Origin of the sequence: Kitasatospora sp. NPDC094016, assembly GCF_040304045.1 — a bacterium.
GTDB lineage: Bacteria > Actinomycetota > Actinomycetes > Streptomycetales > Streptomycetaceae > Kitasatospora.
This window is the reverse complement of sequence record NZ_JBEOUK010000023.1, coordinates 1-53,194: the sequence shown is the minus strand read 5'-3', so window position 1 is coordinate 53,194 and position 53,194 is coordinate 1. Positions and strand designations below refer to the sequence as shown.

General features: G+C 73.5%; 57 protein-coding genes and 1 pseudogene (1 of these 58 cut by a window edge). 22 read left to right on the top strand and 36 right to left on the bottom strand.

What is annotated here, in order from left to right:
* Nucleotides 1-203 carry the end of a hypothetical protein gene (locus tag ABT015_RS21575; protein ID WP_350881379.1) on the top strand. 610 nt of this gene lie to the left of the window's left edge, so only the last 203 of its 813 coding nucleotides appear in the window; its start codon lies off the left edge, out of view; the stop codon is at nucleotides 201-203.
* 129 nt (nucleotides 204-332) lie between these two features.
* Here the strand turns inward: ABT015_RS21575 and ABT015_RS21570 are convergent, their stop codons facing one another.
* Entirely contained in the window at nucleotides 333-1,196 is an 864-nt protein-coding gene (locus ABT015_RS21570) for an alpha/beta fold hydrolase (protein WP_350881377.1), read from the bottom strand.
* Nucleotides 1,197-1,244: 48 nt separating this feature from the next.
* On the opposite strand from ABT015_RS21570, the gene ABT015_RS21565 reads away from it, so the two are divergent.
* The 3 genes from ABT015_RS21565 (at nucleotide 1,245) to ABT015_RS21555 (ending at nucleotide 4,198) form a co-directional block, all read left to right on the top strand.
* Nucleotides 1,245-1,883: a TetR/AcrR family transcriptional regulator gene (locus tag ABT015_RS21565; protein WP_350881375.1), complete on the top strand. Its 639-nt coding sequence runs from the start codon at nucleotides 1,245-1,247 to the stop codon at nucleotides 1,881-1,883.
* A gap of 275 nt (nucleotides 1,884-2,158) precedes the next feature.
* The gene (locus tag ABT015_RS21560; protein ID WP_350881373.1) at nucleotides 2,159-2,968 is read left to right on the top strand and encodes a PLL family lectin; all 810 of its coding nucleotides are present in this window, start codon (nucleotides 2,159-2,161) and stop codon (nucleotides 2,966-2,968) included.
* 126 nt (nucleotides 2,969-3,094) lie between these two features.
* Nucleotides 3,095-4,198 carry a PP2C family protein-serine/threonine phosphatase gene (locus tag ABT015_RS21555; RefSeq protein ID WP_350881371.1) on the top strand — a complete coding sequence of 368 codons (1,104 nt, stop codon included), beginning with the start codon at nucleotides 3,095-3,097 and terminating at the stop codon, nucleotides 4,196-4,198.
* Nucleotides 4,199-4,216: 18 nt separating this feature from the next.
* Here ABT015_RS21555 and ABT015_RS21550 read toward each other — a convergent pair whose 3' ends face one another.
* From ABT015_RS21550 to ABT015_RS21540, 3 genes are all read right to left on the bottom strand, one after another.
* Nucleotides 4,217-5,044, bottom strand: a complete 828-nt coding sequence (locus tag ABT015_RS21550; protein WP_350881369.1) for an alpha/beta fold hydrolase — start codon at nucleotides 5,042-5,044, stop codon at nucleotides 4,217-4,219.
* A 260-nt stretch (nucleotides 5,045-5,304) separates the two neighbouring features.
* On the bottom strand, nucleotides 5,305-6,627 hold the full coding sequence (locus tag ABT015_RS21545) for a cryptochrome/photolyase family protein (RefSeq protein ID WP_350881367.1): 1,323 nt from the start codon (nucleotides 6,625-6,627) through the stop codon (nucleotides 5,305-5,307).
* Nucleotides 6,624-8,171 carry an SDR family oxidoreductase gene (locus tag ABT015_RS21540; protein WP_350881365.1) on the bottom strand — a complete coding sequence of 516 codons (1,548 nt, stop codon included), beginning with the start codon at nucleotides 8,169-8,171 and terminating at the stop codon, nucleotides 6,624-6,626. Before ABT015_RS21540 ends, ABT015_RS21545 begins: the two co-directional genes overlap by 4 nt.
* Nucleotides 8,172-8,594: 423 nt before the next feature.
* Between ABT015_RS21540 and sigK (ABT015_RS21535) the strand changes: the two genes are divergently transcribed.
* From sigK (ABT015_RS21535) to ABT015_RS21520, 4 genes are all read left to right on the top strand, one after another.
* A complete protein-coding gene (gene sigK, locus ABT015_RS21535; RefSeq protein WP_350881363.1) occupies nucleotides 8,595-9,179 on the top strand; it encodes an ECF RNA polymerase sigma factor SigK in 585 nt (194 codons plus the stop codon).
* Nucleotides 9,176-9,925: an anti-sigma factor gene (locus ABT015_RS21530; protein WP_350881360.1), complete on the top strand. Its 750-nt coding sequence runs from the start codon at nucleotides 9,176-9,178 to the stop codon at nucleotides 9,923-9,925. The genes sigK (ABT015_RS21535) and ABT015_RS21530 overlap by 4 nt, the downstream gene beginning before the upstream one ends.
* A gap of 241 nt (nucleotides 9,926-10,166) precedes the next feature.
* Complete coding sequence (locus ABT015_RS21525; protein WP_502897368.1) at nucleotides 10,167-11,753, top strand: molybdopterin-dependent oxidoreductase; 1,587 nt, start codon at nucleotides 10,167-10,169, stop codon at nucleotides 11,751-11,753.
* A gap of 72 nt (nucleotides 11,754-11,825) precedes the next feature.
* Nucleotides 11,826-12,491, top strand: a complete 666-nt coding sequence (locus tag ABT015_RS21520; RefSeq protein ID WP_350881356.1) for a fasciclin domain-containing protein — start codon at nucleotides 11,826-11,828, stop codon at nucleotides 12,489-12,491.
* Between the two features lie 519 nt (nucleotides 12,492-13,010).
* On the opposite strand, the gene ABT015_RS21515 is transcribed toward ABT015_RS21520, so the two are convergent.
* The gene (locus ABT015_RS21515) at nucleotides 13,011-14,075 is read right to left on the bottom strand and encodes a MerR family transcriptional regulator (protein WP_502897367.1); all 1,065 of its coding nucleotides are present in this window, start codon (nucleotides 14,073-14,075) and stop codon (nucleotides 13,011-13,013) included.
* A gap of 165 nt (nucleotides 14,076-14,240) precedes the next feature.
* A complete protein-coding gene (gene sigK, locus ABT015_RS21510; RefSeq protein ID WP_402450285.1) occupies nucleotides 14,241-14,882 on the bottom strand; it encodes an ECF RNA polymerase sigma factor SigK in 642 nt (213 codons plus the stop codon).
* Nucleotides 14,883-15,359: 477 nt separating this feature from the next.
* On the opposite strand from sigK (ABT015_RS21510), the gene ABT015_RS21505 reads away from it, so the two are divergent.
* A complete protein-coding gene (locus ABT015_RS21505; RefSeq protein ID WP_350881354.1) occupies nucleotides 15,360-15,992 on the top strand; it encodes a carbonic anhydrase in 633 nt (210 codons plus the stop codon).
* Nucleotides 15,993-16,225: 233 nt separating this feature from the next.
* Entirely contained in the window at nucleotides 16,226-16,867 is a 642-nt protein-coding gene (locus tag ABT015_RS21500; protein ID WP_350881352.1) for a flavin reductase family protein, read from the top strand.
* A gap of 108 nt (nucleotides 16,868-16,975) precedes the next feature.
* Here ABT015_RS21500 and ABT015_RS21495 read toward each other — a convergent pair whose 3' ends face one another.
* The 4 genes from ABT015_RS21495 to ABT015_RS21480 all read right to left on the bottom strand — a co-directional run bounded on the left by ABT015_RS21495 (nucleotide 16,976) and on the right by ABT015_RS21480 (nucleotide 22,798).
* Nucleotides 16,976-17,482: a DUF6882 domain-containing protein gene (locus tag ABT015_RS21495; protein WP_350881350.1), complete on the bottom strand. Its 507-nt coding sequence runs from the start codon at nucleotides 17,480-17,482 to the stop codon at nucleotides 16,976-16,978.
* Nucleotides 17,483-17,582: 100 nt separating this feature from the next.
* The gene (locus ABT015_RS21490; protein ID WP_350881348.1) at nucleotides 17,583-18,170 is read right to left on the bottom strand and encodes a hypothetical protein; all 588 of its coding nucleotides are present in this window, start codon (nucleotides 18,168-18,170) and stop codon (nucleotides 17,583-17,585) included.
* Nucleotides 18,171-18,492: 322 nt separating this feature from the next.
* Complete coding sequence (locus ABT015_RS21485; protein WP_350881346.1) at nucleotides 18,493-18,705, bottom strand: DUF4287 domain-containing protein; 213 nt, start codon at nucleotides 18,703-18,705, stop codon at nucleotides 18,493-18,495.
* Between the two features lie 97 nt (nucleotides 18,706-18,802).
* Nucleotides 18,803-22,798, bottom strand: a complete 3,996-nt coding sequence (locus tag ABT015_RS21480; RefSeq protein WP_350881344.1) for a Pls/PosA family non-ribosomal peptide synthetase — start codon at nucleotides 22,796-22,798, stop codon at nucleotides 18,803-18,805.
* 323 nt (nucleotides 22,799-23,121) lie between these two features.
* Between ABT015_RS21480 and ABT015_RS21475 the strand changes: the two genes are divergently transcribed.
* Nucleotides 23,122-23,844 carry a histone deacetylase gene (locus tag ABT015_RS21475; RefSeq protein ID WP_350881342.1) on the top strand — a complete coding sequence of 241 codons (723 nt, stop codon included), beginning with the start codon at nucleotides 23,122-23,124 and terminating at the stop codon, nucleotides 23,842-23,844.
* Nucleotides 23,845-24,019: 175 nt separating this feature from the next.
* Here the strand turns inward: ABT015_RS21475 and ABT015_RS21470 are convergent, their stop codons facing one another.
* The 3 genes from ABT015_RS21470 to ABT015_RS21460 all read right to left on the bottom strand — a co-directional run bounded on the left by ABT015_RS21470 (nucleotide 24,020) and on the right by ABT015_RS21460 (nucleotide 25,010).
* Complete coding sequence (locus ABT015_RS21470; protein WP_350881340.1) at nucleotides 24,020-24,487, bottom strand: NUDIX domain-containing protein; 468 nt, start codon at nucleotides 24,485-24,487, stop codon at nucleotides 24,020-24,022.
* A gap of 74 nt (nucleotides 24,488-24,561) precedes the next feature.
* Nucleotides 24,562-24,810 carry a hypothetical protein gene (locus tag ABT015_RS21465; protein WP_350881338.1) on the bottom strand — a complete coding sequence of 83 codons (249 nt, stop codon included), beginning with the start codon at nucleotides 24,808-24,810 and terminating at the stop codon, nucleotides 24,562-24,564.
* Nucleotides 24,810-25,010, bottom strand: a complete 201-nt coding sequence (locus tag ABT015_RS21460) for a hypothetical protein (RefSeq protein ID WP_350881336.1) — start codon at nucleotides 25,008-25,010, stop codon at nucleotides 24,810-24,812. The genes ABT015_RS21465 and ABT015_RS21460 overlap by 1 nt, the downstream gene beginning before the upstream one ends.
* A gap of 117 nt (nucleotides 25,011-25,127) precedes the next feature.
* On the opposite strand from ABT015_RS21460, the gene ABT015_RS21455 reads away from it, so the two are divergent.
* The 3 genes and pseudogenes from ABT015_RS21455 to ABT015_RS38005 all read left to right on the top strand — a co-directional run.
* A complete protein-coding gene (locus tag ABT015_RS21455; protein ID WP_350881334.1) occupies nucleotides 25,128-25,967 on the top strand; it encodes a helix-turn-helix domain-containing protein in 840 nt (279 codons plus the stop codon).
* Complete coding sequence (locus tag ABT015_RS21450) at nucleotides 25,952-26,158, top strand: DUF397 domain-containing protein (protein WP_350881332.1); 207 nt, start codon at nucleotides 25,952-25,954, stop codon at nucleotides 26,156-26,158. Before ABT015_RS21455 ends, ABT015_RS21450 begins: the two co-directional genes overlap by 16 nt.
* A gap of 59 nt (nucleotides 26,159-26,217) precedes the next feature.
* Nucleotides 26,218-26,385, top strand: a pseudogene (locus ABT015_RS38005) (NUDIX hydrolase); the annotation flags it as partial.
* Nucleotides 26,386-26,532: 147 nt separating this feature from the next.
* On the opposite strand, the gene ABT015_RS21445 reads toward ABT015_RS38005, so the two are convergent.
* The 4 genes from ABT015_RS21445 to ABT015_RS21430 all read right to left on the bottom strand — a co-directional run bounded on the left by ABT015_RS21445 (nucleotide 26,533) and on the right by ABT015_RS21430 (nucleotide 28,703).
* On the bottom strand, nucleotides 26,533-26,937 hold the full coding sequence (locus tag ABT015_RS21445; RefSeq protein WP_350881330.1) for an NUDIX hydrolase: 405 nt from the start codon (nucleotides 26,935-26,937) through the stop codon (nucleotides 26,533-26,535).
* Nucleotides 26,938-26,951: 14 nt separating this feature from the next.
* The gene (locus tag ABT015_RS21440) at nucleotides 26,952-27,452 is read right to left on the bottom strand and encodes a nucleoside deaminase (RefSeq protein ID WP_350881328.1); all 501 of its coding nucleotides are present in this window, start codon (nucleotides 27,450-27,452) and stop codon (nucleotides 26,952-26,954) included.
* A 77-nt stretch (nucleotides 27,453-27,529) separates the two neighbouring features.
* Nucleotides 27,530-28,000 carry a cyanase gene (cynS, locus tag ABT015_RS21435; protein ID WP_350881326.1) on the bottom strand — a complete coding sequence of 157 codons (471 nt, stop codon included), beginning with the start codon at nucleotides 27,998-28,000 and terminating at the stop codon, nucleotides 27,530-27,532.
* Between the two features lie 88 nt (nucleotides 28,001-28,088).
* Complete coding sequence (locus ABT015_RS21430) at nucleotides 28,089-28,703, bottom strand: carbonic anhydrase (protein ID WP_350881324.1); 615 nt, start codon at nucleotides 28,701-28,703, stop codon at nucleotides 28,089-28,091.
* Nucleotides 28,704-28,826: 123 nt separating this feature from the next.
* Between ABT015_RS21430 and cynR the strand changes: the two genes are divergently transcribed.
* The gene (gene cynR, locus ABT015_RS21425; protein ID WP_350881322.1) at nucleotides 28,827-29,735 is read left to right on the top strand and encodes a transcriptional regulator CynR; all 909 of its coding nucleotides are present in this window, start codon (nucleotides 28,827-28,829) and stop codon (nucleotides 29,733-29,735) included.
* A gap of 169 nt (nucleotides 29,736-29,904) precedes the next feature.
* On the opposite strand, the gene ABT015_RS21420 is transcribed toward cynR, so the two are convergent.
* Nucleotides 29,905-30,159 carry a hypothetical protein gene (locus ABT015_RS21420; RefSeq protein WP_350881320.1) on the bottom strand — a complete coding sequence of 85 codons (255 nt, stop codon included), beginning with the start codon at nucleotides 30,157-30,159 and terminating at the stop codon, nucleotides 29,905-29,907.
* A 239-nt stretch (nucleotides 30,160-30,398) separates the two neighbouring features.
* Between ABT015_RS21420 and ABT015_RS21415 the strand changes: the two genes are divergently transcribed.
* On the top strand, nucleotides 30,399-30,890 hold the full coding sequence (locus tag ABT015_RS21415; RefSeq protein ID WP_350881318.1) for a Ser-Thr-rich GPI-anchored membrane family protein: 492 nt from the start codon (nucleotides 30,399-30,401) through the stop codon (nucleotides 30,888-30,890).
* Here the strand turns inward: ABT015_RS21415 and ABT015_RS21410 are convergent.
* Nucleotides 30,874-31,188, bottom strand: coding sequence for a hypothetical protein (locus ABT015_RS21410; RefSeq protein WP_350881316.1), 315 nt, complete (start codon nucleotides 31,186-31,188; stop codon nucleotides 30,874-30,876). The genes ABT015_RS21415 and ABT015_RS21410 overlap by 17 nt on opposite strands.
* A gap of 261 nt (nucleotides 31,189-31,449) precedes the next feature.
* Between ABT015_RS21410 and ABT015_RS21405 the strand changes: the two genes are divergently transcribed.
* Complete coding sequence (locus ABT015_RS21405) at nucleotides 31,450-32,193, top strand: class I SAM-dependent methyltransferase (protein WP_350881314.1); 744 nt, start codon at nucleotides 31,450-31,452, stop codon at nucleotides 32,191-32,193.
* Between the two features lie 85 nt (nucleotides 32,194-32,278).
* On the opposite strand, the gene ABT015_RS21400 is transcribed toward ABT015_RS21405, so the two are convergent.
* From ABT015_RS21400 to ABT015_RS21370, 7 genes are all read right to left on the bottom strand, one after another.
* On the bottom strand, nucleotides 32,279-33,442 hold the full coding sequence (locus tag ABT015_RS21400) for a hypothetical protein (RefSeq protein ID WP_350881312.1): 1,164 nt from the start codon (nucleotides 33,440-33,442) through the stop codon (nucleotides 32,279-32,281).
* Nucleotides 33,443-33,510: 68 nt separating this feature from the next.
* Complete coding sequence (locus ABT015_RS21395; protein WP_350881310.1) at nucleotides 33,511-33,999, bottom strand: exonuclease/endonuclease/phosphatase family protein; 489 nt, start codon at nucleotides 33,997-33,999, stop codon at nucleotides 33,511-33,513.
* A 308-nt stretch (nucleotides 34,000-34,307) separates the two neighbouring features.
* A complete protein-coding gene (locus ABT015_RS21390) occupies nucleotides 34,308-35,489 on the bottom strand; it encodes a Cmx/CmrA family chloramphenicol efflux MFS transporter (RefSeq protein ID WP_350881533.1) in 1,182 nt (393 codons plus the stop codon).
* A 326-nt stretch (nucleotides 35,490-35,815) separates the two neighbouring features.
* Nucleotides 35,816-37,243 (bottom strand): transglycosylase family protein, encoded by a 1,428-nt coding sequence (locus ABT015_RS21385; protein ID WP_350881308.1) that lies wholly within the window; start codon nucleotides 37,241-37,243, stop codon nucleotides 35,816-35,818.
* 160 nt (nucleotides 37,244-37,403) lie between these two features.
* Nucleotides 37,404-39,170 carry an NlpC/P60 family protein gene (locus ABT015_RS21380; RefSeq protein WP_350881306.1) on the bottom strand — a complete coding sequence of 589 codons (1,767 nt, stop codon included), beginning with the start codon at nucleotides 39,168-39,170 and terminating at the stop codon, nucleotides 37,404-37,406.
* Between the two features lie 186 nt (nucleotides 39,171-39,356).
* The gene (locus ABT015_RS21375; protein WP_350881304.1) at nucleotides 39,357-39,572 is read right to left on the bottom strand and encodes a hypothetical protein; all 216 of its coding nucleotides are present in this window, start codon (nucleotides 39,570-39,572) and stop codon (nucleotides 39,357-39,359) included.
* A 195-nt stretch (nucleotides 39,573-39,767) separates the two neighbouring features.
* Nucleotides 39,768-40,076: a hypothetical protein gene (locus ABT015_RS21370; protein WP_350881302.1), complete on the bottom strand. Its 309-nt coding sequence runs from the start codon at nucleotides 40,074-40,076 to the stop codon at nucleotides 39,768-39,770.
* A 174-nt stretch (nucleotides 40,077-40,250) separates the two neighbouring features.
* Between ABT015_RS21370 and ABT015_RS21365 the strand changes: the two genes are divergently transcribed.
* The gene (locus tag ABT015_RS21365) at nucleotides 40,251-41,246 is read left to right on the top strand and encodes a LuxR C-terminal-related transcriptional regulator (RefSeq protein WP_350881300.1); all 996 of its coding nucleotides are present in this window, start codon (nucleotides 40,251-40,253) and stop codon (nucleotides 41,244-41,246) included.
* Nucleotides 41,247-41,366: 120 nt separating this feature from the next.
* On the opposite strand, the gene ABT015_RS21360 is transcribed toward ABT015_RS21365, so the two are convergent.
* The gene (locus ABT015_RS21360; RefSeq protein WP_159398753.1) at nucleotides 41,367-41,816 is read right to left on the bottom strand and encodes a hypothetical protein; all 450 of its coding nucleotides are present in this window, start codon (nucleotides 41,814-41,816) and stop codon (nucleotides 41,367-41,369) included.
* Between the two features lie 512 nt (nucleotides 41,817-42,328).
* Between ABT015_RS21360 and ABT015_RS21355 the strand changes: the two genes are divergently transcribed.
* Complete coding sequence (locus ABT015_RS21355; protein ID WP_350881297.1) at nucleotides 42,329-43,966, top strand: alkaline phosphatase D family protein; 1,638 nt, start codon at nucleotides 42,329-42,331, stop codon at nucleotides 43,964-43,966.
* Nucleotides 43,967-44,034: 68 nt separating this feature from the next.
* Here ABT015_RS21355 and ABT015_RS21350 read toward each other — a convergent pair whose 3' ends face one another.
* From ABT015_RS21350 to ABT015_RS21330, 5 genes are all read right to left on the bottom strand, one after another.
* A complete protein-coding gene (locus tag ABT015_RS21350; RefSeq protein WP_350881295.1) occupies nucleotides 44,035-44,166 on the bottom strand; it encodes a DUF397 domain-containing protein in 132 nt (43 codons plus the stop codon).
* Nucleotides 44,129-45,076, bottom strand: a complete 948-nt coding sequence (locus ABT015_RS21345; RefSeq protein ID WP_350881293.1) for a helix-turn-helix domain-containing protein — start codon at nucleotides 45,074-45,076, stop codon at nucleotides 44,129-44,131. Before ABT015_RS21345 ends, ABT015_RS21350 begins: the two co-directional genes overlap by 38 nt.
* 69 nt (nucleotides 45,077-45,145) lie before the next feature.
* On the bottom strand, nucleotides 45,146-45,652 hold the full coding sequence (locus tag ABT015_RS21340) for an ASCH domain-containing protein (protein WP_350881291.1): 507 nt from the start codon (nucleotides 45,650-45,652) through the stop codon (nucleotides 45,146-45,148).
* A gap of 143 nt (nucleotides 45,653-45,795) precedes the next feature.
* The gene (locus ABT015_RS21335; RefSeq protein WP_350881289.1) at nucleotides 45,796-46,005 is read right to left on the bottom strand and encodes a DUF397 domain-containing protein; all 210 of its coding nucleotides are present in this window, start codon (nucleotides 46,003-46,005) and stop codon (nucleotides 45,796-45,798) included.
* Entirely contained in the window at nucleotides 45,998-46,786 is a 789-nt protein-coding gene (locus tag ABT015_RS21330; protein ID WP_350881531.1) for a helix-turn-helix domain-containing protein, read from the bottom strand. The genes ABT015_RS21335 and ABT015_RS21330 overlap by 8 nt, the downstream gene beginning before the upstream one ends.
* Before the next feature lie 272 nt (nucleotides 46,787-47,058).
* Between ABT015_RS21330 and ABT015_RS21325 the strand changes: the two genes are divergently transcribed.
* The 3 genes from ABT015_RS21325 to ABT015_RS21315 all read left to right on the top strand — a co-directional run bounded on the left by ABT015_RS21325 (nucleotide 47,059) and on the right by ABT015_RS21315 (nucleotide 48,774).
* Complete coding sequence (locus tag ABT015_RS21325) at nucleotides 47,059-47,559, top strand: NUDIX domain-containing protein (protein ID WP_350881287.1); 501 nt, start codon at nucleotides 47,059-47,061, stop codon at nucleotides 47,557-47,559.
* Nucleotides 47,560-47,747: 188 nt separating this feature from the next.
* The gene (locus ABT015_RS21320) at nucleotides 47,748-48,197 is read left to right on the top strand and encodes an ATP-binding protein (RefSeq protein ID WP_350881285.1); all 450 of its coding nucleotides are present in this window, start codon (nucleotides 47,748-47,750) and stop codon (nucleotides 48,195-48,197) included.
* Between the two features lie 13 nt (nucleotides 48,198-48,210).
* Nucleotides 48,211-48,774: a hypothetical protein gene (locus tag ABT015_RS21315; protein ID WP_350881283.1), complete on the top strand. Its 564-nt coding sequence runs from the start codon at nucleotides 48,211-48,213 to the stop codon at nucleotides 48,772-48,774.
* Between the two features lie 300 nt (nucleotides 48,775-49,074).
* Here ABT015_RS21315 and ABT015_RS21310 read toward each other — a convergent pair whose 3' ends face one another.
* From ABT015_RS21310 to ABT015_RS21295, 4 genes are all read right to left on the bottom strand, one after another.
* Nucleotides 49,075-50,334: a sugar ABC transporter permease gene (locus ABT015_RS21310; RefSeq protein WP_350881281.1), complete on the bottom strand. Its 1,260-nt coding sequence runs from the start codon at nucleotides 50,332-50,334 to the stop codon at nucleotides 49,075-49,077.
* The gene (locus ABT015_RS21305) at nucleotides 50,331-51,116 is read right to left on the bottom strand and encodes an ATP-binding cassette domain-containing protein (protein WP_350881279.1); all 786 of its coding nucleotides are present in this window, start codon (nucleotides 51,114-51,116) and stop codon (nucleotides 50,331-50,333) included. The genes ABT015_RS21310 and ABT015_RS21305 overlap by 4 nt, the downstream gene beginning before the upstream one ends.
* 71 nt (nucleotides 51,117-51,187) lie before the next feature.
* Nucleotides 51,188-52,282, bottom strand: coding sequence for a sugar ABC transporter substrate-binding protein (locus ABT015_RS21300; RefSeq protein WP_350881277.1), 1,095 nt, complete (start codon nucleotides 52,280-52,282; stop codon nucleotides 51,188-51,190).
* Nucleotides 52,283-52,595: 313 nt separating this feature from the next.
* The gene (locus tag ABT015_RS21295) at nucleotides 52,596-52,961 is read right to left on the bottom strand and encodes a hypothetical protein (protein ID WP_350881275.1); all 366 of its coding nucleotides are present in this window, start codon (nucleotides 52,959-52,961) and stop codon (nucleotides 52,596-52,598) included.
* Nucleotides 52,962-53,194 lie beyond the last annotated feature (233 nt).

Here is a 53,194-nt window from a genome sequence, read left to right as displayed (position 1 = left end):
TGGACGTCCTGGCCCGCTACTCCAACGACCGCGCCGCCGCCGTCACCGCCCCCTACGGCGCCGGCCGGGTGGCGGTCAGCGGCCCGCACCCGGAGGCCCCCGCGGACTGGTACCGCGACTACCACCTGCCCGACGAGTCGAAGACCGGCCTGGGCCTGGGCGGCGACCTGCTGCACGACCTGATGGCTCCCCCCGTTTCCTGACGTTCCGTCACGTCCCGTGCGGGCGGGATTCGGTGGTGCGCCTGCGCGGCGGGTCCTGCGGGGAACCCGGTGCGCAGCCGGGTGCGGGCGCGGGCGCGCGGTGGGAGCCCCCGGGCCCGGCCGGTGGCGCTACCGCCCGGCGGGGTCGAGGACGCGGTCGGCCACCAGGTCCGGCCGGTCGGTCGGCAGGGCGTGGCCGGCGCCGGGCACGATCTCCGTCCGGGCCGAGGGCACGAGGCGGCCGAGGCGCTCGGCGACCGCGTGCGCGTCGTGCATGGCGCTGCGTTCCCCGAGCAGGAACAGTGCGGGGACGTCCAGGCGGCGCAGTTCCTCGTCGGACAGGACCGGGGGCACCGGGAGCGCGCGGCGGAACCCCGTCGACGCGCGCATCAGGGCCATCAGTTCGGTCTCCAGGATGGCGCTGTTGCCGACCAGGCGGGCCAGCCGGGGGCGCAGCGCTCGCGGCGCGGTGGCGGCGAGGCCGCCGGCGATCACCCAGGCGTAGAAGCGGGCGCCCATGTCGGCGAAGCCCGCCGGGTCCACCAGGGCGAGGGAGGCGACCCGCCCGGGGTGGTGGATCTGGTGCTGGAGCGCCAGCCAGCCGCCGTAGGAGCAGCCGACGACCTGGGCGTCCGTCACCTCCAGCGCGGCCAGGAGTTCGTCCAGCCAGGCGGCCGCATCCCGGCCGTCGGCGATCGGGGCGCTCTGCACGCTCGCGCCCGGTTCGCCGACCGTGTCGACGGCGATGACCGGGCGGTGGCGGGCCAGCGTGTCGATGTAGCGGTGCCACATCAGTGCGTTTCCGCCCGAGCCGGGCAGCAGCACGATCGGCTCGCCGTGCTGCGGGCCGGTGCGGTAGACGCGGGTGGTCCCGAACGCGGTCGGGAGGTCCAGCGCCGTCCGCGGTCCGGGCCACAGTTCCGTCAGGGCCCGCTCGTAGGCGGCGCGAAACCGGTCCCCGGCCTGGTCGTTCTTGAACTGGCTGATTCGCATGATACATGTGTATCACGGCATGATACGGGTGTACCAGGGAGGTCGTTCATGAACGCGCGGGTCGATCACGAGGAACGCCGGCGGCAGATCGCCGAAGCGCTGCTGCGCATCGCCGACACCCAGGGGCTGCAGGCGGCCAGCATGCGGGCGGTCGCCACCGAGGCGGGCGTCTCCCTGCGGCTGGTGCAGTACTACTTCACGACCAAGGAGGGGCTGCTGCTGGACGCGCTGGAGCGGCTCGGCGCCCAGCTCCAGGCCCGCATGGCGGCGTGGATCACCGCGGCCGCCACCCCGCCCACGCCGCGCGGCCTGGTGACCGCGGTCCTGTCCAGCGTCCTGCCCACCGACCCGGAGAGCCGCCGGATCACCCGCACCTACGCCGCGTACTACACGCTGGTGCTCAGCGATCCCGCGCTGGTGGAGAAGCACGGCACGCCCCAGCCCGACCTGCTGGAGGGCTTCCTCGCCAAGCAGGTCCGCGCGGCCCAGCAGGACGGCGAGATCGACCCCGCCAGGGACCCGGAGATGACCGCCGCCGGGCTGCTGGCCATGGTCAACGGCCTCGGCTCCAGCGTGCTCGGCGGCCAGCGCACCGGCGACGCCGCGCTGGCGATCCTCACCCACCACCTGGACGAGCTGTTCCGCGGCCGTCCCCGCGGTGACGCCCCGGCCCCGCCGACCCCCTGACCTGCCGTCCCTGCCCTGACCTGCCGTCCCCGACCTGCCGACCTCCCGACCTCCCGACCTCCCGACCTGGTGGCCTCCTGGCGTGGCGGGCCCTCCCGCCGCCGCCGGGGCGGGCCGCCGTTCGGCCGGATCCCGTCCGGCCGCCCCACAGGCGCCCTGTCCGCCCCGGCGCCGGTGCACGAGAATGTGCCGGTCCCGCGCGAGGGGCTGGCGAAGCGTCCAACTCCCCTGCCGGGCAATCCTTTTCCGTTACCGAATGGGGAGGTTCACCGACCGTGTACAGGAGACTTCCGCAAGCCGTGCTGTCGGGTGTGCTGGTCGTGGCCTTCGCGGGAACGACCGCGTGGGCCACGACGACCACGGCGGGCACGGCCCCCGCGCCGGGCATCGCCACCGGGTGCGGAGCCGACGCGACCGCCCAGGGCCTGGCCACCACCGCGCTCCCGAACACCCTGCTGGAGACGCCGCGCTCCGACGGGCGGACCGAACAGTTCCAGCAGTTCTACGACAGTTCGGCGGCCTCCCTCCTGCCCTTCGTCTGGCACCGCTCCCAGGACGCGCCCGGGGGCGCCTACGGCGCCTGGGAGCGCGTCAGCGCCACCCCCGTGGGCCCGAAGCTGTACCAGGTGAGCGCCGTCGAGAACAGCGCCGGCGCCCTGGAGGTGTTCTTCGCCTCCTACGGCGGCTTCTGCCACACCGTCCTGCCCGAGCCCGGCGGCCCCTGGACCCCGACCGAGAACTTCGAGCTGTCACCGCCGCCCTACCACGGCGGGCTCACGCTCTTCAGGGAACGCGACGGCCGGCTGCACGCCTTCGCCTCCGGCGCCGACGCGGGCGCGGCCATGGAAGTGCGCAGCCAGGACGGCGACGCCCAGGACTCCTGGGGCCCGGTGCGCCGGTTGCCCCGGCTGCCGGACCCCAACGCGGGCCTGGGCGCGCCGAGCTCGATCGTCCAACTGCCGGACGGGCGGCTGCGGGTGACCGTCCGCGAGTGGAACCGCGACCGCTCGTGGCGGACCACCGAGGTGGACCGGTTCGTCTCCTGGGAGCCGTGGCAGCTCTGCGCCGACAGCACCTGCGCCTGACGCCCGGGCGGCGGGCGGCGCCCGGACCCGCCCGGGCGCTCGCCCGTCCGGGCGGGCTGCGCTGGCGGCCGGGTGGGGCCGCCGGTATGCCTGGGGGGACGGCGAGGCGGCGGAGAGGACGGCGGGGTGGGCGGCGCGGACGGGAGCGGGGAGCGGGACGGCGGGGGGACGCGGGCACCCGGCAACCGGGCGGTGGTCCTGGGGGTGCTGGCCTCCACCGCGCTGGTCCTGCTCGCGCAGGCGGCGAGCGGCACCAGCGCCCGGCTGGTGCTGCTGCTGGTGTTCCTGCCGGCCCTGCTGGCGGGGCTGGGGAGCGTCGCGCAGACGGTCGCGGCCTCGGTGTGGGTGGCCGGGGTGGTGGCGGTCAGCACGGTGCTGTTCCCGCCGTCCTCGCTGGCCGCCCGGGTGGGCACCCTGGTGGGGGTGGTCGGCGCCGAGGCGGCCGTGGTCGGGCTGTGCGCGCGGCGGGTGCGGCGCGAGCGGGAGCTGTTCCGGATGCGGCAGACCGCCGTCGCCCTGCAGCGCCAGCTGCTGCGCCCGCTGCCGGTGCTCACCCCCGACGTCCAGCTGTACGGGCTGTACCGGCCGGTGGAGGAGGACGCCCTGGTCGGCGGCGACCTGTACGACGTCGCCGACACCCCGTACGGCACCCGGGTGCTGGTGGGCGACGTGCAGGGCAAGGGCCTGCCGGCGATCGGCGCGGGCTTCGCGGTGCTGAGCGCCTTCCGGGAGGCGGCCTTCCGGGAGCCGGCGCTGACCGGCGTCGCGGACGCCCTAGAGGCGGCGGTGGAGCGGCACAACGCGTACGCGGTGCAGGGCGGCGAGAACGAGCGCTTCGTCACCGCGACCGTGCTGGGCGTGGAGCGCGGCGCGGACGTGCAGGCCGTCAACTGCGGCCACCTCGCCCCCTACCTGCTGCACGGCGGCCGGGTCGAGGCCGTGCCGCTGCCGGCCGGGGTGCCGCTCGGGCTGGCGGAGCTGACCGACGAGGTGCGCACCGTCCGCTGGTTCGCGCTGCCCGAGGACGGCGTGCTGGTGCTGCTCACCGACGGGATCACCGAGGCCCAGGACGCCACCGGCGCGTTCTACCCCGTCGAGCGGGGCCTGGCCGCCCTCGCCGCCTCCCCCGCCGCCCTGCTGCCCGAGGCCCTGGACCGCGAGGCCCGCCGCTGGAGCGGGGGCCGCAGCCGCGACGACGTCACGGCGCTGTCCCTGCGCCGCGCGCCCTGAGGCCGCCCTGGGGCGCCCTCACCGTTCGAGGAACTCCAGCAGGTCGGCGTTGAAGCGCTCCTTGTCGCCGGGGACCATCGCGATGCCGTGCGAGCCGTTCTCGTACACCTTCAGGACGGCGCCGGGGATGATCCGGGCGGCCCGGCGGGCGGTGGCCTCGACGGGGACGATCCGGTCGTCGTCGCCGTGCACGATCAGGGTGGGGATGTCGAACCCGGCCAGGTCCTCGTGGAAGTCGGTGTAGCCGAAGGCGTCCACGCAGTCGACGCCGCCCTCGATGGTCTGGTGCATCGCCATGAACCAGAAGGCGTCCCGGTTGCCCTGGGTGGCGCGGGAGCCGGGGCGGTCGGCGGAGAAGAAGTCGACGGAGGTGTCCTGCCAGAACTGGGAGCGCTCGGTGAGGATGCCGGCCTTGAGGTCGTCGAAGACGGTGCCGGGCACGCCGTGCGGGTTGTCGGGGCCCTGGAGCATGGACGGGGTGATCGCCGACAGCAGGACGGCGGAGCGGATCCGCCCGGTGCCGTGGCGGCCGATGTAGCGGGCGAGCTCTCCGCCGCCCATGGAGTGGGCCACCAGGGTGACGTCGCGCAGGTCGAGCCCGGTGAGCAGGCTGTCGAGGTCGTCGGCGAAGGTGTCGAAGTCGTAGCCGCCGTAGACCGGGGCGGAACGGCCGTGGCCGCGCCGGTCGTGGGCGATGGCCCGCAGGCCGGCGTCCGCGACGGCCTTCAGCTGGTCCTGCCAGGCGTCGCCGTTGAGCGGCCAGCCGTGGATGAACACGACGGGGCGCCCGCTGCCCCAGTCCTGGTAGAAGATCTCGACGCCGTCGCGGGTCCTGGAGATGGGCATGCTCCTGCTCCTTCGGGTGGTGCGCCGGGGGTGGGGCGGACTGCCGGCGCGACCTGCCGGGGCGGTCTGCCCGGGGCCTGCCGGGCCTCGGGTTTCATCCAACGGGAGGCGGGTGGGGCCCGCATCCCGCGGCGGCCGGGGCCCGGGCGGGAGCGGAAGCGGCGCTACGCCGTTCGGGTGAGTTCGGGCGGGGGCGGGCGAGCGCGGACGGGTTTCGGGTGAGTTCGGGCGAGAGCGGGCGGGTCTCGGGTGAGGGCTGTTCAGCCGCTCTCGCGCATGCGGGTGCCGAGGGCGTCGGGGGGCAGCAGCGGCGCCGGGTAGCCGGCCGGGGGCTCGGCGAGCTCCCAGGGGCGGTGGACGGCGCGGGCGGGCAGGTGGGCGAGCTCGGGGACCCAGCGGCGCACGTAGGCGCCGTCGGGGTCGTAGCGGTCGGCCTGGCGCAGCGGGTTGAGGACGCGGTTGGGGCGGGTGTCGGTGCCGGTGCCGGCGGCCCACTGCCAGTTGAGCTGGTTGTTGGCGAGGTCGCCGTCGACGAGCAGGGCGAGGAAGTGGGCGGCGCCGGGGCGCCAGTGGTGGCGCAGGCTCTTGGTGAGGAAGGAGGCGGTGAGCAGGCGGGCCCGGTTGTGCATCCAGCCCTCGTCGGCGAGTTGGCGCAGGCCGGCGTCGACGATCGGGTAGCCGGTGCGGCCCTCGCGCCAGGCCTGGAGCTCGCGTTCGTCGTCGTACCAGCGGACGGGGCGGGGGCGGTAGTCGGCGTGGGCGGCGTCGGGGCGGGCCGCGAGGACCTGGTGGTGGAAGTCGCGCCAGGCGAGCTGGCGCACCAGCGCGGCCGCGCCGGGGGTGTCGGACTTCCCGGCGCGGTGGGCGAGTTCGGTGGCGGACAGGCAGCCGAAGTGCAGGTACGGCGAGAGGCGGGAGGTGGCGTCGGCGGCGAGGTCGTCGTGCAACTGCTCGTAGGCGTCCGGGTTCCAGGCGCGCAGGCGGCGGCGGGCGGCGCTCTCGCCGCCGGGGGCGCGGCCCGGGGAGGTGCCGGCGGGGGCGGCGGGCAGCGGGGCGCTCGCGGGGCCGTCGGGGGTGGCGAGGGTGCGGGGGGCGGGCAGGACGGTGCGCCGGGGGGCCTGCTGCCAGGCGCGGTGGTAGGGGGTGAAGACGGCGTAGTGGTCGCGCCCGGCCGGGGTGACGAGGCCGGCGGGGACGATGGTGAGCGCGGCGTCGTGCAGGTGCAGGCGCTCGCCGAGGGCACGGCGCAGGGCGTGTTCGCGGCGGGTGGCGAAGGCGGAGACGCCGGCGTTGGTGTGGACGGTGTCGGCGCCGCACTCGGCGGCCAGGCGGGCGGCCTGTTCGGCGGGGTCGCCGTGGCGCAGGACCAGGCGGGAGCCGGCGGCGCGCAGCGCCTGGTCGAGGTCGGCGAGGCTCTCGGCGAGGAAGGCCTGCCGGTTGGGGGCGGCGAAGCCGGCCCGGGCGATGGCCGGGTCGAGGACGAACAGGGGGACGACCTCGTCGGCGCGGGTGCGGGCGGCGTGCAGGGCGGGGTTGTCGTGCAGGCGCAGGTCCTGGGTGAACAGGACGACGGCGGTGCTCATCGGGGGCCTCGTGCGGTGGGGTGCGGGTGGGGACGGGGAGGACAGGGGTGTCGGACGGCGGGCCGGGCGCGTTCGGTGATGTTGCGGGCCATGGCGCCGAACACCAGGGCGTGGAAGGGCGCCACCGACCACCAGTAGAGGTGGCCGGCCAGTCCGTGCGGGTGGAACAGCGCCCGCTGCTGGTAGAGCGCGCCGCCGTCGCCGTCGGGCGTCACGCGCAGTTCGAGCCAGGCCAGGCCCGGCAGGCGCATCTCGGCGCGCAGCCGCAGCAGGTGTCCGGGTTCGATCTCCTCGACCCGCCAGAAGTCGAGCGCGTCACCGACCCGCAGCCGGTGGCGGTCGCGGCGGCCCCGGCGCAGGCCGACGCCGCCGGCCAGGCGGTCCAGGCGGCCCCGCAGGGCCCAGGCCAGCGGCAGGGAGTACCAGCCGTTCTCGCCGCCGACGCCCTCCACCACCCGCCACAGCGCGGCCGGGTCGGCGGCCACCCGGCGCCGGCGCAGGTCCTGGTAGAGGCTGCCGCCGGCCCAGTCGGGGTCGGTGGGCAGCGGGTCGCTGGGCGCGCCGGGCAGGGAGGCGGAGGACCAGCGGGTGGAGACCTGGGCGTCGCGGATGCGCCGCAGGGCCAGTTCCACGGCCCGGTCGAAGCCGGTCAGGCCCTCGGGCGGGTCGGGGATCCAGCGGGCGATGTCGTGTTCGCGGCACACCACCTCGTGGCGCAGCGACTCCACCAGCGGTCGGGCGAGCGAGCCCGGTACGGGGGTGACCAGGCCCACCCAGTGGCTGGACAGGCGCGGGGAGAGCACGGGCACCGGCACGATCAGGCGCCGGGGCAGGTCGGCGACCTCGGCGTAGTGACGCATCATCAGCCGGTAGGTGAGCACGTCGGGCCCGCCGATGTCGAAGATGCGGTCGACCTCGGGGGGCAGGGCGGCGGCGCCGACCAGGTAGCGCAGCACGTCGCGTACGGCGATCGGCTGGATGCGGGTGTCGACCCAGCGGGGGGTGACCATCGCCGGGAGCCGTTCGGTCAGGTGGCGCAGCATCTCGAAGGAGGCCGAGCCGGAACCGATGATCACCGCGGCCCGCAGTTCGGCGGTGGGGACGCCGCCCGTGCGCAGGGCGCGGCCCACTTCGGCGCGCGAGCGCAGGTGGGCCGACAGGTGCGGTTCGGGGACTCCGGCGGGCAGCAGTCCGCCGAGATAGACGATGCGCCGGGTGCCGGCGGCGGCGGCCGCCTCGGCGAAGGTCTCGGCGGCCTGCCGGTCCCGGGTCTCGAAGCCGGGCCCGGTGCCCAGGGAGTGGACCAGGTAGTAGGCGGCGTCGATGCCGTCGAAGGCCGCGGGCAGGGTCTCGGGGCGGGTGACGTCCCCGGTGACGGCCTCCACGTCGGCCCGCCAGGGCTGGTCCCGCAGCCGGAGCGGGTCGCGGACCAGGCAGCGCACCCGGTACCCGGCGGCGAGCAGTTCGGGCACCAGGCGCCCGCCGATGTAGCCGGTGGCGCCGGTGACCAGGCAGTGCGGGCGCGTCCGGGTCGGCTCGTCCACCTGCGGCTCCTCTCGTGCGGGCGGGTGCGCCCCCCGTGCCCCGCCAGGCGCGGGGGGCGCTGCCGGGGTGTTCGGAGCGGACGCGGCCGGGGATTGGACGGGGGCGGATCGGCGGGGTCTGATCGGCCGGGGCGGCCCGTGGCTTCGAGTCTTCCAGGGGTCTCCTGCGGGCGCCCGGGCGTGCGCGCGGGGGCGGGAAAGGCGGGGTGTGCGCGGGGCCGGGCATCCGGGCGGGCGCGGGGCCGGGAATCCGGTGTCCTTGGCGGGCAATCCGCGCCGGGTGCGGCTTCGAACGCCTGACGTCGCCGTGTTCCGTCGGCCCGGCCGGGTGTCCGCCCGGCCGGGACTCCCTGGAGGTCGTGCCATGCCCACCGTCCACTGGCCGGGGCTGTCGCCCGTGTGTCGCGAGCGCGAGGCGGCCGGATGAGTACGGTCGTTCACCTGTCCGGGCCGGGGCGTCCGGGCACCGACCTCAAGGAGCTGCTGAGCAGGACCGCGCGCGGCGACCAGGAGGCGTTCGGCCGGCTGTACGACGCGGTGGCGGGCCCGGTGCTGGGGCTGGTCCGCCGGGTGCTGCGGGATCCGGCGCAGTCCGAGGAGGTCGCGCAGGAGGTGATGCTGGAGGTGTGGCGCACCTGCGCCCGCTACCGGCCCGAGCGCGGGGAGGTGCTGGCGTGGGTGCTGACCATCGCCCACCGCCGCGCCGTGGACCGGGTGCGGGCGGCGCAGGCCGCCGCCGACCGCGACCGGCGGGCCGCCGCCGCCTCGCACGCGCCGGCGTTCGACGAGGTCGCCGAGCAGGTCGAGGGGCGGCTGGAACGCGAGCAGGTACGGCGCTGCCTGAACGGGCTGACCGAGCTGCAGCGGGAGTCGATCACGCTGGCCTACTACCGCGGGTACACCTACCCGCAGGTCGCCGAACTGCTCGGCACCCCGCTGGGCACCGTCAAGACCCGGATGCGCGACGCGCTGATCCGGCTGCGCGACTGCCTGGGAGTGGGAGCATGAGCGGCGCCGACCTGCACACGCTGACCGGCGCCTACGCCGCGCACGCCCTCGACGCGGACGAGCGCGCGCAGTTCGAGCGCCACCTGGCGCAGTGCCCGGCCTGCGCCCGGGAGGTGGCCGAGTTCACGGCGACGCTGGCCAGGCTGGGCGCCGCGCAGGCCGTCGCGGTGCCCGGGGAGCTGAAGTCGCGGGTGATGGGCGCGCTGGACACCGTCCGGCAGGAGGCCCCGCGCGCCGCGGCCGGGCCCGACGGCGCCCGGCGCCCCGGGCGGCTCGCCCGCGGCTGGCCGCGGCTGGCGCTGGCGGCCTGTCTGGCGGCGGCCGCGGCCCTCGGCGGCGTGGCCGTCCAGCAGCACCGGGAGGCGGACCGGGCCAGGGCCCTCGCCGCCGCGCTGCAGCGGCACCAGGACCAGGTCACCGGGCTGCTGACGGCACCCGACGCCCGGCGGGCGAGCGGCCCGGCGGCCGGCGGCACCGGCAGCGGGGCGGTGGTCTGGTCGCACGGCCGGGGCCGGGCCGTGCTCCTGGCCTCCGGCCTGCCCGCCCCGGCGGACGGCACGGCGTACGAGCTGTGGTTCGACGACGGCGCCGCGATGCGCCCGGCGGGGCTGATGCCCCGGGGCGACGGCGCGTTCCTGCTGGACGGCCCCCTGGACGGTGCGCGCGGCATCGGCGTCACGGTGGAGCCCTCGGCCGGTTCCGCGCACCCCACGGGGGCGCCGGTCCTGCTGATCCCGTTCACCTGAGCGGCCGAACCGGGTCGGTCAGGTCGGGGTCGGGAGACGGTGAGGGTGCCCGTCGAGGGCGCCTCGGGAGTCCCGGGGCGCCCTTGAGCGGCCTCGGCCCGGGGCACCGGGGCCGAGGCCTCCCGCCCGCGGCCCGTCCGCGGCCCTCGACCGTGGCCGGGAGGTGTCACCCGGCCAGAGCAATGTCACCCAATCGGGGGATATCCGGACTCGCACCCATCCGGTGGAGCCGGACCGCCGAATGAGGACCGTGACCGATGAGACGAGCAGCCGCCCGCCTGGCGCCCTCCCCCGAGCACGCACCCGTGCCGCCGGGCCGGCCGTGGCGGCGCTGTGCGGGCTGGCGGCCGCCGCGGCGGCCGTGGGAGCCGGTGAGGCGGCGGCGGCGTTCACCCGCCCCCAGGCCTCACCGGTGGTGGCGATCGGCTCGGCGGCGATCGACCTCGCGCCCACCGCCGTCAAGGCGTGGGCGGTCCAGCGGTTCGGCACCGGCGACAAGGCGGTCCTGCTGGGCGGGATCTACACCGTCATGGGCCTCGCGGCCGCGGCCCTCGGCGTGCTGGCCGTACGCCGTCGCGGCGCGGCCGCCGCCCTGTTCGCGGCCTTCGGCGGCCTCGGCGCCTGGGCCGCGCTGGCCCGCCCGCAGGCCGTCCCCACCGACCTGCTGCCCTCCGCCGCCGCGGCGGGCGGCGCGGTCGCCGTGCTGTGGTGGCTGACCGGACGCCCTTGCCTTCTCCCGGACCCGGTCCGGCCGGGCGGGCCCGGGCGGCGGCGCGTCCTGGCGGCCGGCGCCACGATCGGCGCGGCCGCCGCCCTCGGCACGGCCGGACGCGTCCTGTCCGACCGGCGCGGCGACGTCAGCGCGGCCCGCGCCGCCGTCCGCCTGCCACCGCCGCTGCGCCCGGCGCCGCCGCTGCCGCGTGCCGTCGGCGCCACGGTCCCCGGTCTGCCCCCGTTCATCACCCCCACCGCCGACTTCTACCGCGTCGACACCGCCCTGACCCTGCCGCGCATCGACCCGCGCGCCTGGTCGCTGCGGCTGCACGGCCTGGTCGACCGCCCGCTGCTGATCGGCTTCGACGACCTGCTCGCCCTCGGGCTGGAGGAACTGGACCACACCCTGTCCTGCGTCTCCAACGAGGTCGGCGGCCCCTATGCGGGCACCACCCGCTGGCTCGGCGCCTCGCTGCCCGCCCTGCTGCGCCGCGCCGGCGTCCGCTCCGGCGCCGAGCAGCTCGTCGGCCGCTCGCAGGACGGCATGACGATCGGCACCCCGGTCGAGACGCTCCTCGACGGGCGCCGGGCGCTGCTCGCGGTGGCGATGAACGGCGAGGCACTGCCCGTCGAACACGGCTTCCCCTGCCGCACGGTGGTGCCCGGCCTCTACGGCTACACCTCGGCCACCAAGTGGCTCGTCGACCTGGAGGTGACCACCTTCGCCGCCCGCGACCCGTACTGGGTGCGGCGCGGCTGGGACCGCACCGGCGAGGTCCGCACCGCCTCGCGGATCGACGTGCCCGCGCCGTTCGCCCGCGTGCCGCCCGGCGACGTGACGGTGGCCGGCACCGCCTGGGCCACCCACCGCGGCATCGCCGCCGTCGAGGTGCGCGTCGACGGCGGGCCCTGGCGGCAGGCCGAACTGGCCGCCGACGCCGGGCCCGACCTGTGGCGCCAGTGGACCCACACCTGGACCGGCGCCGCCCCCGGGACCCACCGCCTGGAGGCCCGCGCCACCGACGGCACCGGGGCCGTCCAGCCCGAGACCCGCACACCTCCCTACCCCTCGGGCGCGACGGGCTGGCACAGCGTCGTCGTCACCGTCACCTGACCCCACCCCACGACCTCCCCACCCCTTCGGCATCCGGGATCCGCCCGATGCCTCCGACAGGAGAATCCGTCCATGAACACGACCGTCCTGGTCCGCAAGCCCTTCGCCGCCGTGCTCGCCGTCGGCCTGCTGGCCGCCGCCCTCAGCGCGTGCAGCAGCAGCGGCGGCGGCAGCAGCGCGAAGTCCTCGGACACGGCCAAGAGCACCACCGCGGCCGCCGCGCCCCAGCCGTCCAGTGCCCCGGCCGCCGAACAGGTGACGTCCGGGCAGCCGTTCGGCACCGCGTGCGCGGCCGTCCCCAAGGACGGGGCGGGCAGCTTCAGCGGCATGGCCAAGGACCCGGTCGCCACCGCCGCCTCCAACAACCCGCTGCTGTCCACCCTCGTCACCGCCGTCAAGCAGGCCGGCCTGGTCGACACCCTCAACTCCGCGAAGAACATCACCGTCTTCGCCCCCACCAACGACGCCTTCGCCAAGCTCCCGAAGAAGGACCTCGACGCCGTCCTCGCCGACAAGGACAAGCTCACCAAGATCCTCACCTACCACGTCGTCCCCCAGCGCCTGGCTCCCGCGGCGCTCGCCGGCGGGCACAAGACCCTGGCCGCCGACGACCTCACCGTGACCGGCGCCGCCCCGGACTTCACCGTCAACTCCGCCGCCAAGGTGCTGTGCGGCGACGTCCAGACCGCCAACGCCACCGTCTACATCGTCGACACCGTCTTGATGCCCGCGTCCTGACCCGGCATCAGCCCATGAACCGCGGCCCCCGGCGAACAACCCCCCGGTAGCCGGGGGCCGCACCCCCACCTCCCCCGCCCCGCCGGCTTGCCCACCAGGCAAATATGTAGACCGACCGACATATTCTCCCCACGTCTCACAGGCCCGCCCGTGCACAGGAAGTCGGACCCGCCGACCTCCTGTGCACGTTGGCGTGGGCGGCACTGCGGCACTCACGAGGGAAATATGTAGACCGACGACCGACCTACACATTTCTTCTCGACCACGCTTCCAGCCGCGCGAGAAGTCGACAGGTCCGACTTCTCGCACACGCCGAACCGCTCCCGCTTCCCGGCTGCCCACCCCGCACCGCACCGCACCGCACAGGAAGTCGGGCAGGCCGACTTCCGGTGCGCACTGCGGGCGCGATCAAATCTGTAGACCGATCGGTATATTCACTCCGGAACCAGCGGTGCGGGCCTGCGGGCGGGTGGGCAAGGCTGTGCGGCGCACGTGTCGCGGTTCCGCAGGGGCGGGGGTTCAGCGCAGCAGGTGCTCCAGCTGGTCGAGGGCGGTGGGCAGGTCTCGGGGGCGCAGGGCGCCCGGAGGGCGGCGGGGGCCGGTCCAGCCGGGGCCGGCCGTCAGGACGACGGGACGGGTGCGGGCACCGCAAGGGCCCCAGGCGGTCTCGGCGACACGGCGGGCCAGGGCCCGGTCGGCGGTGCGGGCGACCTGGGACCACAGCAGGACAGCGGGCGGGCCGGTGCGGCGGACCGCTTCCAGCAGGGCTTCGGTCGGCAGGGCCGGGCCGAACATTCGAAACGGCAGACCCCGTTCGGCCAGCCCCGCAGCCAGCGCCTCCAGCGGCAGGGCGTGCAGTTCGGCGGGCATGCCCGCGAGCAGGACGGCCGGACCCTGCGGCGGCTCGACCCGGTCGGCGGCGCGGCGCAGAGCGGCGGCGACGTGCCAGGACAGCAGGTGCTCGACCTCGACGTAGCGCTCACCCTCGGCGGCCCACTTGCGGCCGGCGGCGCGCAGCGCGGGCATCATCACCTCGGTCCAGGCGGCGACCGGGCCGAGGGTGTCGACGCTGTGTCGCAGGATCCGGGCGAGCTCGGGGGCGTCGAGGCGAACGGCCGCGCGGGCCAGCCCCCGGCATTCGGGGCGGACGGTGCCGACGGGCAGGGTGTTCCCGCCGCCGCGGGTCGGCGCGCCGGCCGGCGGCCCCGGCGGCTCGGACGGCCCGGACGGCCCGGACGGCCCTGACGCCTCGGAGCCCTCTGACGGCCCGGACGGTCCCGGAGCCTCGGCGGCGAGGGCGAGGGCGAGGCGGGCGGCCTCGGCCGGGGTGACGCCGCGGGCGGTCAGGCGGCACATCTCTGCCAGGACGGCGACGTCCCGCGGGCTCCACTGACGGTGGCGCCCCGGGTCGCGCCGGGCGGGGCCGATGCCGTAGCGGCGCTCCCAGGAGCGGACGGTGGTCGGGGAAACGCCGAGCATGCGGGCGAGGGCACCGGTGGTCAGGCTGGCCTGGGCCGGCGGCCGGCCGGCGGAGGCAGGCGCGGAGACGGGGACCGGGACGGGGACGGGGACGGGGACGGGCACATGCGTGAGCCTATGCGGGGCAGGCCGAGGCGGCGGGCGTCGCGGATGCGGGCGGCAAGCAGTGCTCGTTCCCCGGGAAGCCATCGGCGCTGCGCAGGAAGTCGGGCCAGTCGACTTCCTGCGCAGCACCGCGATCGCGGGTTCGGGGGGAATATGTAGGTCGGTCTACAGATTTGGCAGGCAGGTGTGAGCGCGGGGTTGTGTCGGGTGGGGCGGGGGGTCGGCGAGTTGGGTGCGCAGGCGTAGCAGGGCGTCGCGGATGCGGGTCTTGACGGTGCCGAGCGGGGCGCCGAGGGCTTCGGCGGCCTGGGCTTGGGTGCGGCCGCCGTAGTAGACCAGCAGCAGGCATTCGCGCTGGACGTCGGTGAGGGTGGCCAGGGCGCGACGGAGCCGTTCGCGTTCCCGGCCGCGGTCCAGGTCGCGTTCGACCTGGTCGGCGACCTCGTCGAAGACCGGGGTGTAGGCGCGCAGGGCGGCGGTGCGGTCGCGGTCGGCGGTGGCCTGGGCGGAGCGGACCCGGTCGACGGCGCGCCGGTGGGCGAGGGTGAGCATCCAGGGCAGGACCTCGCCGCGTTCGGGGCGGTAGCGTGCCGCCTCCCGCCACACCTGTAGGAACACCTCCTGGGTGACCTCCTCGGCCTGGGCGTGGTCGCGCAGCACCCGCAGCACGAGGCCCAGGACGGTCCCGGCGGTGGCGGCGTACAGCTCCTCGAAGGCCCGCTCGTCGCCGCCGGCCACACGTGCCGCCAGGGCGCGCAGTCCGGCCCGTCCGCCGTCGCCCGGGGGTTCGGTGCCGGGGGGTTCGATGCGGGGCGTCTCGTCTGCCGGGGGCCGGGGTGTCGGAGGCCGGGGTGCCGGGGGCCGGGGTGCCGGGCGGTCGATCAGTGCGTGCACACTGCGACCGTCTCGGAGCGGCCACCGCCCGGGCTACTCGCATCGTTTGCGCATCGTTGTGCCCGCGTGCGTGCTCCCCGGGCTGCCGTGGCGGTCCGTCCCGTCCGGCTCGTTCGGCCTGTTCGGTCTCGAAGCGTTGCGAGCCGCGTCACTTTCGCGGTGGCGGTGCAGCAGGGCGGTGCCGGGGGCCGTCATGGGGGCGAAGGTGACGGCGGAACAGTGAAGAGAGCGAGGGCGGCGGGTGAGGCTGCGCAGGGCCGGTCCCGGGATCGACTTCGTCGAGTGGGCGGGCTGCGGACTGGGTCGGCCGGGTGAGGGCGACGCGGTGCCGGGCCCCTTGCCCCGGCCCCCCTGCTGCGGGCCCCACCAGCGGCGATCTAGGGTGCAGGCATGATCTCCTCACCGATATCCGGCCCCGACCAGGCGATGCGGGTGCTGATGGAGGGCAATGCCCGTTTCGTCGCGGGCAGCCCGGAGCACCCCAACCAGGACGCCGGGCGCAGGGCCGCCCTCGCTCCGGCTCAGCGGCCCTTCGCGGTGCTGTTCGGCTGTTCGGACTCCCGGCTGGCGGCCGAGATCATCTTCGACCGGGGGCTGGGCGACCTGTTCGTGGTGCGGACGGCCGGGCACGTCACCGGGGCGGAGGCGCTGGGCAGCATCGAGTACGGGGTGAGCGTGCTGGAGTGCCCGCTGGTGGTGGTGCTGGGGCACGACTCGTGCGGCGCGGTGGGCGCGGCGATGGAGGCTCTGGACCAGGGGCGGCTGCCGGGCGGGTTCGTGCGGGACGTGGTGGAGCGGGTCACCCCGAGTGTGGTGTCGGCCCGGGCCGCGGGCATCGAGGACCCGGACGGGATCGTCGACGAGCACATCCGCCAGACCGTGGACCTGCTGCTGGAGCGTTCCCAGTTGCTGGCCGCCAAGGTGGCCGAGGGCTCGGCGGCCGTCGTGGGTCTGTCCTACCGGCTGCGCGACGGCCAGGCCCGTACGGTGGCCGCTCGCGGTCCGGTCAGCGCCGCGTTCTGACGGCCGGCCCGTACGGGCGCTGAACCCGCCCGTACGGCCGAACCGGCGTGTCGGGTCGGCCGTACGTGTCGGGCCGAGCCGGCGCGTGCGGGGCCGTCCGGCGTAGCGCCGTCCGCCGGGGCCGGGAACGCCGGGGCCGGGAACGCCGTGTCCGATCACCGCCAGCGCCCCCTTCCCGGGCGGGGGCAGAGTCGGAGGCCGGCAACGGTTTCCCACTCAAGGACGGCATTCCCGTGCACAAGGCCACCGATCTCAAGGTCCTCTACTTCGGCACCCCGGTGGTGCTGATCAGCTCGCGCAACGAGGACGGCAGCGCCAACCTGGCGCCGATGTCCTCGGCGTGGTGGCTGGGGCAGTCCTGCGTGCTGGGTCTCGGCAACACTGCCCAGACGGCCGTCAACCTGCGGCGCGAGGGCGAGTGCGTGCTGAACCTGCCCTCCTCCGGGCAGGTCGACGCCGTCGACGCCCTCGCGATGCTGACCGCCAACCCGGATCTGACCGAGCGCCGGCGGCAGCAGGGCTACCGCTTCGAGCGGGGCAAGTTCGCCGTTGCCGGGCTCACCGAGCAGCCGTCGGAGCTGGTGCGGGCACCGCGCGTCGCCGAGTGCCCGGTCCAGTTGGAGTGCCGGTTGGAGGCGGCCACGCCGCTGGCGGGCAACCCGCACTGCACCGCCTTCGAGGTCACTGTGGTGCGCGCGCACGTCGAGGAGCGCCTGCTCGTGCCCGGTACGGACCACTACGTGGACCCGCTCGGCTGGGATCCGCTGATCATGAAGTTCTGCGAGTTCTTCGGCGACGGGCGCCGGCTCGCCCCCTCCCGCCTCGCCGAGGGCTGGCAGATGCCGGGCCGCCTGCCCGTCGGTGTCCGGGCCTGATACCCCGCCGTGGGTCCGCGAGCCCCCGCCGCCCGCCCGGCCGTCCGACGAGCCGTCCGCCTACCCGACCACCCGGCCGAGCGACCACCCGGCCGAGCGGCCGATCGCCTAGTCGGCCGCCGCGGTGGGCACGAGGTCGTGGAGCAGGAAGTGGAGCTCCGTGTCGTCCGTCGACTCCATCCACAACCCGTCGGCGTCGAGCACCGAGGCCGCGACCGTCCGCGCCTCGGCGACGAGTTCGGGGTGGGAGTCGAAGCCCGGCCACGGCAGGACGGGGAAGTCGTTGTCCTCGCCGAAGCGCCGCACCCGTTCGATGTCGCCCAGGACGGCGGGCGGCAGCGACTCGTTCGCCCAGGACCACAGCCAGGTCTGCCGGGCGAGGCTGACGCTGCCGATCATCGTGAGCCGGCCGGTGAGGAACACCTCGCTCTTGCGCGACCACTTCCTCCTGCGCGACCAGGTGATCCGCGCGTCGTCCATCGACCAGTGGTACTGCACGTCACCGGACAGTCCGAAGCGCTCGACCATGAGGGCCTGCCGCGAGCCGGCACGTTCGCGAGCCGCGATCACGACGCCTTCCCACCGGGAGTGGTCGTGCTTCGAGTGGTCGTCCACCGTGCCTCCTCGTACGGAACTGCCGGCAAGATCATCCCATCCGGCCCGCTGCTCCGTCCGGGCCTGTCGGCCCCACCCCGGCGTGATCCGGAGGAGAGTCCTACGCGCTGGCCCCGCAGGAGTCGCAGACGCGGGTGGCGGGCAGTTGGAGGAAGCAGGAGGGGCAGATCGCCGGGGGGCGGGGCGGGGTGGCGGCGGCCGCCTTGCGGTTGACGGCCGCTTGCAGGCGCGGGGCCAGGGCGGGGGTGCCGCCGTCGGCGGGCAGTTGGGCGCCGAAGTGCCGGTAGCAGGCGAGGCGGGCGGCGGCGGCGTGGTGTTCGCGGTCCATGTCCGCTGCCAGCGGCGGCTGTCCGGCCACGGCCAGCACTTCCTGGTAGCCGACGCCGACCATGCCGTCGGTGGAGTGGACCACCAGTGCGGTCAGCGGCGGGTCCCCCCGGCGGTGTGCCTCGCGCACCACCAGGGCCAGGACCTTGCCGATCCAGGTCCGCTGGTGCACCCGGGTGCGCACGCCGGCCGCCTCCTGCACGGTCTCGGCCAGTTCCGAGTAGGTGATCACCGCGTGGTAGCGGCGGGCCACGTCCACCAGGGCCGGGTAGGCGGCCCTGGTCCAGGCGACCTGGGCCTGGGTGGAGCTGACCGCCGAACCGTCCGCGACCCGCCAGTAGCCGCGCTGTTGCTGTTCCATTCGACCGCCCCTGAAACCTCGTCCGCCGGCCCCCGCCGGGAGCGAGGCTACCCCGCCCCGTGGCGCCCCGGGCCGCCGGGGGCTTGACTTCAAGTGCTGTTGAAGTCGTCGAATGGGTCCCGACCGCAGCCGTACGGGCATCGCGGTCGATGCCCCGCCCGTACGGAACGACCCGGGTCCGGGGCCGCCTGCTTCCCGATCGTGCCGCAGGCGGCCCCGGTCCGGTCGTCGTCCGCCGGCCCTCCACCCGCCACGGGGCGCAGGCCGGGCACCACCAGCAGAACCGGGGCCGGGCGTCACCCGGCAGAACCGGGGGCCGGGCTCAGGCCGCGGCTTCGGCGAGGGTGTGCGCGACGAGGGCGTTGGCGTGGCCGTGGCCCAGGCCGTGCTCGGTCTTGAGCCAGGCGACGAGCTCCATGTGCTTGCCGAGCGGGGAGGCGCAGATGAGGTCCTTCCACTCGGCGACGGGTCGGCCGTACTTCTTCTCGATGGACGGGAAGTAGCTGGCGGGGCCCTTGGCGGGGGTGGCGGTCATGGTCGGTACGCCCTTTCGAAAACGGATGCGGTCGCGGTCTCCAGAGGTAGGACCGCGACCGCATCGTCAACTCATCGCCCAGCGGGAGTGATCTGCGTCATACTCCGACCTTGCGCTTGGCCCGCCGCCCGGTGACGGGGGCGGAGGCGAGGGCGGGCGCGGGGTCGGCGTTCCAGGCGGCGACGGGGTTGCCGAGCCAGCGGGTGGTGCCGGGGACGTTCTCGCCGCGCATGACCAGGGAGGCGGGGCCGACGGTGGTGCCGGCGCCGAGGGAGGAGTTGAGCAGGACGATGGAGTGCGGGCCGGTAGTGGAGCCGGGGCCGAGGTGGACGGGGCCCAGGCGCATGACCCGGTCGTGGAAGAGGTGGGTCTGCAGGACGGTGCCGCGGTTGACGCTGGCGCCGGCCTCGACGGTGACGAGGTCGCTCTCGGGCAGCCAGTGGGTCTCGCACCACACGCCGCGCCCGATGTGGGCGCCGAGGCTGCGCAGCCAGGCGTTGAGGTAGGGCGTGCCGGTGATGCTGGAGCCGCCGAAGGGCATGGCGAGTTCCTCGACGAAGCTGTCGTAGAGCTCGTTGCGCCACACGAAGGTGGACCACAGGGGGTGTTCGGCGACGCGGAAGCGCCCGACGAGGAGCCACTTGGCGGCGGTGGTGACCAGGCAGGCGACGACGGCGGCGCCGATGAGGACGAGGCCGGCGGCGGCCAGGGCACGCGGGAGGCCGTAGTCGTCGCGCAGTTCCTGGAGGGTGGCGAGGACGAGGTCGCCGAGGAGGGCGGCGAGGACGATGGGCAGCAGGCGGCACAGTTCGACGCCGGCGCGGGCCCACATCAGGCGCCGGGGCGGGTTGTAGGTGCGGGCGTCGCCGCCGGCGGCCGCGACGCGCGGCAGGGCGAAGGCGGGGCGGCCGAGCCAGGAGGAGCCTTCGGGGGCGTTGACGGGGGTGTCGGACAGGACGCCGACGAGGGAGTTGTCGGGCAGTCGGCGGCCGGGGCCGACGATGCCGGAGTTGCCGACGAAGGAGCGGCGCCCGACGTGCGAGGGGCCGATGTGCAGCCAGCCGGCGCGCAGTTCGTAGGGGGCGACGAGGGTGTCGTCGGCGAGGAAGGCGCCGTCGTCGACGCGCATCAGGCCGGGCAGGGCCAGGACGGTGGAGGCTTCGACGCGGCGGCCGACCTTGGCGCCGAGCAGGCGCAGCCACACCGGGGTGAAGAGGCTGGCGTAGAAGGGGAAGAGGGTGCGCCGCGCGGTGTCGCTGAGCCGGGTGACGGCCCAGGCGCAGTAGGCGACGCGGCCGTGGGCGGGGTGGAAGCCGGGGCGCAGCGGGATGGACAGGAGGCGGACCATGATCGCTATCAGCGTGGCGTGGCACACCAGGGTGAGGGCGGCCAGCGGGATGGTGGCGGGCAGGAGTTGGAGGAGGGCCGCGGTGAGGGTGCGGTCGGTGTCGACCATCGTGAAGACGATGGCGAGCGCGGGGAGGGCGGCGATGATCGGCAGGAGGCCGAAGACGGTCAGGCCGACGCCGTAGGCGAGGTTCCAGAAGCGGGAGCGGGGGGTGGCGGCGGCCGCGGGCCAGGTGGTGCGGGCCTCGGTGGAGGGCCGGGCCGGGGAGCCGTGCCAGTGTTCGCCGGCGGGTACGGCGCCGGTGACGCAGGAGCCGGGGGCGATGTCGGCGCCGGCGCCGATGCGGGCGCCGGGCATGAGGGTGGAGCGGCCGCCGATGCGGGCGCCGTCGCCGATGTCGATGTGGCCCAGGTGGAGGGTGTCGCCGTCGAGCCACCAGCCGGCGATGTCGGCTTCGGGTTCGACGGTGGCGCCGGCGCCGATGCGGGCGAGGCCGGTGACGGGGGGCAGGGTGTGCAGGAGGACGCCGGTGCCGATGCGGCAGCCGAGCGCGCGGGCGTAGCGCAGGGCCCAGGGGGTGCCGGCGAGGGCGCCGACGCCGAAGAGGGTGACGGCGCGTTCGGCGGCCCACAGTCGCAGGTGGGCCTGGCCGCCGCGGGGGTGGCTGCCGGGGCGCAGGCCGGCGGTGAGCAGGCGGGCGGTGCCGGCGGCGAGGAGGGTGCGGCCGGGGGCGCTGTAGAAGAGGAGGAGGCCGGCGGCGACGGGCCACCAGGAGCTGTGCGGGGCCCAGCTGAGGTGGTTGCCGATGAGGTTGTCGAAGGCGGTGAGGGCGAGGATCCAGCGCAGTCCGGAGATGCCGAAGACGCCGAGCAGGATGAGGGTCTGCCACAGGCCGGCGCTGGCGGGGGTGCGGCGCACGGTGCGGGCGGGGGCGGGGGTGGGGGTGTGTGCGGCGGCGCCGGTATGAGGGGGGCCGGCGAGGTTGTCGAGGTAGTCGGCGAGGTCGCCGAGGACGGGGTGGGCGTAGAGGTCGGCGACGGAGACGCCGGGGTGGCGGGTGCGCAGTTCGGAGACGAGGCGGGCGGCGGTGAGGCTGGAGCCGCCGAGGGCGAAGAAGTCGTCGCCGTGGCCGGGGGCCATGCCGAGCATGCTCTCCCAGCGGCCGGCGAGCCAGCCGGCGGTGCCGTCCAGGGGGGCGGCGGTGCCGGGGGTGGCGGTGCCGGTGGTGGCGAGCGGCCAGGGCAGGGCGTTGCGGTCGACCTTGCCGGAGGTGCGGGTGGGCAGGGAGTCGACGAGGGCGAGGACGGGCACGAGCGGGGCGGGCAGGCGTCCGAGCAGGTGCTGGCGGGCGGCGGTGAGGTCGGGGGTGGTGCCGGGCTGGGCGACGAGGTAGCCGACCAGCAGGTCGGCGCCGGCGGGGCTCTTGCGGACGGCGGCGGCCGCGGCGCGGATGCCGGGCAGGGCCTGGAGGGCGGCGTCGATCTCGCCGAGTTCGATGCGCCGGCCGCCGAGTTTGATCTGGTCGTCGGCGCGGCCGACGAAGACGAGGCCTTCGGGGTCGTTGCGCACGAGGTCGCCGCTGCGGTAGACGCGGGGGGAGGTGAGGGCGGGGTGGGCGCTGAACTTCTCGGCGTCCTTGGCGGGGTCGAGGTAGCGGGCGGTGCCGATGCCGGTGATGAGGAGTTCGCCGGTCTCGTACCAGGGGACGGGGTGGCCGGCGGCGTCGACGACGGCGATCTCCCAGCCGTCCAGGGGGGTGCCGATGCGTACGGGCTGGCCGGGGAGCATGCGGGCGGCGGTGGCGACGACGGTGGTCTCGGTGGGGCCGTAGGTGTTCCAGAACTCGCGGCCGGGGGTGGCGAGGCGCTCGACGAGTTCGGCGGGGCAGGCCTCGCCGCCGACGATGATCAGGCGCACGGCGTCCAGGCACTCCTGCGGCCACAGGGCGAGCAGGGTGGGGACGGTGGAGATGGCGGTGATGCGGCGCTCGACGAGCCAGGGGCCGAGGTCGGTGCCGGCCTTGACGAGGGAGCGGGGGGCGGGCACCAGGCAGGCGCCGTGGCGCCAGGCCAGCCACATCTCCTCGCAGGAGGCGTCGAAGGCCACCGACAGGCCGGCCAGGACGCGGTCGCCGGGGCCGAGCGGCTGCTGCTGGAGGAAGAGGCGGGCCTCGGCGTCGACGAAGGCGGCCGCGGAGCGGTGGGTGACGGCGACGCCCTTGGGGCGGCCGGTGGTGCCGGAGGTGAAGATGATCCACGCGTCGTCGTCGGGGGTGGGCCAGGCGGGGTTGCCGCGGGGCCCGGCCGCGGAGCCGGGGGCGAGCCGGCGTTCGGCGCCGAGGACGGCGCACACCTGGGCGTCCTGCCAGATCATGTCGGCGCGCTCGTCGGGGTCGTCGGCGTCGACGGGCACGTAGGCGGCGCCGCAGCGCAGCACGGCCAGGATGGCGACGTACAGGTCCGCGGTGCCGGAGGGGATGCGCACGCCGACCCGGTCTCCGGTGCCGATGCCGTGCCCGGCGAGGACGCCGGCGAGGGTGTCGACCTCGTGCATGAGGGCGCGGTAGTCGAGTACGGCGGTGCCGGTGTCCAGCGCGGGTGCGTGCGGGTGGGCGTCGGCGGTGGCGGTGACGATGTCGAGCAGGCTGCGGGGGTGCGCGGGCCGGACGGCCGGCCAACCGGCGGCGTGGGCGGGCGCGGGACGGTTCAGCGTTCCCGGGCCTGCCATGTCCTGGCGTGCGTCCATAAGGAGTGTCCTCGGCTGAGAGTAGTCATGAAGGATGAATGCGGGGAGTCACCTTGCGTGGTGCCTCACTCACCATGACTCGACTGGGAGCCCGCTGGATGCCGTGGAGGTGGAGTCAAAGGAACTTTTCATTTTCGGCGACATATGGGGGCATCAGGGAACGATTCGAAAGTCATTTCGGGGTTTTTCGATCGCTTTCGGTGGCGAAGGGTAATCGCCGGAGGCAGGAGGCATATGACGGGAAGGCGAAGAGTGGTCTACGCCATAGCGGCGGGGACGCTACCGGTAGTGAAAGCGGATCCACCAAATCTGGAGGTTTAGCGATGACGGTGGCCGGATCCCGCCGGTGGCCGGCCGGGGGCGGGGGCGGCGCGTCCGACAGCGCGGCCGGCCACGCCGAAGGCGGCACGGAGGGCGGCGCGCGGCTCGTCTGGTACGCGGCGTACGGGTCGAACCTGCACGCCGCCCGGCTCGCCTGCTACCTGCGCGGCGGCCGCCCCGACGGCGGCACGCACACCTGTCCCGGCTGCCGCGACCACCGCCCGCCGCGCCGGGACGTGGCCGCGGTGCTGCCCGGCACGCTGTACTTCGCGCGGGAGTCGGCGGTGTGGGGCGGCGGCAGCGGCTTCTACGATCCGGACGCACCGGATGAACTTCCTTGCCGCATCTATCTGGTGACGGTCAGTCAGTTCAGTGACATCGCCGCCCAGGAGATGCGCCGCTCCCCCGGCGCCGACCTCGACCTCACCCGCGCCCTCGCACACGGACGCGACCGGCTCGGGCCCGGCCGGTACGAGACGCTGGTGCACGGGGGCGAGTTGGACGGGCACCCGCTGCTGACCTTCACCGCCCCCGAAGGCCTGGCCGGCGCCCAACTCAACCCGCCCTCGGCGCCCTATCTGCGCACCCTGGCCGCCGGCCTGGCCGAGTCCCACGGCTGGAACGCGCGCCGCTGCGCCGACTACCTGGCCTCCCGCCCGGGCGCCGCCGGGCACTGGAACGCGGCGGACGTCCTGGCCGTACTGGGCGGTGGTCTGGACCTTTAGGAGTTGTTCACCCCGTGGTGACCGTACGGTGACAACTACGTGGGTTCCGGCCACATCAGGCAAAGGAAACGCCAGAGCGCCGCACGGGCGGACCGGCGCTTCCGGCCGGCGGGTGGCGGCGGGAAGCGGCGGCCACTCAGCGGCTCCGTCAAAGGCGGTTTTAAGATCGCGCCCTTCAGCTTGAGCGCTGGCCGTGCAGGAGGAGGGGGACGGCGCGGTTGGCGAGGGCTTCGGCGGCGCGGGCGGCCTGGGCGGGGGCCATGACGTCCGGGAGTTCGTGGGCGGGGACGAAGCGGGCGCCGAACAGGCCGCTGCGGTGCCGGGGCGGGACGGTGAGGCGGACGTCGTCGTGCACGGTGCCGCCGTCGAAGACCAGGTTGAGGCGCTCCAGGTAACGGTCGGCGGGGGTGAAGTCGACCGCGAGGACGTCGGCGAGACGCAGGTTGAGGCCGGTCTCGGCGTGGAGGTGGCGGGCGGCGGCGAGGTTCGGGGGCTCGTTGGGCTGGGCTGCGCCGCCGGGGAGGATCAGGCCGTCCATGTAGTCGGGGTCGACGAGCAGGACGTCGCCGCGTGGGTTGCGGACGAGGACGAGGCAGCCGAGCCGGCACACGGGCGGCTTGGCGAGGAGACGGGGGTCGCGCACGGGCGGTTCACTTCCTGAGGGCGGCAAGGAGTACGAGGGAGAAGCCCGCCCACCACAGCAGGCGGACCAGGAGTTCAGCCGTCACGCGTCAGGCGCTCGTAGCGCAGGCCCTTGCGCAACAGGTCCATGACCCTCAACAGTTCGAACGGGCGGACGCAACCGAGGCCGATCAGGTAGCAGCCGGTCCTGCGGCCGTACTCCCAATCCACCTCCACCGAAGGCAACTTCACCCCGCCCAGGGCGAGGACGGTGGTCAGGTCGTCGACGACGTCGGCCGCCTGCCGCCGCTGGTCGGCCGTGGCGCGATAGACCTTCTCCCCCATCACGCCCCCACCTGCCGTCGGACCTCGAACCCCCGCCACGCGCTGAAGGCGGCGGAGAAGGAGGAGAAGGAGGCCAGCGCACCCGAGGTGCCGCTGCGCAGCCACTCCCCCGTCGTCTCGTTCCGCACCCGGTAGCACCGGCCCTCCGAGTCCCAGCGCACCCCGTAGCCGTGCAACCGGGGCACTTGGACATCACCCATGGGAGTAACCTTCCGCGATCAGAGTTTCACGTTCTGTGCACATGATGGCCTGGTGCCATCTAGCATCGGAAGCGATATGCGACTTGCTGTCAGGTCAACCGTGAGTTGGGGGTTTCCATGAACAAGAAGACCATCGACCCGACCTCGTCCCCGTGGGCCGCCTTCGGAGTTCAACTCCGCAGGTCACGCGAAGCAGTTGGGCTCACCCAGGTCCAGCTGGCGAAGAAGGTCGGGTGCACCGCATCGCACCTGTCCTACGTCGAACTTGCGCACCGACCGCCGAGCCTGCAGCTGGCGGAGCTGGCCGACCAGGAGCTCAAGACCGGCGGCACGCTGGTGCTGATGTACTGGCAGCTCAAGCACACGACGTTGTTGGAGGGCTTCCCGGAGTACGCCAACTACGAGGCCCGCGCGGAGCAGATCAAGCTCTTCGAGATCAACGTCATCCCCGGGCTCCTGCAGACTCGCGCGTACGCAACCGCGATTGAGTCGGGATATGTGAGGCAGGGCGCTGCACTCCCAGAACAGGCCGATGAACGTATCAACTTCCGGCTTGCCCGACAGCACATCCTGGAGCGGACTCCACCTCCGGTCCTGCACGCGGTGATGGACGAAAGCTGCCTGAGGCGACTCGTCGGCGGCCGGGACGTCATGATCGAGCAACTGCTCCACCTTGAACAGTTGGCTGATCGGCCCAACGTGGTCATTCAGGTGGCGCCGCACTCTCTGGGCGAGAACCGGCCGTTCACTCGCGTGGTGCAGCTCCTTACCATGCCGAACCGCAAAATTCTCAGCTACGGCGAGATCGAGCAGCGCGGTTACATAGAACGGGATATCCAGTCAGTTTCGGCGTTGGCCAGGAGCTACGATCGCCTTGTGGTCGAGGCCATGAACCAGGCCGACTCAGTGGCCATGATCCGCGCGGTACGGAGGGATCTGGAATGGACGTCAATCTGACTGACGCTCGCTGGCGAAAGAGTTCGTACAGCGGCGGCAACGGAGGAACCTGCGTGGAGGTCGCTGACGGCTTTACCGGCGTGATGCCGGTCCGTGACTCCAAAGACCCTTTCGGTCCGGCCCTCCTCTTTTCCTCCGCCGCCTGGCAGTCCTTCGTCGCCGCCGTCCGGACCGGCGAGTTCGAGGCCTGATAGCAGCAACTCCGGCCCCGCCGCCCCGATCCAGGGCGACGGGGCCTTCTCAACCCCTGGAGGCCTTCGAGGAGACCGGGCTCACCGACGACGTCGACCAACTGACCGACGCCTACAAGAACATGTCGCACGGCATCGTCGCCCTGGTCTTCCGCTGCCACCCCCAGGACGGCGCCGAGCACCGCTCGGACGAGTCGACCGCCATCGCCTGGCTGACCCCCGCCGAACACCCCGCATGAGAAGTCGACCCACCCGACTTCCCACTCCACGACTACGGCGGCCTCCAGTCGGCACCGCCGGGGGCGGGGAGGAGGAGGGGCCCGTCGGCGAACCGGGTCGACCCGGGCGCCGACGTCACCGGGATGCCCCGTGTTTCACCTGCGGAGGAGGTCTGCGGCGGCGAGGCGTTCGAGGAGCAGGGCCGTGGCGGGGCTGACCCGGTGGCTGTCGCCGGGGGTGAGCCAGGCGATCTCGGCGATCTCGCTGCCGGGGGCCGGTGTGCCGGCGTGGTCGGCGGTGTGGCAGGTGATCCTGACGGTCGCGCCGGCTGGTTTGCCGTCGGCCGGGGCGTGGACGGTCAGGGCGGGGGCGATGGTGGCGGGGTCCAGGGTGACGCCGAGTTCTTCGGCGATTTCCCTGGCCAGGGCCTGCTCGTTGCTCTCACCGGGTTCGGGCTTGCCCCCGGGCAGGTAGAAGAGGGTTCTGCCGTGGGTGCGGGCGGCGAGGACCCGGCCGCCCTCCAGCCGGATCCATGCGGCTTCCTCGATCGGCTCGGGCATCGTGTGCGCCCTCGTCAGGCCGCGGTGGGCGCGCCGGCGACGCGGCGTTCGCCGCCGTTGCGCTCGCGCCACGCCCGGTAGACGTCGATGGCCGCGTCGCTGGGCCGGTAGCGCATCGGCAGCCGGCGCTCGTCCCAGTTCTTGGCGAACTCGGTGTAGAAGGTGGCGAGTTCGAAGTACTTGCGGTCGTCGACGTAGTGCGGTTCGTAGTCGTCGCGGGTGGTGAGGAAGACGACCTCGTCGGGGCTGCAGTAGTAGAGCGAGCCCAGGCACATCGGGCAGGGGTGGGCGAGGACGTAGATGGTGGTGCCGGTCAGGTGCTCGGTGCCGAGCCTCGTGCAGGCGTCGCGGATGGCGAGGATCTCGGCGTGCGCGGTGGGGTCGCCGGTCTGGGCGACCTTGTTCGCACTCTCGGCGAGGATCTCGCCGTCCTTGACGATGACGGTGGCGAACGGGCGCCCGCCTTCGGCGACGTTGCGGCGGGCGAGGTCGATGGTGTGCTGGGCGAAGTCCACGGTGGCGGTTCCTTGCTGGTCGGGGGGTGGGGCGGCGGGCCGGGGGACCTGTCGGTCGACCCCGGCCCGCACGGGGATCAGAACGGCTTGGTGGGCAGGTACTTGCCGTCCAGGGTGATGACGGCGCGGTGGCCGCCCTCCGGGTCCTCGACGGTCTTGACGTCGAGCTTGAAGTTGATGGCGCTGATGATGCCGTCGCCGAGCTGCTCGTGGACCAGGGCCTTGAGGGTGGTGCCGTAGACCTGGAGCATCTCGTAGAAGCGGTAGATGGTCGGGTCGGTGGGGATGCCGCCGGGGATGCTGCCGCGCAGCGGGATGGTCTGGAGCAGCCGGGCCGCGTCCTCGTCCAGGCCCAGGAGCTCGGTGACGGCCTTGGCCGCGTCGGCGGGCAGGGCGTGCTGGCCGAGCAGCGCGGCGGTGACGAAGGCGACGGACAGGCCGGTCGTGTCGGCGAGCTCCTGCCAGGTGAGGTCCTTGCGGGTCTTGGCGTCGACGACCTCCAGGGCGAGCTGCTGACGGGCGGTCTGGTCGAACTGCGCGTGCACCATGGGGTGTGCCTTTCGGGGATGGGTCCGGGGCGGGTGCCCGGACCTGGTCTGGGGTGGTGGGAGGCAATGGCCGGAGGGGACGGGGTGGTCAGCCCGCCAGGGCGACGAACCGTCCGCTGTCGGTGTCGAGCGTCTCGGCGGAGCCGGATCCGATGTCGTAGACCCAGCCGTGCAGGGTCACCCTGCCCTGCACCAGGGCCTTGGCCACCGACGGGTGGGTCTTCAGGTTGGCCAGCTGGGCGAGGACGTTGTCCTTCACCAGAGCGGCGACCCGCTCCGCGCCGGCCGGGTGCTCGCCCGCGTCGGTGCGGGCCTTGGCGACGTCCGCGTGGTGCAGCCAGGTGGCGACGGCGGGCAGGCCGGTGAGGTCGCCGCCGGAGGCGAGGGCGGTCATCGCGCCGCACGCGGAGTGCCCGCAGACGATCACGTCCGTGACCCCGAGTACGCCGACCGCGTACTCGATGCTCGCCCCGACACCGTCCGCGGCCCGGGTGTACGGGGGCACGAGGTTGCCGGCGGTGCGGATGACGAACAGCTCGCCCGGATCGGTCTGGGTGATCAGCTCCGGCACGACCCGGGCATCCGAGCAGCCGATGAACAGCGCGGTCGGCTGATGGGTGGTGGCGAGCTTCTTGAACAGTGCCGCCCGGGTCGGGAACACCTCCCGGCTGAACCGCTGGAAACCCTGCGCCATCTCGTTCATGAGGTCACTCCTTCTTCGACGACCGTTGGTGCCTGCCGATGACCTCAACGATGCATGACCTGGGCCTATAGCGTCCAAGACGCGGTATCCATCATTGCCATCAGTGCTGCCTATAATTGGCTCATGGAACTGCGCCACCTCCGGTACCTGCTCGCCGTGGCCGAGCACGCCAACTTCACCCGCGCCGCCGAAGCCCTGCACGTCTCGCAGCCGACCCTCTCGCAGCAGATCAAGCAGCTGGAGAGCTCACTGCACGTGCAGCTCCTCGACCGCTCCGGGCGCACCGTACGCCTCACCGACGCCGGCCAGGCCTACGCCCACTACGCGCGCCGGGCCCTGCGCGACCTCGCGGCGGCCGAGCGCGCGGTGCGGGACGTCAAGGACCTCTCACGCGGCACCCTGCGCCTGGCCGTGACCCCGACCTTCACCGCCTACCTGACCGGGCCGCTCATCGGGGACTTCCACGCGCGCCACCCCGGGATCAGCCTGGACGTCCGCGAGATGGCACAGGAACGCATCGAGTCCGAGCTGGCCGCCGACCAGCTCGACCTCGGCATCGCCTTCGAGGGGGCGCACCTGCCGGCCATCACCGCCACCACCCTGTTCACCGAGCACCTCGGCCTCGTCGTCGCCTCCGACCACCCGTACGCGGCCCACTCGGGCCCGCTCCCGGTCCGCGCACTGGGCGACCAGCAACTCGCCCTGCTCAGCGGTGACTTCGCGACCCGGCAGCACATCGACCGGTTCCTCGCCGACCATCGGGTCCGGCCGCGGACCGCCATCGAGGCCAATTCCGTCGGCGCGCTCGTCGCGATCGTCCAACGCACCGGCCTGGCCACCGTGCTACCCGACGCCACCACCCGCGAACACCCCCACCTGCGCTCCGTCCCGGTCGACCCGCCGCTCCCCTCGCGCGCCGTCGCCCTGCTCCGCCGGGACACCGCCTACCAGAGCGCCGCCGCCCGCTCCTTCAGCGACCTCGCCCGGCACCGCGCCCACACCTTCGACCACAACCCCGACGGCCCGGCCTGAAGCAGGTCGCGCCCGTTCGCCCCGGGCGGCGCAGGTCCGGACCGGGCGGGAACCGGCGACTCCCGCCCGAGAGAAGACCACCCCGACGACCGCGGAGTGGGAAGTCGGCCAGGCCGACTTCCCACTCCGCCCGCCCGCGCCCTGCGCACCGGCGGGCCCGGTCACGCACTCAGGACGAGCCGCCCTCACCACGGATCAACCGCAGCGCAGGCCCCGCACGCCCGGCCACCCGCCCGGCCCTGCGCCGCTCGGCTTCCCGCTCGGCCACCAGGTCCGCCGACACGCGGGCACCCAACGCCCGCAGCTCGGCCTTGCGCTCCTCGTCGGCCTCCTCATCGCCCGGGTACGCTGCCACGTGCTTGACGCCGTGCTCGTCCTCCCAGGCATAGCTGCGGTAGTGCGTCGTCGCCTCGTCCTCCGCCACAGGGAACCTCCGCTCCTCGTCTTCGGGGTGACCCACCGTAGGCGACCGACCCGCACCGCAAAAGGGGCCGTGACGCCCGCACCGCACACCCCGTCACGCGGCTGACGGGCCGCTTGCCGCCCTCAGGCCGCGGGCCACGCCCCCTCACGGGCCGTCCGTCGCCGACGGCCGTTCCCCCGATCGAGGGAAGGGGCGCCCGTCCGTGCGCCCGCCCCGGGCCGAACCGGGACACTGAGGCCATGAGGATCTGGAACGGACCCGTCCTGGGCGTGGTGGCACTGGCCGCCGCCGCCATGCCGAGCCTGCTCGCCACGGTGCCGGCACGGGCACAGGCCGCCGCTCCGGCGGTGGCCGCCCACTCCGCCGAGCGCACGTCCCGGCGCGACGTCTACGTGCCGCGCATTCTCTCCCCTCGGGCGGGGGCGGTCTGGCGGGTCGGCGAGCGGGTCGACGTCACCTGGGACGTCTCGGATCCGCCGGCGCAGATCACCAACCGCACGGGGTCCATCGCCTTGCGCGTGGGCGGCGTCACCCTCCTCGACCGGGTCCTCGCCAGTGACTTCGACATCCTGCTGGGACGGATGGAGGTGACCGTGCCGGACGTCCCCCCTGGAGACGACTACCGGGTCGTCCTCTCCGGTGATTCCGGCAACTGGTCCGAGCCCTTCACGATCACGTCGGACGGCCGGGCCGCCCCACCGCCGGGTGCGCCGGCTACTCGTCGTCGGTGAAACTGACCGAGCCGATGCCGCTCTGGACGCTCGAACCACCCGCCCTGATGGTCCCGATCTCGTCCTGGCAGCCGGCGCCGAGGAAGACGGCCACCTCCGCGTCGGTGTCGTTGTACAGCTCGGCGACGCGGCGGCCGAGGTCGTAGCACCGGTCGCCCTCGGGATTCTCCAGCGTGTGCTCCTGGTTGTTGCTGATGTAGGTGAACGTCCCTTCCGCGGCTTGGGCGTTGGACGGGACCGCGATGCACAGAACCACAGCGGCACCGACGGTGACCAGCGTCCTTCCGAGGCTCTTCACGGACTCCTCTCCTTTGAACGACGGGCTTCCTCAGCGCTGCCAGTGTGGCCGTTCGGACACGCGAGGACGCGGGACGTCACTCGAATGGCCCTTCGACGGCGTTTCCCCGTCCCCCGAGGAGCGGTGTCGGGCGACAGAGGGTTCGCCCCCGATCCACCCGCCAACTTCTTTGTGTCATCTGCCAGTACGGCGGCCCGGCGGGGCGGAGGAGACTTTCCGCCACGGCCGCGACCCGGCGGGCGACACACAGGAGGGCGGCACGTGGGCGTTCAGCAGTACGACGGGATCGGCGAGGCGTTCGAGGGGTTCAAGTCCCTGCCCCTGATCCGTTACGGGGAGGTGCCGAGCTTCCTGGGCCTGGTCGGGGACGTGGCCGGCAGGTCGGTCCTCGACCTGGCGTGCGGCACCGGCTTCTACAGCAGGGAGTTCAAGCGGCGCGGCGCCGCCGACGTCCTCGGCGTCGACATCTCCGTCGAGATGGTCGCCGCCGCGCGCGCGATCGAGCGGCGCGAGCCACTGGGCGTGCGCTACGAGGTCGGCGACGTGGCCGAACTGCGCCCCCTCGACCGGAAGTTCGACATCGCGCTGGGAGTGCAGTGCCTCAACTACGCCGAGGACGTCGCGGCGATGGAGCGGATGTGCCGCAACATCCACCGGAGCCTGGTGCCGGGCGGGGAGTTCTTCGTGCTCGCCCAGAAACCCGACTACCGCTTCGACTGCCCCTCCCTGGACAGGTACGGGTTCCGCTGCGAGCCGACCGGCGAGGAGATCGAGACGGGCCCGCGGGTGCGGATCACGGCCCTCCTCGACCCGCAGCCGATCAGCATCGTGGGCGCGGCCCCGCGCCGCGAGGTCTACGAGGAGTGCCTGCGGGCGGCCGGGTTCGGCGACGCCGAGTGGGTCCCACTGCAGGTGTCCGAAGCGGGCCTGCGCGAGTTCGGCGAGGACTTCTGGGCGGACCTCCTCGCCAGCCCGCCACTGGAACTGCTGCGCTGCCGCGCCTGACCGGCCCGCAGCCGTCTGCGCCTCAGCTCCGGTCGAAGGCCAACAGGGCCGGCCGGCCGAGCGTAGCCACCGCCCGGCCGGCCCCTCAGCGGGCCGGGCGCGGCGGGTGGGCGGGCGCCGTCCAGGACGCGTGGGCGTTGAACGTCAGGCCCGCCCGGCCCGAGGGGAGCGTGTGGTCCGGGTCGTTGCGGACGACCTCGATGCGGTGGCTCTCGACGTACAGCGCGGTGAGGTGCAGGCCCGGCGCGGGGGCGCGGACCTCCTGCCGCTCCCGGGTCATGGCGGCGACGAAACGCGTGCTGTCGTAGCCGAGTTCGCGGCTGAGGGAGGCGGCCGCCCTGGCGCCGCGGCCCTCGATCTCGACGCCCGCCTCGAACCCGACGGACAGGCCGACGGCTTCGCGGCAGGCCTGCGACTGCGCCTCGTCCACCCCCCACGGGACGGTGGCGCCGACCGTGCCCGGGCCCGGGTCCTCCCGCAGGTCGGTGACCGCGACCCGGGTGTAGAACCGCTTGCGCCGCACCGTGTACGTCGGCGAGTTGCGCAGGATCCACTCCGTGGACGCGCCCCGGTCGAGGACGGCGGTGCACGGGAGGACCACCTCCCGGTCGACGACCGGTTCGGTCCGCTCGGGCACCTCGCCTCCGTCCGTGACGGCCGGGCCCTTCGCCGTCCCCTGCCGGACCTGCCGCATCGGCACGTCCAGCACGTGGACGTCGCCGGGGTCCTCCCCCTCGTAGTCGCCGTCGAAGTAGGAGATCCAGGTCGCGATGCCGGGGGTCAGCAGGCAGCCCGTGCCGCCGGGGATCGTCTCGGGGCGGACGGTCTCGGGGATCTCCAGCCCGCCGCGCCCGCGCCAGGCGCCGACGGCCACGTAGGGGCGTCCGCCGATCTCCTCCTTCACGCAGCGCAGGTCGCCCTGGGCGACGAAGGCCGCGCCGCCGAGGTCGCGCAGGACGTCACGGGGCCCGTGGACCGTGTCCGAGGACCACAGCGCGCTCAGCGCCCGGTACCCGGGAGGGGCCACCGGCACCAGGCCGCGCAGCACCCCGTCGGAGTCGGTGACCTTGCGCCACTGCTTGGGCTCGGCCAGCGCGGCCGAGCCGCCGGTGCTCCCCCGCACCCAGGTCATCGGGGCGTCGTCGGGGATGACGCTGCACAGGGCGTGGTAGCCCTCGGGCGGTCTCGTCTCGCCGGTGCTGAAGACGAAGGTGAGTTCGCCGAACTGCTGTGGTGCCGAGTAGCTCATATCCGCTCCTCCTGTCGGACGGCTCGCGACTCCCGGAACGGACGTGCCGGTCCGCGGCCGGCCCGGGCTCAGCGGCCCGCGGTCACCGGGTAGTGGTCGCTGTAGTCGGTGAAGGCCCGGCCGCCCGCCTCCCAGCTCGGCGAGGCGGTCTTCAGGACCTCGCTCGTCCAGGCGTCGCACGGCGGGGCGTGGCCCTTGCGGAGCAGGACGTGGCCCGTGTCCTCGGCGGGGTCGGCCGGCCGGCGGTGCAGGGCGGCGTCGTTGGCGATGGTGTCGAAGGAGTACTTCCAGCCCGTCCGGGGGCCCGCCTCCTGGAGGTTCCCGAAGCCCAGGACGTCCTGGAAGTCGGGCGAGTGGCGGTACCCCCGGCCCTCCAGGCCCTGCATCAGCTCCTCGGAGGGGCCGGGGTCGAAGAGTTCCTGGAAGACCAGCACGTCGTGGGCCGCGACGTACGCGGACTCGGCGATCAGCCGCGAGCGCGCCGCGTTGTCCCAGTCGCCCTCGCTCTTCTGCGTCAGCCAGGACAGGAACATCACGTTGTGCGTCAGAACCTTCAAGGCCGTCCTCTCCGAACCGGCGGGCGCGGGGCGCACACACGGCGGAACCGGTCCGGGGCGCCCCGCCCCCCAAGTCAAGGGGGTCGGCCCGCGCCCGCCGGCGTCGACGCGCCGGTGCCCCGGCGGACGCCACGGGGCGCGGGGGGCATCACCGGCTCACGGCAGGACGTGAAGGGCGTACACGGATGGTGCCGCGCCGGGGCCGTGCCCACCGACGGGGCGTACGGCCGCCGTGGGGAGCCGGCCACGCCGACTCCCCACGCCGACTCCCCACGGCGCGGCTGCCGCGAGGTGCGGCCCGGGGCCTGTTACGCACCGCCGTGGCGGGGGGCGAGCACCTCGCGCAGCGGGACAGCGGCGAGCAGCGCGAGCAGGACGAGCAGGGCGCTCGCCCACAGTGGGCCCAGCGGCCCGGCGCTGGATCCCAGGGTGGTGGCGGCGACCAGCGGGCCGGTGGCGGCGCCGACGTTGAGGGCCGCGGTCGCGTACGAGCCGGCCATGGTGGGGGCGGCGGCCGCCTCGTAGAGGACCCGGGTGATCAGGGTGGCGCCCAGTGCGAACGACAGCGCGCCCTGCACGAACACCAGGGCCAGCAGCGCGGCCGGTTCCTCGGCCAGGACGGCGAGGGCGGGCCAGCCGGCGAGGAGCAGCGGGCCGCCGGCCGCGAGGAGCAGACGGGGGCGGTGGTCGGCGAGGCGTCCGGCGGTGGTGACGCCGAGCAGGGAGCCGGCGCCGAAGAGCACCAGGGCGACGGGGATCCAGAGCCGGCCCAGTTCGGCGGTTTCGGTGACGACGGGGGCGAGGAAGGTGAAGCCGGCGAAGGTCGCGGCGTTCACCAGGGCGCCGAGCGCCATGACCAGGAGCAGACGGGGGCGGCGTAGTTGGGCGAGTTCGGTGCGCAGCGCCGGTTCGGCGGTGTCATGCGGGGCGCTGTCGTGTGGGGCGGGTGCGGCCGGGATGCCGCGCAGGAGGCCGGCGGCGGCGGGCAGGCAGAGGGCGGCGACGGCCCAGAAGGTGGCGCGCCAGCCGAGCAGGGTGCCGAGGGCGGCGCCTGCCGGGACGCCGGCGATGGTGGCGAGCGTGGTGCCGGAGAGCAGGACGGCCAGGGCGCGGCCCTTGCGGTCGGGGGCGACCAGGGTGGCGGCGGTGGTCAGGGCGACGGCGAGGAAGCCCGCGCAGGCGAGGGCGGCGGCGACGCGGGTGGCGCACAGGAGCGGGAGGCTGGTGGTGACGGCGCCCGCGGCGTGGGCGGCGGCGAAGGCGAGGAGGAGGCCGAGGAGGCTGGTGCGGGCGGGCCAGGTGCGGGCGAGGGCGGCCGTCAGCGGGGCGCCGAGGGCCATTGCGGCGGCGAAGGCGGGGCCGAGCAGGCCGGCCGCCCCGAGGCTCACGCCGAGGTCGGCGGCGAGGTCGGGCAGGAGGCCGGCGAGCATGAACTCGGAGGTGCCCATGGCGAAGACGGCCAGGGCGAGGAGGTACAGCGGGAGGGGCATCGGGCGTGTCGGGGACATCTGGGGGCTCCGGAGTGAGGAGATGCGCGGGAGGTCGGCGTCTCGTCACCGCGGTCAGCGCCCGGGGCCTGAGGGCGTGCCCGTCCGGCCGCGGGGTGCGGCGGGAGGGCGGGGTGCGCGGCTCGGGGGTTCAGGGGGCTGACGGCGCGTGACCGAAAGCCCCCACCCTGGATGCCTCAGGGCTCGACATGGTCTGCAGGCTACCGGAGCGGTGCCCGGTGGGGCACGCGGGTTTCGGGCGTCTGCGGAACGCGCCCGAGCCGCCCGGCGGGTGTGGCCGGGCGGCTCGGGGTGTTCGGGGGCCGGGGTTACGCGGTGGTGGTCGGGAGCTTGGCGGTCAGCGCGGTCGGGACGCTGACCACGTCGGCGAGGCTGTACTTGCCGGGGCCGAAGTCGGCTGCGGTCAGGGCCTTCTTCCCGCCGCCCGCGACCAGCCAGACGGTGGGGCTGTCGGGCGAGAGCAGCAGGGTGCCGTCGGCGGGGGCGCTCTTGGCGGCGGCTGCGCCCAGCCAGGTGCCGGGGACGCCCATGAGCGGCTGCTTGTCGTAGCCCATCGCGGTGAAGTCGGCGTAGGTCAGGGAGACCGCCAGGCCGCCGGCCATCACGTAGACGGTGGAGTCGGTGCCGGCGGCGTCGGTGAGGACCGTGCCGTTCTTCAGGGGCTTGGCGACGGCGCCCTGCAGCCAGGCCTCGGGCACGCCCATCAGGGTCTTGGTGTTGTAGCCGTCGGCGGTCCACTCGCTGCCGGAGATGTGCAGGGCGCTGCCGTTGACCATGACGTACATCGACGGGTCGGTACCGGCCTGGCCGTTGACGACGGTGCCGTTCGGGACGGTGGCCTGGGTGGCGGAGGCGAGCCAGGCGCCGGGGACGCCCATGTCGGCGCGGGTGTGGTAGCCGTCGGCGGTCCATTCGGCGCCGGAGATGGGCAGGGCGGCGCCGGAGACGACGACGTAGCGGGCGTTGCCGCCGGCCTGGTCGTGGACGACGAGGCCGGTCGGGAGGGTGTTGGTGAGCGCGTTCTGCAGCCAGGCGGTGGGGACGCCCAGGTCGGGGCGGGTGTTGTAGCCGGCCGCCGTCCAGTCCGCTCCGGAGATGGTCAGCGCCGCGCCGGCGACGACGACGTAGCGGGCGCTGCCGCCGGCCTGGTCGTGGACGACGGTGCCCTCGGGCGGGGTGGTGGGCAGGGCGTTGAAGCGGGCGTCGTCCACCAGGACGATCCTGCTCAGGTCGTAGCCGTCGGGGGCGACGTCGGAGCCGGTGACGGGCAGGCCGGCGCCGCTGATCAGGACCTTGACCGAGGCGCCGTTGGGCGACTTGACGAGCGTGCCGGTGGGCAGTGACGCCGGGTCGGGGTAGGAGGTGCCGGCCGGGTAGGGGTTGGCGTGGTCGGCGCCCAGGCCGGCCGCCGGGCCGCAGCGCGGCCAGGCCCGCTCGCCCTGCCCGGCGAGGACCTTCTCGGCGATCAGGATCTGCTGCTGCTTGGTCGCCCGGTTGGCGTAGGGGGCGTACTGGCTGCCGCCGTAGGCGAGCCAGGTGCTCTGGGAGAACTGGAGGCCGCCGTAGTAGCCGTTGTTGGTGTTGATGCTCCAGTTGCCGCCGCTCTCGCACTGGGCGACCTTGTCCCAGGTGGACACCGAGGCCGCGGAGGCCTGGCCGCCGAGGGCGAGCGGGGCGGCGAGGGCGAGCAGGGCGGTGGCGGCGGCGAGGGCCGGTGTCTTGCGGGCGGCGGTCATGACGGAATTCCCCCTGGGGCAGGTGCGGGTCGGCGGCTCGGACGAGCGGGCGCGTGCGGTGCGTGCGGGTGCGGTGCGGTGCGGTGCGGTGCGAGCGGGGTGTGCGGGCGCGGGGCGGTGCGGCCGGCGGTGGCCGGGCCGCCCTGGCGGCGTGGGTGCGTCAGGCGACGGTGGGGAGCTTGGCGGTCAGCGCGGTCGGGACCTTCACCACGTCGGCGGCGTTGTAGGAGCCGGGCGCGGCCGCCTTCTTGCTGCCGCCGTTGACGACCTGCCAGACGGTGGGGCCGTCGGAGGACTGGAGCAGGGTGCCGTCGGCGGGGGCGCTCTTGGCGGCGGCCGACTGCTCCCAGCTGCCGGGGACGCCGCGCAGCGGCAGCTTGTCGTAGCCGTAGCCGGTGAAGTCGGCGTAGGTGAGCGGGACGGCCAGGCCGCCGGCCATCACGAAGACGGTGGAGTCGGTGCCGGCGGCGTTGGTGATCAGGGTGCCGTTGGCGAGCGGGCGGGCGACCTCGGCGGCCTCCCATTCCTCCGGGACGCCCAGGACCGGCTGGTTGGCGTAGACGGTGGTGAACTCGGCGTTGGTCATCGGCAGCGCGGAGTTGTTGACCATGACGTAGATCGACGGGTCGGTGCCGGCCTGGCCCTTGATCAGGGTGCCGTCCGGGACGGTCTTCTTGGCCGTGGTGTCGAGCCACTCGCCGGGCACGCCCATCAGGGACTGGAGGTTGTAGCCGTCGGCGGTCCACTCGGAGGCGGAGATGTGCACGGCGGCGCCGCCGACGACGACGTAGCGGCTGGGGTCGGTGCCGGACTGGTCCATCAGGACGGTGCCGTTGGGCATGGGCTTGGCGATGGCGGCCTTCAGCCAGTCGCTGGGCACGCCCATCAGGGACTGGGTGTTGTAGCCGTCGGCGGTCCACTCGGAGGCGGAGATGTGCATGGCGGTGCCGTTGACGACGACGTAGCGGCCGGCGTCGGTGCCGGACTGGTCCATCACGACGAGTCCGGTGGCCGGGCCGGTGTTGATCGCGCCCTGCAGCCAGCTGGACGGGACGCCCATGTCGGGGCGGGTGTTGTAGCCGTCGGCGGTCCAGTCCGAGCCGGAGATGAACAGCGCCGCGCCGCCGACCACGACGTAGCGGGAGGAGCCGCCGCCCTGGTCGTGGACCACGGTGCCGGGCGGCGGCACGGTGGGCAGGGCGTTGAAGGCGCCGTCGTCGACCTGGACGATCTTGCTCAGGTCGTAGCCGTCGGCGGCGACGTCGGAGCCGGCGACCGGCAGGCCCGCGCCGTTGATGATGACCTTGACCGAGGGGCCGTTCGGGGACTTGACCAGGGTGCCGGAGGGCAGCGAGGACGGGGAGGTGCTGACGTCCTCGACGACGTTCTTGTAGCGCAGCGCCTTGTAGTCGCCGTTGGGGTGCGAGTCGAACTTCGCGGCGTTGATGGAGGCGCCGGTGACGTGCTTCACCGGGGTGGAGCCGAAGGAGTAGTAGGAGAAGGTGGTGTGGTTGGCGTCGTCCCACTTCTCGAAGAGCAGGACGTGGTCGTAGTAGCTGTTGAGGACGTCCCCGGGGCGCAGGTCGCTGCGCGAGATCGGGTAGGTCTCGGAGTCGGCGATGGACCGGGTGGTGGCGCTGTAGCCCAGGTGCCAGGCCATGGAGACGTAGCCGGAGCAGTCCTTGCGGTAGTAGCGGCCGCTGGAGTCGGGGAAGGTCGCGCCCTGGTTGTAGGTGAGGCCCGGGTTCTGGTTGAACCAGTACTGGGCGCGGGAGAGGATCTCCGACCGGCTGATCTGGCCGCCGACGGTGGACGAGGCGGCGGCGTGGGCCGCGGTGGTGGTGAAGGCCGTGGCGGCTATCGCGCCGGAGGCGGCGATGGAGGCGGCGAGGGTGACGCGGGCGAGCTTGGAGAGCGCGGAGGGCATGGCGACACGTCCTGACGGTGTGAAAGAGGTGGTGGCGCCGGAGCGGCAGGCGCGGGAAGTCGGGGGGCGTGGCCCGGAGGGGAGGCGGACAGCTGCCCTGCAGGAGCAGCGGTCGGGTGGCCTCGGGCGACGGCGGGGCGGGTCAGTCCCGGATGGTGTTCACGGCGGTGGCCGGCGCGGCGCGGGTCAGTCCCAGATGGTGTTGGCCGGGGTGACGGTGACCGGCGCGGGGGCGGTGACCGGCGCGGGGCTGTCCCAGATGGTGTTCGCCGTCGTGGCGGCCGGGGCGGGCGCGGGGCTGTCCCAGATGGTGTTGGCCGAGGCCTGGCCGGCGATCGGCAGGGCGGCGGCGAGGGCGAGGGCGGCGACCGCGGCGGCCTTGGCGAGCGGGGTGCGAAGCATGGGAGTGGACCTCTTTCGAGAACTGGACGAGTGGCGGTGGGTCCGGTGTCGCGTCCCGCGGTTGACGCTCGGCCGGTTTGCCTCCGGGCGGTGGGCCCTGCTGGCGAGTACTAGCTTCGTCGCAGTTCAGAACGGGTGGAAGGGTTCTCCGGTGGACGGAAACGGCAGCGTCCGGATCCGTCCAGCCGGGCCGGATCAGTCCAGCAGGCGCTCGTAGAACGGCGTGACGAGCGGGGCGCCGACGCGGGTGAGCGTCCAGCCGCGCAGCGCGGGGACGGTCTCGACCGCGCGCCGGCAGAACGCGTCGACGACGGTCTCGGCGGCGCTCAGCCGGCCGGCGACCAGGTAGACGCCGAGGACGGCGCCGGGGCCGGCCCCCTCGTGCACGGAGACGTGTTCGATGCGCTCCTGGGGCCGCGCGCTCGCCAGCAGCACCCCGGCGGTGTCGGGTGCGAGCGCTGCTCCCGGGGCCGGGGCCTGGATCTCGGCGTGAATCAGGTACATGGAACGGACTCTGCCGAACCGTCGGCATCCCGGCATAGAGGATCAACCCGGACGGTTCCGGCGGTGTCCGGAACCGTCCAGGGGCCCTTGCTGGCCCCCTCTCGCACTCGCGTGCGATGATCGCGTACGCAGCGATTGGCGTTTCAGGCCTTACACACCGGGGGGTAACGAGGCATGCTGACCGCACTCGGGCTGGATGCCGTGTCGGAGAGCGTCTACCGCAGCATGCTCGCGCATCCCGGCGACGGGGTGCGGGCGCTGGCGGAGCGGCTCGGGCGCGGCGAGGAGGATGTCCGGCGCTGCCTGGACCTGCTGAGCGAGCTGGCGCTGATCCGGCCCTCCTACGAGCGGGAGGGCGAGCTGCGTGCGGTGTCGCCGCAGGTCGGCATGGAGTTGCTGATGGCCCGCCAGCAGGCCGATCTGGCGACGCAGCAGCTGCGGATCGAGGCGTCCCGGGCGGCGGCCGCGCAGTTGATCGCGGAGTACGCGGACCTGCGGCCGGCCGCCTCGCACGCGGGGGTGGAGCAGTTGGTGGGCCTGGACCAGATCCGGGACCGGATCGCTTCGCTGGCCCGTGGTCTGACGGTGGAGATCATGACCTTCGCGCCGGGTGGGGGGCATTCTCCGGAGAGCATCGAGGCGTCCCGGCCGCATGACCGGGATCTGCTGGGCCGGGGGGTGCGGATGCGGACGGTGTACCTGGACAGTGTGCGCAACAGCCAGCCGACGGTGGCGTACGTGGGCTGGCTGGCGGAGCTGGGCGGGGAGGTGCGGACGGTGCCGGAGCTGCCGACCCGGATGATCATCTTCGATCGGTCGACGGCGCTGATCCCGGTCAGCGGGGAGGACACCCGCGCGGGGGCGGTCGTGCTGACCGGTCACGGGACGCTGGTGGCGCTGTGCGCGCTGTTCGAGCACGTGTGGGGTCAGGCGCGGGAGCTGGGGCCGTCGGTGGTGCGGGACGAGGGCGGGCTCAGTGCGCAGGAGTCGACGGTGGTGCGGTTGCTGGCGCAGGGGCTGACGGACGAGGCGATCGCCAAGCGGTTGGGGGTGTCGTCGCGGACGGCGCGGCGGGTGGCGACGGATCTGATGGAGCGGCTGGGTGCGCGCAGTCGTTTCGAGTTCGGGATGCGGGCGGTGCAGAACGGCTGGCTGCCGCAGCAGGTGTAGGGCCGGCGTTCGCGCGGGTGGCCGTGGCGGGGGCCGGGCGGCTGGTGCGGGTGTGGGTCCGCCCGCCGCCCCCGGGTCGCGGGGGCGGCGGGCGGCGCCGGGGGTGTTGGAGCGGGGCTGCTAGAACGGCGGGAGCGTGCCGAGCTTGACGTCGCCCGTGTAGTGCTTGCCGAGCGCGTCGAAGTCGTAGTACAGGTGCACGTCGTCGCCGACCAGGTAGAACCTCTGCGTGCCGTTGACGAACGGCGACAGGCCCAGGTGGAAGGTGATGCCTTCGGTCAGGCTGCCGGAGGCGCTGCCGACCTTGACCTTGCCGAGGAACGGTACGTTCGCGTACACCACGATGGACGCGGAGCGGGCGGTCGTGTCGAGGGTGAGCGTGGTCTCCAGCGGGCCGGTGACGTAGGTCCAGGTCTGCACGTCCGTGATGGCGGGCGTGACGTTCTGGACTACTGCGACCGGGGCCGGGGCCGGGGCGGCCGCCATGGCCGCCGTGCTGCCGAAGCCGACTGTCAGGACGGCGAGGCCGGCCACCACAACACCCGCACGACGTACGAAGCGGTTCTTCATGGTTCCCTCCCAGAGGTGTGAGCTGATGGTCGGGTCCCCCGGGGTGATTCCTATCAGTCAACTCGCTTGGGGTGCCAGCGTGTTGTACATCACGACCGCACTCCGGCGTAGAAGTGGACCCCCCCGTTCGGGTGGTTTTTCTTGACTTTGCCAGCGCCTCTGTGCAGTGATGGGCGGCCCGTGTCGCGCGGCCCGTTCCGGGTACGGAGCAGCCGCCCCCTCGTGCGGGTTCGGGGTTTTGCCGGGCGGCCGCGGCGCGGGGCCTGCGGGCGGGCCGGGGCCGGTGACGGGGCCCGGTCGGGGGCGGGAGGGCCTGCGTCCGCGGGCCAAGTGGACCGGTCGCGCGAGTGACGCTACGCGCGTCCGTTTCCGTCCACCCGGGGGGATTTGTCGGACCTTCACCGATCCCCCATCAGATGATCACTCCGCTGCCGGAATTCCGACCCCTGGCGTACGGCGCGGTCCACTCGAATTCCTTCGCACACCGCCGAGCAGCGAAAGGCCTTCACCCCATGACCCGCCCTGCCGACCGCCCCTCCCCCGACCAGCAGCTGCGCGAGGCCGCCGCGCGACTGGACCGGCGCCGCTTCCTCACCGTCACCTCGGCCGCCGCCGCGCTGGCGTTCACCGTCAACCTGCCGTCCGCGCACGCCGAGGACGCCGAGTTCGGCCCGCGCGCCATCACCGGCGACCCGTTCACCCTCGGCGTGGCCTCCGGCGACCCGCTGCCCGGGGCCGTCGTGCTGTGGACCCGCCTGGCGCCGCGCCCTCTGGAGCCCGGCGCCGGGCTGCCGCCCACCGGTTCGGTGCGGGTGGGCTGGGAGCTGGCCCGCGACGAGCGGTTCCGCAAGGTGGTGCGGCGCGGCAGCGCCCGCGCGCACGCCGAGTTCAACTACGCGGTGCACGTGGACGTCGACGGCCTCGACGCGGACCGGGTGTACTGGTACCGCTTCACCGTCGGCACCTGGAGCAGCCCCGTGGGGCGCACCCGCACCGCGCCGGAGCGCGGGCGCAGGCTGGACGCCGTCCGCTTCGGGCTGGTGTCCTGCCAGGCCTACGAGGACGGGTACTTCACCGCCTACCGCCACCTGGCCGACGAGGACCTGGCGGCGGTGTTCCACGTCGGCGACTACATCTACGAGTACGGCATCGACGCGGCGGGCGGCGACCGCAAGTACACCGACCACACCCTGCCGGCGCTGTTCGACCACGAGACGGCCACGCTGGAGGACTACCGGCTGCGCTACTCCCTCTACAAGAACGACCCCGACCTCCAGGCCGCGCACGCCGCCCACCCCTGGTACGTCACCTGGGACGACCACGAGGTGGAGAACAACTACGCGGCCGGCATCCCCGAGAAGGGCCAGGACCCGGCGCCGTTCATCGCCCGCCGCGCCGCCGCCTACCGCGCGTACTGGGAGAACATGCCGCTGCGGATGCCGCAGCCGCGCGGCACCGAGCTCACCCTCTACCGGCGCGTCCACTTCGGGCAGCTGGCGCAGTTCGACATCCTCGACACCCGCCAGTACCGCGACGACCAGGCCAACGGCGACGGCTGGCAGTACCCCACCCCGGAGTCCGAGGACCCGCGGCGCACCCTGATGGGCGCCGCCCAGGAGCGCTGGTTCGCCGAGGGCCTGCGCCGCTCCCGGGCGACCTGGAACGTCGTGCCGCAGCAGGTCGTCTTCTCCCGCCGCAAGAACACCACCGCCGAGCGCTCCAAGCTCTCCATGGACGCGTGGGACGGCTACCCGGCCGCCCGCGAGCGCTTCCTGGCCGCCGTCGACCGGGCCGGGGTGGAGAACCTGGTCCTGCTCACCGGTGACGTCCACGTCGCCTACGCCCTGGACGTCAAGCGCGACTTCGCCGACCCCAACTCCCGGACGGTGGGCGTGGAGTTCGTCGGCACCTCGATCAGCAGCGACGGCGACGGCGAGGAGCGGCCGTCCAACTGGCAGAACCTGATGTCGGCCAACCCGCACATGAAGTTCTACGACGGGCGGCGCGGCTACACCACGCTCACCCTTGACCGCCACCAGGTGCGCGCCGACTACCGGGCGATCTCCCACATCACCCGCCCCGGCGGCACCGTCACCACCGCCGCCTCCTTCGTCACCGAGGCCGGCAACCCGGGCATCCGCCCGGCCTGACCCGCCACCCTCGGGTCCCGCCGCTCACGGGGGCGGCGGGGCCCGACGGGGGCCTTCACCGTCGGGCGCTATGCCGGGAGTTCGCCGTCCCGGATCGCGACGATGAAGGAGTGCCACGCCTCGGCCGGAAAGACGAGGGCCGGGCCGCCGGGGTCCTTGGAGTCACGTACGGGGACGAGGCCGGGGAACCCGGGGGCCACCTCGACGCAGTCGCCGCCGTTCGTGCCGCTGTAGCTGCTCTTGCGCCAGGTGGCCGCGTCGAGCTCGTTCCGCATCATCTTTGAACCCTTCCAGCGCCTCGGCGACCAGCCCGAGCGATTCGGTCGCTGTGAGCGCATCGCCACGCAGCCGATCATAGCGCCGCCGGTGCCCGGAAACGATGGCCGGATCGTCGCTGGGATTGCCCCTGTCAAGGCTCTCCGAGTACACCGAGTGCTGGCCGTCCGGCATCTCCAGAAGGACCATCGCGGTGTTGATGATCGTCGTCCGAGCCGTGAACGGCACCACCTGGATGACGATGTTCCCGCGTCGGGCGATGTCCAGCAGGTGCTGCATCTGGCGCGCCATCACCGCCGGTCCGCCGACCACCGATCGAATGGCACTTTCGTCCAGGAGGACGACCAACTGCGGCCCACCCTCGGCGAGGAACCGCCTCTGCCGTGCGAGCCTCGCCACGACTCGTTCCTCGACCGCTTGAGGGCATTCGTCAGTCCCACCCGCCTCGAACATCGCTCGCGCATACTCCCTGCACTGCAGCAGCCCGTGCATGTAGTCGGTCTGGAACACCTGGAGCCCGACCGCCTCGGCCTCCGTATCGACATGGCTCTGGAACCAGTCCGGGTGTTCGATCTGGGCGCTCCAGTCGACCCGGTCGTACAGCCGCCTCAACAGGCCGCCGGTGTTCAGCAGTTGGTCGAGTTCCTCGACCTCCTCGACCGGCGGTTTCCGCTGCCCGCTCTCGGTCCGCGAGATCACCGTCCGGTCGATGTGCAGCAGCTTGCCCAGCTCCTCCTGCGTGTAGCCCGCCAACTCGCGTGCGTAGCGGACCTCTTCGCCGAACAGGATCGCGGAGCTCGCCGTCGGCCCCCGCTTGATCTTCCGCCGCACCATCACTGCCCCCTGCTGTGCGCCACGTGCTCAACACGCGTATCAGGGCGCCACCGTATCCCCGCATCCGGATCATCGGTATCGGAACGCGATCTTTTGCTTGCACAGCGTCATATCGCGCGCCCTTCGCGCGCCCCCTGTCCGCCGCCCTTCCCGCGGCGGACGCGTCAACCCGTGCCTGCCGTGCGCGGGAAGTCGACTCCGCAGACTTCCCGCGCAGCCCAATCGGCCCCCGGCTACGGGGGCGAGCCGCAGGTGGATCGCGAGGACGCCGAGCCGTTCCTTCTCCAGCGGGTAGATCTCGCGGCAGGCGGCGAGGAGTTCGGCCCGGCTCATCCCCTCGGATCCGATCGCCTCCAGGTCCTCGGCATCGAGCATCGCGTCGAAGCTCGGGTACTCCACCACCTCGGTGACCCGGGTACGGTAGCGGGCGTCCCCGGATTCGAAGACGACCAGCTGCCCCGGATGGATCTTTCGCATGCTGGGGTAGCCGACGCGCACCTCGATGGTCTTGGTGCCGGCGGCGATCAGGTCGAGATAGGGGCGGCGGATCCGGATGACGCGTTCCTGGCCTGGCATGGGGTGGTGTTCCGCTTCTACCGAGGGAGGGAAGGCCGGGGCCGCCAAGCGCTCGCGTAGTTCGCCGACGGCGGCTCGGGCGCGTACAGAGTCGACGACGCGGTCGGAATCCAGGGAAGTAACGCCGAGCGGAGGCCTTCGGTTCAGAGTCCGCCGAACTCCCCACTGCGGACAGCAGCGACGAACGACGCCCAAGCCTCGGCCGGGAAGACGAGAGCCGGGCCGTGAGGATCCTTGGAGTCACGGACGGGCATCAATTCGAGAGAGCCGTGCGCAACCTCAAGGCAGTCGCCGCCTTGCTGGCTGTACGTCGACTTCACCCACGAAGCGGTAGTCAAGTCGAAATCAGCCATGAGAGTCCTTCCGGGCGTGGAGTATGAATTCGAGAGTCGCCGACTCGGCCAGCGCCCCTACTTGGAGGCGATCGTATCTCCTGCGCCAGTCACGGAGCCTGTCGTCATCCCGCTCGACATGCCCTCGCCCCTCAGACTCAGAGTAGCCAAACAGAGAGCCGTCGGGGAGTGTTAGCAGCCTCATGGACAGGGCGAACGGCCTGTGCTCCCCCATGCTGAACGGCGCTACCTGAAGTACTACGCGCCCCTGCTCGTAGAGCTGTTCAAGCTGCTCAAGCTGCTCCCGCATGACCGCCGGGCCGCCGATGATCCGCCGGAGGCAGCTCTCATCCAGCACCGCGTGGATGAGCGGCGGATCACGTCGCGCCAGAGCTTCCTGTCGCGCGAGCAGAAAGGTCAGCCGCTCTTCTGCTTGCCTGGGGGTGATATCCCTTCGACGCACATCCGCCCTCGCAAGAGCCGCTGCGTAGGACTTCGTCTGAAGCAAGCCGGGGATGACGCCAAGTTCGAAGATTCGGATCTCACTGGCCCGCGTCTCATTGGCTGCGTACTCCGGGAAGCCCTCCAGCAATGCCGAGTGCTTGGCCTGGAGCCACATCAGCAGCAGGGTCCCGCCTGTCTCAAGCACCCGATCGGCATCACGCGCGAACTTCTCGCTTGGCGGGGTCCGGTCGGGCGGGGCAAGTTCAGCATAGGAGACATAGGAGGGATCAACTCCAACGAGCCTCGCCAACTGAGCTTGCGTAAGGCCAGCAGCCTTGCGCGACCTGCGAAGTTGCACTCCGAAGGGCGCCCATGGACCTGATGTTGGATCAAGTTCCTTGAGGTTCAACGATCTTCACCTACTTGCCGAATACCAACTTCAAGATTCAGATCTGGTTCCGATCGTAGGGGATAGAGCGCCACTATGGCTACACCCGGTGATTCACTGGGCGCACAGCGCAACCTTTCGGGACCCCGCGCCCTCCGACGAGATGGCGCCCGGTACCTGCGGGAAGTCGCTCCGTCGACCGCTGCGCCCGTCAACCTCTCTTGCCTGGAGAAGAGTTGAGCATGACCCGCATCATGAGCAAGCCTCCCGCCCGTCGTTCGGGCCAGCAGGCCTTCGTCTTGGGCGAGGACCCCGACGGCTCGCACGACCTCTCCGCCCTCCTGGTCGACCCCGTCTACACGAGCGGCCTGACCCTTCCCGGCGGCAGCGCCGAGCAGGACGAACTGCCCCACCTCGCGGCCCGTCGGCACCTCGAATCCGAGACCGGGCTCGTGCTGCCCCTCCGCACGATCCTCACCGCCGACTACGTGCCCGCAGCCGAGTTCCCCGAGGACCTCAACCTCGTCTACGCGGGCGGGATGCTCACTCCCCGACAGGCCGACATCGTCCGCCGCCACAAGCCGCCGCAGGCCATCCGCGCCCTCCACTGGGTCCCCCGGCACAGGCTCCGCGACGTCATGACCGACGACCAGTACCGCCGCGTCGCGGACGCCTGGGACGCCTGGGAGCACGGCGCCGGCCTGCCCCTCCTCATCCAAGGCGTCCCCGTCCCGGTCGGCTGATCACGCCCCGGCCGACAGCGACACCTCAGGGCCGGACCACCACGGGCACCGTCCGACCCTTCACTTCAACAGCCGCCGTGCACGGACCGCCCGCTTGCACGCCCGCTCCCGTTGAAGGCGCCTGCCGCCACCAAGCGCAGCCCACGGCGCACCCCCTTCGCACCCATCCTCCCCCGAGGTACTTCGCCATGCTCAAAACCCACCTTCCCCGCACGTTCGTCGCGCGCCTCGACTCCCGCACCGAATCCACGCCTCTGGCCCGGTACTTGCTGCGCGCCTACCTCTCCGGCCTGCCCTCAGGCGAGCGCTACCGCGACACCGCCGAACTCCTCCTCGGCGAACTCTTCGCCAACGCCGTCCAGCACACCGACGCCCCCGCCGACCGCCTCATCGAAATCCGCTTCTCCCTCACCGCCGACCGCCTGCGCCTCGAAGTCCACGACGCCGGCACCGGCCGCCCCTCCCTCCACACCCCCACCCCCGACGACGAACACGGACGCGGCGTCCTCCTCATCAACGAACTCGCCGAGAAGTGGGGCTGCTGCCCCCGCGCCGGCGGCATCGGCAAATTCGTCTGGGCCCTCATCGCCCCCACGTCCTCCCCCGCGCCCACCGCCCTCACCCTCCTCACCGTCTGAACAGGCACCCACCATGCGACTCCCCCTCACCGCCCGGCACCTGTTCGACACCGGCTCCACCCCCGCCGACGCCTACGCCACCCTCGCCCGCCGCACCCGCCAACCCCTGCGCTCCGCCCGCGCCGTCTGCATCGCCCTCGGCATCCCCGCCGCCGACACCCAGCGCCGCCTCGACGACTGCTACGACGCCCTCCTCGCCAACCCCCGCCCCGGATCCGAGAACGACACCGGCGAACTCCTCGAAGCCCTCGGCGTCTTCGACATCCCCAAAACCCCCGACGACCGCGACCACGCCATCATCGACCTCTTCCTCACCGCCATCGACGCCCACGGCAGCATCCGCGCCGGCCACCAACACGGCCTCACCCGCTGGTTCACCACCGGCAACCTCACCACCGCCTACCTCTCCCTCACCGCCACCCACCCCCACCCCACCACCGGCAACCCCACCCACTACTGGACCACCCTCGTCACCGCCGGCGAACTCCTCACCGCCGCCCCCACCCCCGACCCCCGCCTCAAACCCGCCCTCACCCACGCCCGCACCCAAGCCACGGCCCACACCACCCACCACTGACCCGCACCAGAAGTCGACCCCGCCGACTTCCTGCGCAGCTCGATCGACCGCCGGCTACGGGGCGGGCCGCAGACGGATCGTCACCCGCGCAGCCCCCAGGTTGACCGGGAAGGCCGGGCCGTCGGAGCGGACGGCCCCCGGACACACCACCGCCCCGCCCCGCGCCGCAGCGGGGCGGGGCGGGGCAGGGCGGGGCAGGGCGGGGCGGGGCGGGGCAGGGCGGGGCGGGGCGGGGCAGGGCGGGGCAGGAAAACGAGCGAACGGGTCGGGCAGGCAGCGCAGTTGCGAGACCGAATCGCCCTAGGTGCGGCCGGCGGCGCGGGTGCGGCGGGAGAGGGAGTCCAGGACGACGGCCGCCAGCAGGACGGCGCCGGTGATCATGTACTGGATGGCCTGGGCGGCGTGGACCATGTCCAGGCCGGTGGTGATGGACTGGATCACCAGGATGCCCAGCAGCGCCGACCAGGTCTTGCCGCGGCCGCCGAAGAGGCTGGTGCCGCCGATGACGGCGGCGGCGATCGCGCTCATCAGGACGTTGCCGCCGCCCAGTTGCTTGTCGGCGGAGCCCTGCTGGGAGGCGTAGAACAGCCCGCCCAGGCCGGCCAGGAACGCGGAGACCATGAAGACGGAGATCCGCACCCGGGCCACGTTGACGCCGGCGCGCCGGGCGGCCTCCACACCGCCGCCGACCGCGAAGATCTGGCGCCCGTAGGAGGTGCGGCGCAGCACGAAGTCGGTGAGGACGACGACGCCCACCAGCACGACCAGGGGCAGCGGCAGGCCGCGGTCCTGGTTGAGGGCGTAGGCGGTGGCGAGGGTGAGCACGGCCAGGGCGCCGGTGCGGACGGCGGTGTCGGCGGTGGGGCGGGCGGTGAGGCCGGCGGCGGTGCGCCGGCGGGCGGTGCGCAGGTGGGCGAGGAGGTAGAGGGCGGGGGCGAGGACCGCCAGGGCCCAGGCGTAGGCGATGTCGCCGTCGCCGAGGAAGGTGGTGTCGAGGGTGGCGATGAGGCCGCCGTGGCGGTTGTTGACGGTGCCGAGGTCGCCCAGGACGTACTCCTGCAGGCCGCTCCAGGTGAGCATGCCGGCGAGGGTGACGACGAAGGCGGGGACGCCGACGCGGGCGAAGAAGAGGCCGTGCAGCAGGCCCATGGCGGTGGCCGCGGCGAGGGCGGCGAGCACGGCGAGCCATTCGGCGACGCCCTGGCGTACGGCGAGGACGGCGGCGAGGGCGGCGCTGGCGCCGGCGACGGAGCCCAGGGAGAGGTCGATCTCGCCGAGGATGAGGACGAAGACGACGCCGACGGCGATGAGGCCGGGGCCGGCGATGAAGCGGGTGATGTTGGTGAGGTTGTCGGCCTGGAGGAAGTGGCCGGTGACGGACTGGAAGATGACGGCGATCAGGATGAGGCCGACGACGACGGGCAGGGAGCCGAGTTCGCCGGCGGCCAGGCGGCGGCGGGCGGCGTCCAGGTAGCCGGCGGGGCCGGCGGCCCGGGTGTGCAGGCGGGGGTCGGCGCCCGGGGCCGCGGGGGTGTCGGCGGGGGTGCTGGGCGTGGTCATGCGGCGTCCTCCTCCTCGGTGTGGCGGGCCTGGCGCCGGGCGTGGGCGTTGTCGGTGGCTCCGGTGATGGCGGAGACGATCTGCTCCTGGGTGGTGCCGGCGACGGGGAAGACGCCGTTGTTGCGGCCCAGTCGCAGGACGGCGACGGTGTCGGCGACGGCCCGCACGTCGGCCATGTTGTGGCTGACGAGGACGACGGCCAGGCCGCGTTCGCGCAGCCGCTCGACGAGGTCGAGGACCTGGGCGGTCTGTTCGACGCCGAGGGCGGCGGTGGGCTCGTCCAGGATGACGAGGGCGGGCTCGCCGACCAGGGCGCGGGCGATGGCGACGACCTGGCGCTGGCCGCCGGAGAGCGCGGCGACGGGGGTGCGCACGTCGGGGATGCGGATGGCGAGGGTGTCGAGGAGTTCGCGGGCGTGCTGCTCCATGGCGACCTCGTCCAGGAGCCCGTGGCGGCGTTTCTCGCGGCCGAGGAACAGGTTCGCGATGACGTCGAGGTTGTCGCACAGGGCGAGGTCCTGGTAGACGGTGGCGATGCCGAGGGTCTGGGCGTCCTGGGGGCGGGCCAGTCGCACGGGCTCGCCGTGCCAGGTGATGGTGCCCTCGTCGACGGGGTGGACTCCGGCGATGGTCTTGACGAGGGTGGACTTTCCGGCGCCGTTGTCTCCGACGAGGGCGAGGACTTCGCCGGTGTGCACGTCGAGGCCGACATCGGTGAGGGCCTGGACGGCACCGAAGCGCTTGGAGACCGAGCGCAGCTGGAGGACGGGTGCGCCTGTCACATGAACCTTCTTCTGCGGTGGTGGACTTGGACCCGGGTCGAGCTGGGCGGCTGGGCGGCTGGGCGGCTGGGCTACTTGAGGCCGGCGGCGGCGCAGGCGGCGGCGTAGTCGGCGGTGCAGATGTCGGAGACCTTGTAGAGGCCGTCGGCGACGACGGTGGTGGCGATGTTGGCCTTGGTGACGACCTTGGCGTCCAGGAACTTGGCGGGGATGGCCTTGTCGGTGGCGCTGTCGATGGTGGCGGTGGCGACGGCCTTGACGTCCTTGCCCTTGAGGAGGGCGACGGCCAGTTCGGCGGCGGAGTCGGCGAGCGGGCGGTAGGCCTTGTAGATGGTGAAGGCCTGGTCGCCGTTGACGATGCGCTGGATCGCGTCGAGGCCGGCGTCCTGGCCGCCGACGGGGACCTTGATGCCGGCGCCCTGGAGCTGGGTGATGATGGCGCCGGCCATGCCGTCGTTGGCGGAGTAGACGGCCTGGAAGCCGTTCTTGCCGAGCTGGGTGACGGCGGCGCCGATCTTCTGGCCGGCGACGGTGGGGTCCCACTGGCCGGACTGCTCGTAGACGATCTTCTTGACCTTGGCGTCGAGGATCTTGTGGGCGCCGGTCTTGAAGTCGGCGGCGTTGGGGTCGGCCTCGTCGCCGTTGATCATGACGACGTTGGCGTCGGCGGCCTGCGCGCCGAGGGCGTCGACGAGGGCCTGGCCCTGGAGTTCGCCGACCTTCTCGTTGTCGAAGGAGGCGTAGGCGGCGACCGGTCCGGTGGCCAGGCGGTCGTAGGCGACGACCTTGACGCCCTTGGCGGCGGCCTCCTGGACCCAGCCCTGGGTGGACTTGGCGTTGTAGGGGTCCAGGATGATCACCTTCACGCCCTGGGCGAGGAGGGTGTCGAACTGCTGCTTCTGCTTGGCGGCGCTGCCCTCGGCGTTGTTGTACAGGACCTTGCAGTCCGCGCACAGGGCGGCGACCTTGGCCTCGACGAAGGGGCGGTCGAAGGATTCGTAGCGGGTGGAGGAGGCGTTCTCGGGTAGGAGCAGCCCGATGGACTTGCCGTCTCCGGAGGCGGCCGCGTCCTTCTTGTCGCCGCCCGCCTTGCCGCAGGCGGCCATGGACAGGGCCAGTGAGATGCCGGTGGTGGCGATGAGGACGCGACGCAGTGCTGCGTTCATGGGGGTGCCTCTCCCTGACGTCGCCGCGGCTCTGCGGCGGGGTGGGGGGAGTTAAACCTGAACGCGTACATGACGTCAATAAGTAAATTCAGACTGCGGGCGATGCGCCTCTACTCGTTATCTTCATGAACACTGACGGGGAGTTGAAACCTGGAGGAAGCTCCAAATGGCGGAACGGCGGCGCCCGTTGCGGGGCCCGCCGTTCAAGAGTCGATCAGCCTGTCGGAGTGTCAGGAAGGCGGGGCGCCCGCCGTCCCCGCGTGCGGCGGGCGCCCCTGCGCGGAGGTGGTACCGGTGGATCGGGAACGACGCGTCAGGGGCGGTCGAGGGTGATCGAGTTGATCGGGCCCAGGTCGTACCAGACGCCGTTCTGCGCCGGGATGTCGTAGACGCAGTTGCCGCCGCCCGAGCCCTTGCACAGGTGGGCGTGGGCGCCGCCGGACTGGTTGTTGAGGACCCAGTGGTCGCCGTACTGGTTGCTCAGGTTGTGCGCGCCGTAGCTCCAGTACACCTCGCTCGGGGCCGAGGCCGGGTTCTGGTTCTGCGGGTAGACGCAGACCGCCCCGTACGGGCAGCCCGCCCAGGAGCCGTCGGCGGCGCCGGCGCCGCCGGCGCCCAGGGTGGTCAGGGCCGCGGTCGCGAGGGCGAGGGCGGCGAGGGCGTGGGTGATCCTGCGCATGGATGGTTCTCCCTTGGCTGGTGGGCGGCCTGACGTGGGGTCCGGCCGGTGCTCAGCAGCCTAGGAACGCGGGCGCGGCGGCGGTCCCTGACATCTGACAGGGGCGCGCCGCCGCACTCCGGGAGCCGACGTGCGCGGCTAGGGCGCGTATTCGGTCGTGATCAATCTGCGCGATTTACCTTCGCAGCGGGTCCAGTTCCGGTAAACCGTGGTGCGTGACGCGAGCGCAACTG

Coding starts and splice junctions, on each gene's coding strand:
- ABT015_RS21570 (WP_350881377.1), bottom strand. CDS start 1,196: ATGCGAATCAGCCAGTTCAAGAACGACCAGGCCGGGGACCGGTTTCGC.
- ABT015_RS21565 (WP_350881375.1), top strand. CDS start 1,245: ATGAACGCGCGGGTCGATCACGAGGAACGCCGGCGGCAGATCGCCGAA.
- ABT015_RS21550 (WP_350881369.1), bottom strand. CDS start 5,044: ATGCCCATCTCCAGGACCCGCGACGGCGTCGAGATCTTCTACCAGGAC.
- ABT015_RS21545 (WP_350881367.1), bottom strand. CDS start 6,627: ATGAGCACCGCCGTCGTCCTGTTCACCCAGGACCTGCGCCTGCACGAC.
- sigK (WP_350881363.1), top strand. CDS start 8,595: ATGAGTACGGTCGTTCACCTGTCCGGGCCGGGGCGTCCGGGCACCGAC.
- ABT015_RS21530 (WP_350881360.1), top strand. CDS start 9,176: ATGAGCGGCGCCGACCTGCACACGCTGACCGGCGCCTACGCCGCGCAC.
- ABT015_RS21525 (WP_502897368.1), top strand. CDS start 10,167: ATGAGGACCGTGACCGATGAGACGAGCAGCCGCCCGCCTGGCGCCCTC.
- ABT015_RS21520 (WP_350881356.1), top strand. CDS start 11,826: ATGAACACGACCGTCCTGGTCCGCAAGCCCTTCGCCGCCGTGCTCGCC.
- ABT015_RS21505 (WP_350881354.1), top strand. CDS start 15,360: ATGATCTCCTCACCGATATCCGGCCCCGACCAGGCGATGCGGGTGCTG.
- ABT015_RS21490 (WP_350881348.1), bottom strand. CDS start 18,170: ATGGAACAGCAACAGCGCGGCTACTGGCGGGTCGCGGACGGTTCGGCG.
- ABT015_RS21485 (WP_350881346.1), bottom strand. CDS start 18,705: ATGACCGCCACCCCCGCCAAGGGCCCCGCCAGCTACTTCCCGTCCATC.
- ABT015_RS21480 (WP_350881344.1), bottom strand. CDS start 22,798: ATGGACGCACGCCAGGACATGGCAGGCCCGGGAACGCTGAACCGTCCC.
- ABT015_RS21475 (WP_350881342.1), top strand. CDS start 23,122: ATGACGGTGGCCGGATCCCGCCGGTGGCCGGCCGGGGGCGGGGGCGGC.
- ABT015_RS21465 (WP_350881338.1), bottom strand. CDS start 24,810: ATGGGGGAGAAGGTCTATCGCGCCACGGCCGACCAGCGGCGGCAGGCG.
- ABT015_RS21460 (WP_350881336.1), bottom strand. CDS start 25,010: ATGGGTGATGTCCAAGTGCCCCGGTTGCACGGCTACGGGGTGCGCTGG.
- ABT015_RS21455 (WP_350881334.1), top strand. CDS start 25,128: ATGAACAAGAAGACCATCGACCCGACCTCGTCCCCGTGGGCCGCCTTC.
- ABT015_RS21450 (WP_350881332.1), top strand. CDS start 25,952: ATGGACGTCAATCTGACTGACGCTCGCTGGCGAAAGAGTTCGTACAGC.
- ABT015_RS21445 (WP_350881330.1), bottom strand. CDS start 26,937: ATGCCCGAGCCGATCGAGGAAGCCGCATGGATCCGGCTGGAGGGCGGC.
- cynS (WP_350881326.1), bottom strand. CDS start 28,000: ATGGTGCACGCGCAGTTCGACCAGACCGCCCGTCAGCAGCTCGCCCTG.
- ABT015_RS21430 (WP_350881324.1), bottom strand. CDS start 28,703: ATGAACGAGATGGCGCAGGGTTTCCAGCGGTTCAGCCGGGAGGTGTTC.
- cynR (WP_350881322.1), top strand. CDS start 28,827: ATGGAACTGCGCCACCTCCGGTACCTGCTCGCCGTGGCCGAGCACGCC.
- ABT015_RS21415 (WP_350881318.1), top strand. CDS start 30,399: ATGAGGATCTGGAACGGACCCGTCCTGGGCGTGGTGGCACTGGCCGCC.
- ABT015_RS21400 (WP_350881312.1), bottom strand. CDS start 33,442: ATGAGCTACTCGGCACCACAGCAGTTCGGCGAACTCACCTTCGTCTTC.
- ABT015_RS21390 (WP_350881533.1), bottom strand. CDS start 35,489: ATGCCCCTCCCGCTGTACCTCCTCGCCCTGGCCGTCTTCGCCATGGGC.
- ABT015_RS21385 (WP_350881308.1), bottom strand. CDS start 37,243: ATGACCGCCGCCCGCAAGACACCGGCCCTCGCCGCCGCCACCGCCCTG.
- ABT015_RS21380 (WP_350881306.1), bottom strand. CDS start 39,170: ATGCCCTCCGCGCTCTCCAAGCTCGCCCGCGTCACCCTCGCCGCCTCC.
- ABT015_RS21375 (WP_350881304.1), bottom strand. CDS start 39,572: ATGCTTCGCACCCCGCTCGCCAAGGCCGCCGCGGTCGCCGCCCTCGCC.
- ABT015_RS21370 (WP_350881302.1), bottom strand. CDS start 40,076: ATGTACCTGATTCACGCCGAGATCCAGGCCCCGGCCCCGGGAGCAGCG.
- ABT015_RS21365 (WP_350881300.1), top strand. CDS start 40,251: ATGCTGACCGCACTCGGGCTGGATGCCGTGTCGGAGAGCGTCTACCGC.
- ABT015_RS21360 (WP_159398753.1), bottom strand. CDS start 41,816: ATGAAGAACCGCTTCGTACGTCGTGCGGGTGTTGTGGTGGCCGGCCTC.
- ABT015_RS21355 (WP_350881297.1), top strand. CDS start 42,329: ATGACCCGCCCTGCCGACCGCCCCTCCCCCGACCAGCAGCTGCGCGAG.
- ABT015_RS21345 (WP_350881293.1), bottom strand. CDS start 45,076: ATGGTGCGGCGGAAGATCAAGCGGGGGCCGACGGCGAGCTCCGCGATC.
- ABT015_RS21340 (WP_350881291.1), bottom strand. CDS start 45,652: ATGCCAGGCCAGGAACGCGTCATCCGGATCCGCCGCCCCTATCTCGAC.
- ABT015_RS21335 (WP_350881289.1), bottom strand. CDS start 46,005: ATGGCTGATTTCGACTTGACTACCGCTTCGTGGGTGAAGTCGACGTAC.
- ABT015_RS21325 (WP_350881287.1), top strand. CDS start 47,059: ATGACCCGCATCATGAGCAAGCCTCCCGCCCGTCGTTCGGGCCAGCAG.
- ABT015_RS21320 (WP_350881285.1), top strand. CDS start 47,748: ATGCTCAAAACCCACCTTCCCCGCACGTTCGTCGCGCGCCTCGACTCC.
- ABT015_RS21315 (WP_350881283.1), top strand. CDS start 48,211: ATGCGACTCCCCCTCACCGCCCGGCACCTGTTCGACACCGGCTCCACC.
- ABT015_RS21310 (WP_350881281.1), bottom strand. CDS start 50,334: ATGACCACGCCCAGCACCCCCGCCGACACCCCCGCGGCCCCGGGCGCC.
- ABT015_RS21300 (WP_350881277.1), bottom strand. CDS start 52,282: ATGAACGCAGCACTGCGTCGCGTCCTCATCGCCACCACCGGCATCTCA.
- ABT015_RS21295 (WP_350881275.1), bottom strand. CDS start 52,961: ATGCGCAGGATCACCCACGCCCTCGCCGCCCTCGCCCTCGCGACCGCG.